The sequence below is a fragment of the Vibrio sp. SCSIO 43137 genome (assembly GCF_028201475.1).
Lineage (GTDB): Bacteria > Pseudomonadota > Gammaproteobacteria > Enterobacterales > Vibrionaceae > Vibrio.
The window spans coordinates 403,699-461,369 of record NZ_CP116384.1 but is presented as its reverse complement, the minus strand read 5'-3'; the positions used below and the strand labels follow the sequence as shown (position 1 = coordinate 461,369).

54 protein-coding genes (2 of these 54 only partly in view) are annotated in these 57,671 nt (G+C 45.6%); 27 read left to right on the top strand and 27 right to left on the bottom strand.

The genetic code is table 11. The features are described 5' to 3' along the window. Positions 1–470, top strand: partial view of an endonuclease/exonuclease/phosphatase family protein gene (locus tag PK654_RS17875; RefSeq protein ID WP_271700428.1) — the final stretch only. It extends 529 nt beyond the left edge of the window; the window shows 470 of its 999 coding nt (coding positions 530–999); its start codon lies beyond the left edge, outside the window; its stop codon occupies positions 468–470. Here PK654_RS17875 and PK654_RS17870 read toward each other — a convergent pair. Then, positions 463–1,425, bottom strand: a complete 963-nt coding sequence (locus tag PK654_RS17870; protein ID WP_271700427.1) for a sensor domain-containing diguanylate cyclase — start codon at positions 1,423–1,425, stop codon at positions 463–465. The two genes, PK654_RS17875 and PK654_RS17870, sit on opposite strands and share 8 nt — an antisense overlap. 350 nt (positions 1,426–1,775) lie before the next feature. Here PK654_RS17870 and PK654_RS17865 point away from each other — a divergent pair, with 350 nt between their 5' ends. Further along, complete coding sequence (locus PK654_RS17865; protein ID WP_443088761.1) at positions 1,776–2,528, top strand: flagellar brake protein; 753 nt, start codon at positions 1,776–1,778, stop codon at positions 2,526–2,528. Between the two features lie 84 nt (positions 2,529–2,612). On the opposite strand, the gene PK654_RS17860 is transcribed toward PK654_RS17865, so the two are convergent. Beyond that, on the bottom strand, positions 2,613–4,973 hold the full coding sequence (locus PK654_RS17860) for a Lon protease family protein (RefSeq protein WP_271700426.1): 2,361 nt from the start codon (positions 4,971–4,973) through the stop codon (positions 2,613–2,615). 295 nt (positions 4,974–5,268) lie between these two features. Here PK654_RS17860 and PK654_RS17855 point away from each other — a divergent pair, with 295 nt between their 5' ends. Then, positions 5,269–6,465 (top strand): diguanylate cyclase, encoded by a 1,197-nt coding sequence (locus tag PK654_RS17855; protein ID WP_271700425.1) that lies wholly within the window; start codon positions 5,269–5,271, stop codon positions 6,463–6,465. Here PK654_RS17855 and PK654_RS17850 read toward each other — a convergent pair. The 8 genes from PK654_RS17850 to napF form a co-directional block, all read right to left on the bottom strand. Next, positions 6,446–6,763 (bottom strand): hypothetical protein, encoded by a 318-nt coding sequence (locus tag PK654_RS17850; RefSeq protein ID WP_271700424.1) that lies wholly within the window; start codon positions 6,761–6,763, stop codon positions 6,446–6,448. The genes PK654_RS17855 and PK654_RS17850 overlap by 20 nt on opposite strands. A 221-nt stretch (positions 6,764–6,984) precedes the next feature. Continuing rightward, positions 6,985–7,566, bottom strand: a complete 582-nt coding sequence (napC, locus tag PK654_RS17845) for a cytochrome c-type protein NapC (protein WP_271700423.1) — start codon at positions 7,564–7,566, stop codon at positions 6,985–6,987. Between the two features lie 8 nt (positions 7,567–7,574). Next, positions 7,575–8,009, bottom strand: a complete 435-nt coding sequence (locus PK654_RS17840) for a nitrate reductase cytochrome c-type subunit (RefSeq protein ID WP_271700422.1) — start codon at positions 8,007–8,009, stop codon at positions 7,575–7,577. Next, entirely contained in the window at positions 7,999–8,853 is an 855-nt protein-coding gene (gene napH / locus PK654_RS17835) for a quinol dehydrogenase ferredoxin subunit NapH (RefSeq protein WP_271700421.1), read from the bottom strand. Before napH ends, PK654_RS17840 begins: the two co-directional genes overlap by 11 nt. Continuing rightward, positions 8,854–9,624, bottom strand: coding sequence for a ferredoxin-type protein NapG (napG, locus tag PK654_RS17830; RefSeq protein WP_271700420.1), 771 nt, complete (start codon positions 9,622–9,624; stop codon positions 8,854–8,856). It abuts the gene before it with no gap. A gap of 23 nt (positions 9,625–9,647) precedes the next feature. Beyond that, entirely contained in the window at positions 9,648–12,134 is a 2,487-nt protein-coding gene (gene napA / locus PK654_RS17825) for a nitrate reductase catalytic subunit NapA (RefSeq protein WP_271700418.1), read from the bottom strand. Between the two features lie 10 nt (positions 12,135–12,144). Then, positions 12,145–12,396: a chaperone NapD gene (locus tag PK654_RS17820; RefSeq protein ID WP_271700417.1), complete on the bottom strand. Its 252-nt coding sequence runs from the start codon at positions 12,394–12,396 to the stop codon at positions 12,145–12,147. Continuing rightward, entirely contained in the window at positions 12,380–12,895 is a 516-nt protein-coding gene (napF, locus tag PK654_RS17815; RefSeq protein ID WP_271700415.1) for a ferredoxin-type protein NapF, read from the bottom strand. The genes PK654_RS17820 and napF overlap by 17 nt, the downstream gene beginning before the upstream one ends. A 246-nt stretch (positions 12,896–13,141) precedes the next feature. Here napF and narQ point away from each other — a divergent pair, with 246 nt between their 5' ends. Together narQ and PK654_RS17805 are read left to right on the top strand one after the other, a co-directional pair. Continuing rightward, complete coding sequence (gene narQ, locus PK654_RS17810; protein WP_271700413.1) at positions 13,142–14,827, top strand: nitrate/nitrite two-component system sensor histidine kinase NarQ; 1,686 nt, start codon at positions 13,142–13,144, stop codon at positions 14,825–14,827. 46 nt (positions 14,828–14,873) lie between these two features. After that, the gene (locus PK654_RS17805) at positions 14,874–15,503 is read left to right on the top strand and encodes a response regulator (protein ID WP_271700411.1); all 630 of its coding nucleotides are present in this window, start codon (positions 14,874–14,876) and stop codon (positions 15,501–15,503) included. A gap of 52 nt (positions 15,504–15,555) precedes the next feature. Here PK654_RS17805 and PK654_RS17800 read toward each other — a convergent pair whose 3' ends face one another. From PK654_RS17800 to PK654_RS17790, 3 genes are all read right to left on the bottom strand, one after another. Continuing rightward, positions 15,556–16,878, bottom strand: a complete 1,323-nt coding sequence (locus PK654_RS17800) for an IS4 family transposase (protein ID WP_271696133.1) — start codon at positions 16,876–16,878, stop codon at positions 15,556–15,558. A gap of 143 nt (positions 16,879–17,021) precedes the next feature. After that, positions 17,022–17,411, bottom strand: a complete 390-nt coding sequence (locus tag PK654_RS17795) for a VOC family protein (protein WP_271700409.1) — start codon at positions 17,409–17,411, stop codon at positions 17,022–17,024. Between the two features lie 156 nt (positions 17,412–17,567). Beyond that, complete coding sequence (locus tag PK654_RS17790) at positions 17,568–17,690, bottom strand: hypothetical protein (RefSeq protein ID WP_271700407.1); 123 nt, start codon at positions 17,688–17,690, stop codon at positions 17,568–17,570. 144 nt (positions 17,691–17,834) lie between these two features. Between PK654_RS17790 and PK654_RS17785 the strand changes: the two genes are divergently transcribed. Continuing rightward, positions 17,835–19,613 (top strand): SgrR family transcriptional regulator, encoded by a 1,779-nt coding sequence (locus PK654_RS17785; RefSeq protein ID WP_271700406.1) that lies wholly within the window; start codon positions 17,835–17,837, stop codon positions 19,611–19,613. 30 nt (positions 19,614–19,643) lie between these two features. Here PK654_RS17785 and PK654_RS17780 read toward each other — a convergent pair whose 3' ends face one another. Together PK654_RS17780 and hisC are read right to left on the bottom strand one after the other, a co-directional pair. Then, on the bottom strand, positions 19,644–20,420 hold the full coding sequence (locus PK654_RS17780; protein WP_271700404.1) for an ABC transporter substrate-binding protein: 777 nt from the start codon (positions 20,418–20,420) through the stop codon (positions 19,644–19,646). 87 nt (positions 20,421–20,507) lie between these two features. Continuing rightward, entirely contained in the window at positions 20,508–21,575 is a 1,068-nt protein-coding gene (hisC, locus tag PK654_RS17775; protein ID WP_271700403.1) for a histidinol-phosphate transaminase, read from the bottom strand. Between the two features lie 203 nt (positions 21,576–21,778). On the opposite strand from hisC, the gene PK654_RS17770 reads away from it, so the two are divergent. The 3 genes from PK654_RS17770 to PK654_RS17760 all read left to right on the top strand — a co-directional run bounded on the left by PK654_RS17770 (position 21,779) and on the right by PK654_RS17760 (position 23,632). Continuing rightward, the gene (locus PK654_RS17770) at positions 21,779–22,654 is read left to right on the top strand and encodes a LysR substrate-binding domain-containing protein (RefSeq protein ID WP_271700402.1); all 876 of its coding nucleotides are present in this window, start codon (positions 21,779–21,781) and stop codon (positions 22,652–22,654) included. Between the two features lie 128 nt (positions 22,655–22,782). Then, positions 22,783–23,415 (top strand): TetR/AcrR family transcriptional regulator, encoded by a 633-nt coding sequence (locus tag PK654_RS17765; RefSeq protein WP_271700400.1) that lies wholly within the window; start codon positions 22,783–22,785, stop codon positions 23,413–23,415. Positions 23,416–23,425: 10 nt separating this feature from the next. Further along, positions 23,426–23,632 carry a hypothetical protein gene (locus PK654_RS17760; protein WP_271700398.1) on the top strand — a complete coding sequence of 69 codons (207 nt, stop codon included), beginning with the start codon at positions 23,426–23,428 and terminating at the stop codon, positions 23,630–23,632. Here the strand turns inward: PK654_RS17760 and PK654_RS17755 are convergent. Next, complete coding sequence (locus PK654_RS17755; RefSeq protein ID WP_271700396.1) at positions 23,629–24,501, bottom strand: AraC family transcriptional regulator; 873 nt, start codon at positions 24,499–24,501, stop codon at positions 23,629–23,631. The two genes, PK654_RS17760 and PK654_RS17755, sit on opposite strands and share 4 nt — an antisense overlap. Positions 24,502–24,600: 99 nt before the next feature. Between PK654_RS17755 and PK654_RS17750 the strand changes: the two genes are divergently transcribed. Further along, positions 24,601–25,752: an aminotransferase-like domain-containing protein gene (locus PK654_RS17750; protein WP_271700395.1), complete on the top strand. Its 1,152-nt coding sequence runs from the start codon at positions 24,601–24,603 to the stop codon at positions 25,750–25,752. 109 nt (positions 25,753–25,861) lie between these two features. On the opposite strand, the gene PK654_RS17745 is transcribed toward PK654_RS17750, so the two are convergent. Next, the gene (locus tag PK654_RS17745; protein ID WP_333909669.1) at positions 25,862–27,529 is read right to left on the bottom strand and encodes a methyl-accepting chemotaxis protein; all 1,668 of its coding nucleotides are present in this window, start codon (positions 27,527–27,529) and stop codon (positions 25,862–25,864) included. Positions 27,530–27,981: 452 nt separating this feature from the next. After that, entirely contained in the window at positions 27,982–28,881 is a 900-nt protein-coding gene (locus tag PK654_RS17740; RefSeq protein WP_271700392.1) for a LysR family transcriptional regulator, read from the bottom strand. Positions 28,882–29,014: 133 nt separating this feature from the next. Between PK654_RS17740 and PK654_RS17735 the strand changes: the two genes are divergently transcribed. Both PK654_RS17735 and PK654_RS17730 read left to right on the top strand, forming a co-directional pair. After that, on the top strand, positions 29,015–29,536 hold the full coding sequence (locus tag PK654_RS17735) for an NADPH-dependent FMN reductase (RefSeq protein ID WP_271700390.1): 522 nt from the start codon (positions 29,015–29,017) through the stop codon (positions 29,534–29,536). Positions 29,537–29,708: 172 nt separating this feature from the next. Next, a complete protein-coding gene (locus PK654_RS17730) occupies positions 29,709–30,809 on the top strand; it encodes a mechanosensitive ion channel family protein (RefSeq protein WP_271700389.1) in 1,101 nt (366 codons plus the stop codon). An 84-nt stretch (positions 30,810–30,893) separates the two neighbouring features. Here PK654_RS17730 and aroG read toward each other — a convergent pair whose 3' ends face one another. Beyond that, positions 30,894–31,946 carry a 3-deoxy-7-phosphoheptulonate synthase AroG gene (gene aroG / locus PK654_RS17725; RefSeq protein ID WP_271700387.1) on the bottom strand — a complete coding sequence of 351 codons (1,053 nt, stop codon included), beginning with the start codon at positions 31,944–31,946 and terminating at the stop codon, positions 30,894–30,896. 324 nt (positions 31,947–32,270) lie between these two features. On the opposite strand from aroG, the gene PK654_RS17720 reads away from it, so the two are divergent. The 6 genes from PK654_RS17720 (at position 32,271) to PK654_RS17695 (ending at position 37,595) form a co-directional block, all read left to right on the top strand. Beyond that, positions 32,271–32,990 carry an amino acid ABC transporter ATP-binding protein gene (locus tag PK654_RS17720; protein ID WP_271700716.1) on the top strand — a complete coding sequence of 240 codons (720 nt, stop codon included), beginning with the start codon at positions 32,271–32,273 and terminating at the stop codon, positions 32,988–32,990. Beyond that, positions 32,990–33,787 carry an amino acid ABC transporter permease gene (locus PK654_RS17715; RefSeq protein ID WP_271700386.1) on the top strand — a complete coding sequence of 266 codons (798 nt, stop codon included), beginning with the start codon at positions 32,990–32,992 and terminating at the stop codon, positions 33,785–33,787. Before PK654_RS17720 ends, PK654_RS17715 begins: the two co-directional genes overlap by 1 nt. Positions 33,788–33,818: 31 nt before the next feature. Next, positions 33,819–34,625 carry a transporter substrate-binding domain-containing protein gene (locus tag PK654_RS17710; protein ID WP_271700384.1) on the top strand — a complete coding sequence of 269 codons (807 nt, stop codon included), beginning with the start codon at positions 33,819–33,821 and terminating at the stop codon, positions 34,623–34,625. Between the two features lie 28 nt (positions 34,626–34,653). Further along, on the top strand, positions 34,654–35,577 hold the full coding sequence (locus PK654_RS17705) for an amino acid ABC transporter permease (protein WP_271700382.1): 924 nt from the start codon (positions 34,654–34,656) through the stop codon (positions 35,575–35,577). 107 nt (positions 35,578–35,684) lie between these two features. Then, entirely contained in the window at positions 35,685–36,761 is a 1,077-nt protein-coding gene (locus PK654_RS17700) for a threonine aldolase family protein (protein ID WP_271700380.1), read from the top strand. A gap of 24 nt (positions 36,762–36,785) precedes the next feature. Continuing rightward, the gene (locus tag PK654_RS17695; RefSeq protein WP_271700379.1) at positions 36,786–37,595 is read left to right on the top strand and encodes an AraC family transcriptional regulator; all 810 of its coding nucleotides are present in this window, start codon (positions 36,786–36,788) and stop codon (positions 37,593–37,595) included. Positions 37,596–37,597: 2 nt separating this feature from the next. On the opposite strand, the gene PK654_RS17690 is transcribed toward PK654_RS17695, so the two are convergent. Both PK654_RS17690 and ppnP read right to left on the bottom strand, forming a co-directional pair. After that, positions 37,598–38,212 carry a fumarylacetoacetate hydrolase family protein gene (locus PK654_RS17690; protein WP_271700378.1) on the bottom strand — a complete coding sequence of 205 codons (615 nt, stop codon included), beginning with the start codon at positions 38,210–38,212 and terminating at the stop codon, positions 37,598–37,600. A gap of 33 nt (positions 38,213–38,245) precedes the next feature. Beyond that, entirely contained in the window at positions 38,246–38,530 is a 285-nt protein-coding gene (gene ppnP / locus PK654_RS17685; RefSeq protein ID WP_271700715.1) for a pyrimidine/purine nucleoside phosphorylase, read from the bottom strand. 147 nt (positions 38,531–38,677) lie between these two features. Between ppnP and PK654_RS17680 the strand changes: the two genes are divergently transcribed. Then, positions 38,678–39,328: a glutathione binding-like protein gene (locus PK654_RS17680; protein ID WP_271700376.1), complete on the top strand. Its 651-nt coding sequence runs from the start codon at positions 38,678–38,680 to the stop codon at positions 39,326–39,328. A 49-nt stretch (positions 39,329–39,377) separates the two neighbouring features. Here the strand turns inward: PK654_RS17680 and PK654_RS17675 are convergent, their stop codons facing one another. Beyond that, a complete protein-coding gene (locus PK654_RS17675) occupies positions 39,378–41,894 on the bottom strand; it encodes a sensor domain-containing protein (protein WP_271700375.1) in 2,517 nt (838 codons plus the stop codon). 209 nt (positions 41,895–42,103) lie between these two features. After that, positions 42,104–42,889 (bottom strand): AraC family transcriptional regulator, encoded by a 786-nt coding sequence (locus tag PK654_RS17670; protein WP_271700373.1) that lies wholly within the window; start codon positions 42,887–42,889, stop codon positions 42,104–42,106. 301 nt (positions 42,890–43,190) lie between these two features. Between PK654_RS17670 and PK654_RS17665 the strand changes: the two genes are divergently transcribed. Then, entirely contained in the window at positions 43,191–45,164 is a 1,974-nt protein-coding gene (locus PK654_RS17665) for a sensor histidine kinase (RefSeq protein WP_271700372.1), read from the top strand. Between the two features lie 96 nt (positions 45,165–45,260). Here PK654_RS17665 and PK654_RS17660 read toward each other — a convergent pair whose 3' ends face one another. Continuing rightward, positions 45,261–46,802 (bottom strand): DUF3369 domain-containing protein, encoded by a 1,542-nt coding sequence (locus PK654_RS17660; RefSeq protein WP_271700371.1) that lies wholly within the window; start codon positions 46,800–46,802, stop codon positions 45,261–45,263. A 296-nt stretch (positions 46,803–47,098) separates the two neighbouring features. Continuing rightward, the gene (locus PK654_RS17655; protein WP_271700369.1) at positions 47,099–47,299 is read right to left on the bottom strand and encodes a restriction endonuclease subunit S; all 201 of its coding nucleotides are present in this window, start codon (positions 47,297–47,299) and stop codon (positions 47,099–47,101) included. Between the two features lie 278 nt (positions 47,300–47,577). Between PK654_RS17655 and PK654_RS17650 the strand changes: the two genes are divergently transcribed. Genes PK654_RS17650 through PK654_RS17625 form a run of 6 tightly spaced genes read left to right on the top strand, consistent with a single transcriptional unit; the run spans position 47,578 to position 54,402 of the window. Continuing rightward, the gene (locus PK654_RS17650; RefSeq protein WP_271700367.1) at positions 47,578–48,534 is read left to right on the top strand and encodes an AAA family ATPase; all 957 of its coding nucleotides are present in this window, start codon (positions 47,578–47,580) and stop codon (positions 48,532–48,534) included. Position 48,535: 1 nt separating this feature from the next. Continuing rightward, positions 48,536–49,498: a DUF58 domain-containing protein gene (locus PK654_RS17645; RefSeq protein ID WP_271700366.1), complete on the top strand. Its 963-nt coding sequence runs from the start codon at positions 48,536–48,538 to the stop codon at positions 49,496–49,498. Next, on the top strand, positions 49,495–49,977 hold the full coding sequence (locus PK654_RS17640) for a DUF4381 domain-containing protein (protein WP_271700365.1): 483 nt from the start codon (positions 49,495–49,497) through the stop codon (positions 49,975–49,977). Before PK654_RS17645 ends, PK654_RS17640 begins: the two co-directional genes overlap by 4 nt. Before the next feature lies 1 nt (position 49,978). Continuing rightward, entirely contained in the window at positions 49,979–50,947 is a 969-nt protein-coding gene (locus tag PK654_RS17635) for a vWA domain-containing protein (protein ID WP_271700714.1), read from the top strand. Next, positions 50,940–52,784, top strand: coding sequence for a VWA domain-containing protein (locus PK654_RS17630; protein WP_271700364.1), 1,845 nt, complete (start codon positions 50,940–50,942; stop codon positions 52,782–52,784). The genes PK654_RS17635 and PK654_RS17630 overlap by 8 nt, the downstream gene beginning before the upstream one ends. A gap of 7 nt (positions 52,785–52,791) precedes the next feature. After that, positions 52,792–54,402 carry a BatD family protein gene (locus PK654_RS17625; RefSeq protein ID WP_271700362.1) on the top strand — a complete coding sequence of 537 codons (1,611 nt, stop codon included), beginning with the start codon at positions 52,792–52,794 and terminating at the stop codon, positions 54,400–54,402. Positions 54,403–54,473: 71 nt separating this feature from the next. On the opposite strand, the gene mngA is transcribed toward PK654_RS17625, so the two are convergent. After that, a complete protein-coding gene (mngA, locus tag PK654_RS17620; RefSeq protein WP_271700361.1) occupies positions 54,474–56,423 on the bottom strand; it encodes a PTS 2-O-a-mannosyl-D-glycerate transporter subunit IIABC in 1,950 nt (649 codons plus the stop codon). Positions 56,424–56,662: 239 nt separating this feature from the next. Between mngA and PK654_RS17615 the strand changes: the two genes are divergently transcribed. Next, positions 56,663–57,382, top strand: coding sequence for a GntR family transcriptional regulator (locus PK654_RS17615; protein WP_271700359.1), 720 nt, complete (start codon positions 56,663–56,665; stop codon positions 57,380–57,382). A gap of 276 nt (positions 57,383–57,658) precedes the next feature. Here PK654_RS17615 and pstB read toward each other — a convergent pair whose 3' ends face one another. Next, positions 57,659–57,671: the end of a phosphate ABC transporter ATP-binding protein PstB gene (gene pstB, locus PK654_RS17610; RefSeq protein ID WP_271700357.1), read on the bottom strand. 737 nt of this gene lie beyond the right edge of the window; 13 of the gene's 750 nt are visible here — the last part of the coding sequence; its start codon lies off the right edge, out of view; it ends in the stop codon at positions 57,659–57,661.

Sequence of the window (57,671 nt, the reverse complement as noted above, 5' to 3'; positions counted from 1 at the left end):
GCTGGCTTTCTGCTATGCAAAGGGGACTTGAAGCAAATGTTCTTTTGCTGGAAATGAAAAAGATAAAGGCGTTACACCAGAGGCCATGCATACTACTTGGCGACTTTAATCAGGTCATTCCCTGTAGTGAGTTTGCCAACCTTATCTCCGCTGTTGAACAGGCAGATTTTCAGGACTTAGCGACTCTGCATCTGTTTGATAGCTGGGAGCTGTACTGCCGGCAACTGGATATGTCTAATCTGGCATGGTCAAGGCAGGCGACCCATTATTACGGCTCATTAGGGAATGTGCTTGATTATATTCTGCTCAGTCAGGAATTTTATAATGATAATGATAAGGATAACGGAGGTTTGCTTTCAGTTATCGATATTGAGGTCACAGATAAACACCTGATCAACCCAAGTTTTGAAGCCGGAGATCATATCGCCAGCGATCATGCACTGGTATCAGCGGTTGTGCAGATTAAATAATAAATACCGTGTTTTTATTATCCGATTTAGCATTAAATAACGCTTTATCAGCCAGATAAATCAACTCTTCCAGACAGAGCTGATCAGACGGCGACGGATTATAGTAAACCCCTACAGTAACGGTCAGATGAGGGGTTACCGGTGAATCCGGGTTGGGGATTGAAGCCTTATGGACCGCTTTACGAAAGTTCTCAGCAATAATCTGTACATGCTCCAGACTATAACCGGTAAGAATCACCAGAAACTCATCACCGCCATAACGGAAGCAGTGACAATCAGAAGAGAAATGCTGTTTAAGAATATTACCCAGCCGGACTAGTGCCCTGTCACCTTCAATATGGCCGAACTTTTCATTGAGCTGCTTAAAGAAATCAATATCCACCATAAAAGCCGTCACGCTTTTATGAGAACGACAGGCCTGTTTCAGCAGACCCGGCAGAATATTTTCAAGGGCAACCCGGTTATATACCCCGGTCAGATGGTCTCGCTGAGAGACGGATTTTAATTGGCTTTTCTGCTCTGTTAACTTCTCAACCACATCTTTATAGGCGGTGATACAACGTGCTGTCCATAACACGGCATACTGGTTGTTCTTTCCTTCAACCCTGCTCAGATAACCTTCAAAGTAACGCATACCAGCAGGGCCATCCAGATCCTGAAACACGCTGACGGTACTGGCGTCTAGTTGGTATTCATGGGTAATCGGGATGCCGGTTTCAATGACCTTTTGCACAGAGTGCAAAAACTGATTAGCCGATTCGGGCAGAAATATATCGAACAGGGATTTTCCGATTAATACAGAGGGGTCGTGGTAACGTTGACTATCTTTACCACCAAATGCGTTCAAATAGACACCATTCCCGCTCAAAAGAAAGGCAGGTTCCGGCATTGCATTAAATATGCTTTCTGAGTCACCAATAAATTGATCAGATAACTGATTTAACGTGGCATCCATTTGTTCCGATATGCATCTAGTTCCTAGTTGAACATGAGGTTATCATTTGAACAGTCAAGTTGCTAATTTAAATATCAATTCCTGATCTAAATCAAATTTTCTGCCGGATATTATCCTATTAATCTGAAGTTAATAACAATTTTATAATTGCTGGTAAGAGAACCATTGCGGGACAGAAGCTATCCGCTGTCTGATATAGAGTAAATAATCAAAAAATAGAGAATCAGCTATCATTATTGATATAACGTATACATCCATTGCTTGCATACATAATCATTATGGGTAACATCTGTTAGTTATAATAAAAGCGAATTCTTATAAACAACACAACATACCTTCGGGAGTCAGTGGTGAACGCCAACTCAAGCGTACTAAAACGCGAACACAGGATTGATGTAAAGAGCGAACCTCCTGTAAACGGAACAGAGAGTACCATCAATAGCACGGATGCCATTGATATGGTCAGTCACGGCAGTGAACTTACCATCAATTTAACCACGCCTGTTGGTATTCGCTATCTCGGAAAAACCAAATTTATCGGAAGCCACTCCGATAATCTTATTCTTCTGGAAGTTCCTGAAATTTCTGACGACGATTTTGAGTTCTTCTTTCAGGAAGGCTTCTGGATGAATGTCCGCGCTATCTCCCAGAAAGGTGAAGGGGCGCTTATCTACTTCCGCAGCCAGATTATGCATATTTTGCAGGAGCCGGTTCCTCTGGTAATGATCTCCATCCCCAGCCGGATGAAGATAAACCAACTGCGTAAAGAGCCGAGATACGATGTTAATCTTAGTGCAATGGCGGTAACAGAGAAGATGAAGATAGAGTGCGAAATCCGCGACTTATCAAAAGGCGGATGCCGCTTTATCACCAGCCCACTGGCCAAGCATTTTGATGTGGGAGACCACCTCACTATCCATGTCAGAACCCCGGCAAACTCAAAAGCAGAACTTATGCCTATATCAGGTACCGTCTGTAATTTGCAATCGTCAATGCATTACGCCAAGTATGGCCTGAAGTTTGATGAAGCGGGTGAAACCAACGTTAAAACTATTCTGGGCCACCTTAAGTTTGATGGTGTTAAGCTGGCGTTGAAATTCTGATTTTTCAGTTATATAGCAGAAATAGATAAGGGGCTGGTTTTATACCAGCCCCTTAGTTTATTTAATAACTTACCTCTGGTGGCTTTACTTGCGTAAAGCATTCAACTTAGCCTGAGCAATACCAAATATGGTATTAATCGGATAACTTCCCTCTTCACTGGCTACACCTGCCGGTTTGCCGGTAAACAGCTCAATTGCCTCTGATACATGATCAATGGCCCAGATGTTAAACTCACCCTTCTCTACGGCTTTAACGATATCTTTTCTCAGCATCAGGTTATGGCTGTTGGAACGCGGAATAATCACTCCCTGTGCAGAGCTTCTTCCTTTAATAGTGCAGACATCAAAGAAGCCTTCGATTTTTTCGTTCACTCCGCCAATGGGCTGAGACTCACCGAACTGATTCATTGAACCGGTAATGGCGATGTCCTGCCGGTTTGGCTGTTTGGAAAAAGCAGACACCACGGCACACAGCTCAGCCATACTGGCACTGTCACCATCCACGCCGCCATAGGACTGCTCAAAGGTGATATTGGTGGTAAGAGGTATCTTAGCGGTTTTACCAAATACAGAGGCGATATAGGCGGATAAAATTAATACGCCTTTCGAATGGATGCTTCCCCCAAGGTCAACATTGCGCTCGATATCGATCACCTCACCTTCGCCATAGCTGGTTGTGGCAGTAATTCGATTGGGAGCACCAAACATATGATCGCTGGTACTCAATACTGACAGGGCATTAACCTGACCAATAGCCTCCCCGCTGGTATGGATCAGAGTGGTTCCGTTATGAAAGCTCTCCATCACATCGTCCTGCAACTTGCCCACCCGCATCTGCTGATTATTCAGCGCCTGTTCCACATGGCTGGCACGAATAAGATTAGAACGGGCTCCTTTTGCCACATAGTTAGATTCACGCAGCAAATTTGCAATATGGGCTGAATGCAGGGACAGCTTATTCTGATCACCGGCAATACGGGAACTGTGTTCGATAATCCGGCTTATTGCCTTACGGTCACAGTGCAGCATATTGGCTTCGTGAACAATACTGGAGATAAAGCGGGCATAGTGCAGCTCTGAGTCCGGCGTACGCGTCATTTCATCTTCAAAGTCGGCAGTAACACGGAAGAGCTCTTTAAATTCAGGATCGTAATGCTGCAACAACTGATAAGTGCGGTAATCACCAAACAGAATAATTTTTACATCCAGCGGAATAGGTTCCGGATCCAGTGAAACGGCACCAGTCAGGGTCAGCTCCTTCTCCAGCGACGTCAGGCTTAACTGGCGCGAACGCAGTGCCCTTTTCAGACCATCCCAGACATAAGGTTGTTCCAGAACTTTAATCGCGTCCATCAGCAGCACACCACCATTGGCTTTGTGCAGGCTGCCTGAGCGGATCAGTGAGAAATCGGTAAACACAGTACCTTTGAAAGTCGCCGTTTCCGTATAACCAAACAACGAGTGGTAGTTGGGATTATCTTCCACCACCACAGGAAACTGCTCTGATTTCTGACTCACCAGCACATTGATTTTGTATCGGCGCGGCAGTTTCTTCTCAAGAGCGGCAGAAGCTATTTCACCCTGCTCGTTGCTCTCTTCAAGAAATATCTCCACGTTCTCTACGATATCTTTTTGCAGATCGGTCAGATATTTTTTGATCGCTCCGTAGCCGACATACTTGCTCTTAAGCTCTTTAATAAAGTGGGTAATAACCTCCAGCGTCACTTCATCGTTAAGTTTCTGAATCTTTTCACTGTATTTTTCTTCCCACTCGGTAAGCTGACGAACCATGGTGCGTAACTGAATCTCCAGCTCATCAATGTTCTTACCGAATTGCTCCTGCTCTTTAATCGATAACTCGTCAAAACTCTCTTCGGTATGCTGCTCTTCACCGTTCATGGCGATAAACTGATAATCGCCCTGGGTGGTCAGGGTCAGGCTGATACCTTTCTCTTTTGCCTGTTTGCTGATAATTTCCAGCTCACCCTGCTGTTTTTGTGCCAGTTGGCTTTTCAGCTTCTCAGCACGGGTAAAATACATTTCGTTATCGAAAGCCAGCGGGATCGCCTTGACCAGCTTGACCATTAGCTTTTCAATATCCTGACGGAACTTGCTGCCCATACCGCATGGCAGCTTAAGCACTTTAGGGGTACGGATATCTTCGAAGTTGGCTACGTAGCACCAGTCATATAACGACTCAGCCTCATGCTTATGGCGGTTAAGGTATCTCAATATCATAGTGCGTTTGCCAAGACCATTGCGGCCGATGGCGTAAATATTGTAACCCTTCTCCTTAATTGACATAGCGAACTCAACCGCTTTCTGCGCACGATTTTGTCCTACAATTTCATCAATCGGAGCCAATTCTTTGGTTGATTTACAGGGAAGTTTTTCAAGTTCCGCTTCGTGGTACAGCTCTGACGGTTTCAATGAGACTATCGACATATCACCTCCCTCCAATGGTATCTATTCCCTCTGTACAACGGGAATATTTAGCGACTTAAATTCAGTGTAGTGGAAATTATTATATTTTTTAGTGATTTAAGTTGAAATACCATCTAACTGAACAGAAGATAACCAGTTGATCAATTTTGATCCATTTTTACGAAAAGGATCAAATGTGACATTAGTCCAATTATTTCCGTATTAGTGAAGCTCATCACACTATATATTGTGTTTTCAGTTCATTTTTTATACTAAACAGATAAAATAGTCGCGTCTTAATAACCTCAAATAAAAAATGCGACAGAGCCTCACAGCAATCAATCTTGAACATATGGCGGATATCAGCCAGGACAGAAGAAAAAAGTTCCGTATGGCTTTTTCTTCTGTTGCTGTTGTGTTTTTGCTCGGCTACGGCATTGTTAACTGGTTTCTTGAGCGCGAACTGTTCGCCCTGACCAATTTTGCAGGCGCCGCTATGTGTGCCGTCTACTTCGCTTATCTCTACATTAAGCCATATAAAGAGCATCATCCTGCGCTGTTCAACATTGCCATGTTGCTAAACGCGACGGTTAATCTGGTTTTCCCCGACGGCACTGTGTTCTGGGTGTTTCCTATTCTGGCCGGAATCATTATTGTTAATGACTTTAAGCCTGCCCTGATCACCACACTTGTATTTGTGCTTTCTGCGTCCCTTTATCTCTACCTGAATAACTTTAGCTGGGTGAGCTTTACTTACTCCCGCTTACCGGCCGATCGCTTTATTCTCAGCCTGTCGGTTATGTGCTTTATCGGGCTGATTTCTAACTATTACTACGGAAAGGCGACAGATTATCTTCAGGGGTTATATCAGGAAGGGATAGACCAGCTAGCCTATCGCGACAGATTGACCGGCCTTGCTAACCGCTGGAGCTTTGAAACCTGGGCGAAACAGAAACTTCAGGAGCAGAAGGATAACGATACCATTACTGCTTTACTGTTTCTCGACATTGATAACTTTAAGACCATCAATGACACCTATGGTCACGACACGGGTGATAAGCTTCTCCAGCACTTCGCTAACCGTTTATCACGCAACCTGCGTACTACAGACAGAAAGACCAATGAACAGGACTACTCCGTTGCCCGCTATGCCGGAGATGAGTTTATGCTGCTGTTGTACGATATTCCCCGGATGGACGATCTTCGCGCTATCGTAAACAGAGTTAATAAGCTGTTTGAAGATGACCTTAAGCAGGAAAACTACGACTCTAATCTGACATTTAGTATCGGCGTTGCTATTTATAAGCAGGATGCTGAAGAGTTGGAAGATTTGATACGTTGCGCAGATAAAGCTATGTATGAAGCGAAAAAGTCAGGTAAAAACCGCTACCGCTTTTACCAGTCTTCACAGAACATGGCTGTTACTGAGAAAGTGGCTAAGTTTAATGTTGTGCGCCCGCAGAATGAGTGGCCGGAAGAGAATAACAAAGCGGCTAATTGCTCGGAAACATAAACAGAACCCACACCCAGAACGCTCCTAAGGTTATCGACCAAGCCAATACCCTGAGAAAGGTCATTTCAGGCAGTTTTCTCTTTGCCTTCTGCTGCTTTTGCAATTCTTCTTTTGCCCTGGCTATCGCTTCTGCCCTGGTTTTATGTGGGTTCAGTGCCGCTTTATAAAGCTCACGCTGCTCTCTGCGCTCCTCAGCTTTATTAGCCACTTCAGAATAACGCTTACGCTGATTATTAGTGAGCTCCTTATTGGGATCATACGGTTTGCCCGGGTCTGTATGCATTCTTGTAACCGCCATGATACTGCCCTCCCTGTATTGATACTTGTGTAAATTATAGACAAAAAAGCGACAAGCCGTCATCTTCTGTAAAGTAACAGTGTGGGCTATCCCTTGAATCGTCACACCCGGCATAAAAAACTTTATCACAAGCTGTTTACATATTAAAACCGGGCGGAAGTTGAGCATAAAAAAAGTCCGGTAAGATCACTCTTACCGGACTTAGCTTAAGGATTTGAGAGTTATAGCTCTTTCGAGATCTCATGACCTTTTGGTAGCTGGTGCGCAATACCTTTGTGACAGTCGATACAAGTCTGACCCATATCTTCTGCTTTATCATGGATTTCAGCCGCTACAGGCTTCTGAACTACGTAATCCATATATTCAAAGTTATGACAGTTACGACACTCCTGAGAGTTGTTCGCCTTCATCCGCTCCCACTCCCGGGTGGCCATTTCAAATCGATGTTCTTCGAATTTCTTCTTAGTATCGACTTTGCCTGTCAGCTTACCCCAAAGCTCTTTACTCGCCTGGATCTTACGAACCATCTTTGGTCCCCACTCTTTAGGAACGTGACAGTCCGGACAGGTAGCACGAACACCAGAGCGGTTTGTGTAGTGAATAGTACCGATGTACTCTTCGTACACGTTGTCTTCCATTTCATGACAGCCAATACAGAACTCTTCTCTGTTTGACAGTTCCATACCGGTGTTAAAACCACCCCAGAAGACAATACCAGCAACAAATCCGATGACTAAAAGCGTACCAAGTGCCAAATGACTCGGCTTGCTGAACCACGCCCACAGGCGTTTAATCATACCCATAGCGCCCCCTACTGACCGAATTTACCAGCTGGCTTGAACTCGTTTGCTACCAGTGGTTTTGCATCTACCTGAGTCACGTGACACTGCAGGCAGAAGTAACGACGAGGAGCAACCTCTGTCAGTATTTTGTTATCACGATCCATATAGTGAGTCGGGCTTACGCGAGGTGCGTCAGCTTTACGGTAAGTACTTACGTCGTGACACTCTAAGCAACCGTTATTACTCGGATTAAGCTGCACCTGACCAGTTTCGTGCGGAATAAGAGGTGGCTGATGTACATAGTCCAACCCAAGCTTATCCTGACTCTTTGGTACTTTCTTAATTTTTGCAACTTCGTTATTTTCGTTTATACCCTGATCGCCTCGAAGTGATGTCACTTCGGCGAATGCTGCCGTACTTACTAAAGCTGCCAGCATTGCAGACACGACAAACTTACTCTTCATATTTAGCTCCAGTTCTAATTCTAAAATCGAATACCTTCTCAGCACAGACATCAATACAGCGACCGCAACTAATGCAATCTTGACTCATGACTTTCCTGTCGCCTTGCTTCAACGGTTGTCTCAATATTTTCGGTTCCGGACATACGTTGTAACAATCCATACAGTTGTTGCACTGCTCCCTGTTGGTCGCAGTAATTCGCAATAAACTGTAGCGACCGATAACTCCATAGGTAGCGCCCAGAGGACATAAGTGACCACACCAAGCATGCTCCACCAGAAGCAGGTCGATTAGGAACACCAGTAAGATTAAGGTCCAGCCTGCGCCCATTCCGAAGACAATGCCCCGGTGTAGTGCAGAGACAGGATCTAACCATGTCCATAACAGAGTACCTGATACGGCACTTCCCACTAGTATTGCGGCGAGTAACCAGTAGCGCAATGATGACGGCCACTGGTAGCTAGCCTTAAGTCCTGTTTTTCTTCGTATCCATGCCGCGAGATCCGTTACCAGATTCATTGGGCAAATCCAACCGCAGAACATTCTCGGTCCTGCAATCGCATAAAACCCTGCGACGATTAAACCACCTAAAATGGCTGTTGTTTCGGGCCAATAACCCGTTGCTATCGTTTGGAGCAGTAACAGAGGGTCTGTCATCGGAATCGTCCCCAGCAGTTCACTGGATGACAAATTCCCTTCAAGAATTCCCCATGTCGGGCCCATTATGAATAAACCGATTACCGATAACTGACAGAGACGGCGCAGGATCAGAAAGCGGTATGCATGCCACCAACCCAGCTTTTCTCTTGCGTCTTTACCGGCATCTTTTGCATGATTCTTAGCCATTTACAAACCTCCCTTAGAGCCTTCCGGCTTGCGGGTCGGCAGTGTTAACTGCTCTGGAATCAAGCTTTCGCCACCATGCTTGGCTTTCTCTTCCCAGCCTAAGCGATAGTGATGACCAAGCTCACCTTTTGCCAGTTGTGTCGGAACCACTTTAATAGCAGTCTGGTCCAGCACACACGCCTCTTCACACTTTCCGCAACCCGTACATTTGCTCGAGTTAACGGTCGGTATAAAGCTGGCATGAACACCTGTGCGCTGATTTCGTATCGGCTCAAGTGTTATGGCTTCATCAATAAGCGGACATACCCGGTAACAAACATCACATCGCAACCCCTGCCAGTTCAGGCATGTCTCGTGGTCAATAAGGACGGCTGTTCCCATCCTTGCGTCATCTATATCGGTTAACTCCTTATCCAGTGCGCCGCTCGGGCAGGCCACTACACAAGGAATGTCTTCACACATTTCACACGGAATACTTCTCGCGGTGAAATATGGTGTACCTGTTGCAACCGGCGAGATCATTGTCGCCAGTTTCAAGGTGTCATAAGGGCATGCCTGAACACACAAACCACAGCGTAGACATGAGTTAAGAAACTCATCTTCAGCCAGCGCACCGGGCGGACGAATAGGCACGCCCGATGTATCAGCTTTACTCTGTTTGGTCTGCAGGCCAAGCACTGTCGTTGCGGCACCAACCCCAACTGCTGTACGAAGGGCGTCCCGCATGAAACGCCTTCTACTGGCCGATGGTAAAGAATGTAAAATTTTCATTCTTCACTGCTCCCTGACAACAACTAAGCTTTGCTTACCTTAACAGCACATTTCTTAAAGTCGGTCTCTTTCGATAGCGGATCCGTTGCATCAAGGGTTAGCTTGTTAGTCAACTGACCGGCATCAAAGAATGGCATATAGACCAGACCTTGTGGCACCTTGTTACGTCCACGGGTTTCAACGTGGCTGGTAACTTCACCACGACGAGAGGCAATCGTAATTGCATCACCACGACGTAGTCCGCGTTTCTTCGCATCCAGCGGGTGCATATAAACCACTGCATCCGGGAACGAACGGTACAACTCAGGTACACGACGAGTCATAGAGCCTGTGTGCCAGTGCTCAAGAACACGACCGGTACATAACCACAGGTCATACTCTTCATCTGGTGATTCCGCTGCCGGCTCGTAAGGAAGAGCGAAAATAACCGCTTTCTTATCTTTCTTGCCGTAGAAGGAGAACTCTTCACCTTTGTTTACATATGGGTCATAGCCTTCTGCATAACGCCATAGTGTCTCTTTACCATCAACCACAGGCCAACGAAGACCACGTGCCTGGTGATACATATCGAACGGTGCTAAATCGTGCGCGTGGCCGCGACCGAAGTAGGCGTACTCTTCGAACAGACCTTTCTGTACGTAGTAGCCGAAATCACGGGACTCATCGTTCAACTGACCGTCTGCCAGTTCATCAAGGCTGTACTTATCAACTTCACCGTTGGCAAACAGCACTTCGTAAAGTGTCTTACCAGCCAGTTCAGGTTTCTTGTCAATCAGCTCTTGTGGCCATACTTCTTCAACTTTGAAGCGTTTGGAGAACTCAATCACCTGCCACATATCGGACTTAGCTTCTCCCGGCGGAGAAACTTGCTGACGCCAGAACTGTGTACGACGCTCTGCGTTACCATATGCACCCTCTTTTTCTACCCACATTGCCGTCGGAAGAATAAGGTCAGCAGCCATAGCCGTTACTGTTGGGTACGGATCAGATACAACAATAAAGTTTGCTGGATCGCGGTAGCCCGGATAACGTTCCTGATTAATGTTAGGGCCAGCTTGCATGTTGTTGTTACACTGCACCCAGTAAGCGTTCAGCTTACGGTCTTTCAGCATACGGTCCTGAAGAACAGCGTGATAACCTGGTTTCGGCGGAATAGTACCAGCCGGGATGTTCCACTTGGTCTCACACATTTCACGGTGTTTAGGATTCATTACCACCATATCTGCAGGCAGACGGTGAGCAAAGGTACCTACTTCACGTGCTGTACCACAAGCTGATGGCTGACCAGTCAGTGAGAACGGACCACAGCCCGGCTTAGAGATCTTACCGGTTAGCAGGTGGATGTTATAAACAAGGTTGTTTGCCCATACACCACGGGTGTGCTGGTTGAAGCCCATTGTCCAGTAAGAAACCACCTTCACTTTAGGGTCAGCATACATTTCTGCCAGCTCTTCAAGCTGATCAATTGGCACACCTGAAAGCTCAGAAGTGAACTTAGCATCGTACTTAGAAACGAACTTAGCGTAGTCTTCAAAGCTCATTGGCTTAGACTTCTTACTACCCGGGTTCTTAGCCGCTTTCTCAAGCGGGTGGGTAGGACGCAGGCCGTAACCGATATCCGTTTCACCTTCACGGATATTAACGTGCTTAGCCATAAAGTCTTTGTTCACTTTATTATTAGAAATAATGTAGTGAGCAATGTAGTTCAGAATGGCAAGGTCGGTTTGCGGAGTAAAGATAATTGGGTTATCCGCAAGCTCATATGAACGGTGCGTATAAGTAGAAAGTACCGCAACACGTACGTTCTTATCAGACAGACGACGGTCAGTCAGACGCGACCACAGAATCGGGTGCATCTCAGCCATGTTTGAGCCCCAAAGCACAAACGCGTCTGCTTTCTCAAGGTCATCGTAACAACCCATTGGCTCATCCATACCGAAAGTACGGCCGAAACCAACTACCGCAGATGCCATACAGTGACGGGCATTCGGGTCAATGTTGTTAGAACGGAAACCGGCTTTATACAGCTTAGCAGCGGCATAACCTTCCCATACCGTCCACTGACCAGAACCGAACATACCTACTGATGTCGGGCCTTTCTCTTTCAGTGCTGTCTTAAATTTATCTGCCATTACATCAAAGGCTTCATCCCAGCTTACTGGAGTGAACTCACCTTCTTTATCGTAAACACCATTGGTTTTACGAAGTAATGGTTGAGTCAAACGGTCTTGTCCGTACATGATCTTAGGCAGGAAATAACCCTTGATACAGTTCAGACCACGGTTTACTGGTGCATCAGGGTCACCCTGAGACGCCACTACGCGACCATTTTGAGTACCTACAAGAACACTACAACCCGTACCGCAGAAACGGCAAGGCGCTTTGTCCCAATGTACTTCACTATCTTTTCCAGCTGCTTGAGCAATCGATGTAGGAAGCACAACTCCCGTTACCGATGCCGCAGCAACAGCTGCATTTGCCTTCAAGAAACTTCGTCTACTGACACTCATTTTTGCTTCCTCAGTCAAGCTCAACTTGCTCATCCATTTGATGGAAAACCAGAGTTGCGGCTAGCACCCCTGGCAATTGTTTAATCTCTTCAAAACGATCCGCGAGGCTGTCACGGCTACCACCTTCGATAACCACAACCAGCTTGCCGACTTCATTCGTTCCGGGAACTTCTGTACCCGGCATAGCTTCAATCGCGGCTTTTACTGTTTCGAGCTGGTCAGCTGCAGCGTGAACTGCCAAACTGCTAACGTGATAACTCATTTTCACTTCCTGCTTTTTTGATCTTTATTGCGTTAGAAGGACACGGCTTAATACAAGCACCGCATCCCGTACACTCTTTCTCCTGCAGAATAGGTTTGGCTACACCACCTATCTGCAATCTAAAAGTTATGGCTGCGTAGTCACACATCTCACCACATACCCGGCAATCAACACCGTTCAGAGCCAAACAGTTATCAGCTAACTCAACGGTCTGTTTCCATGCAGTTTCTGTACGAGGAACGAAGAGGGGTTCAGGGCAGACATCCGCGCATTTTTCACAAAAAGTACACTCACCCAAATTAAAGTCGACTTCAGGAAATCCTGCTTCACCTTTAAAAATGATGGCGGTTTCACAAGCTTCCATGCACTTACCACAACGGGTACAACCATCAATAAAAGCTTGTTCTTCAACAAGCCATGGCATCCTTTGTGCAGTTTCAGTGCTAATTTGTGCTTTCGGTGCTCTGCTAAACAAACGGCGTCGTGCTAGATCAACCAATGTTTTCCTCGGTAACTAAACAAACTATTTATTAAAATTTGCTAAGTGATTTAAAATAAAACTTCTTTTTTTCACTTAGTTAATCATTTTTCTATTTATTGTTAATAACTTTAGTCTAAGATTTGTAGTTAGCGAATAAATACCCCGATAGGGTTAAATAAGATATGGAATTGAGCTAGATCAATATTTGAGATGGCTTTAGTTCACACAATAAATAAATCTGATTATGTAACGGAGAAGGTCAACTTGCGAAGAGCACAAATATCCATCACTAAAACCATCGCAAGAGCAATGACGATTATTCTTCTTTTGTCGGTGACCACCACAAGTATCACCCTGTTTTCTCTATATTCTAACCTTGATGACGCCGCAGCCATTAACATTGCAGGCTCTCTGAGGATGCAGAGTTACCGTCTGGCATTTGATATTGAAACCCAGTCAGAGCAATTTGTTGAACACCTGATCCAATACGAGAGTTCACTTTACTCCCCTACCCTAAGTGGTATTGATAAATGGTTTACACCTGCCTCACTAGTAGACAATTACCGGCAACTTTTAGAACGATGGCGGGATTTACAGCCTGCTTTGCAATCAGAAGATAAAAATATATATCTGGCTGAAGTGGCTGAATTTGTAAACCAAATAGACAGGTTTGTATTTGAACTGCAGAAATTTTCGCAATTCAAATTACAATTATTATCACTTTCATATGGACTTGGTTTTACATTAATTTTATTTACCGCCATATATGTTATCTATTTTTCTCAGCGGAAAGTGGTTAAGCCTTTGCAACATTTAATGGTGGCAAGTAAGGAAGTTCAGTCAGGAAATTTCGGCTTTAAACTGAGAATGGACAGCCAAAATGAGCTGGGCGTGCTGGCCAACGCATTTAACGGCATGGCAACCGAACTGGAAAAGCACTATCTGGAGCTGGAATCGCGCATCGCAGAGAAAACCCACCGTCTGGAACACGCCAAAAACTCGCTGGAAGTACTTTATGGCTGCCAGCAGGAACTGTCCGCCAGCCAGCTAAATGAGCAAAACTTCCGTAATATGCTTGATCTGCTTCAGGCGACGGAGGGAATTACTGCCGTACGCATGACGGTTCAGGAGTCCAGCGCTCACTGGTCTATTGAAACTGGCGAACCGACCGCAGGAGAATGGCATTCAGAGCCCCTTAAGCTGGACGAAGAAGTACTTGGCAGGCTGGAGTGGCAGTTTACCCTGCCTTGTCCGGATCAGGAACTTATTGCCAACGTAGCCAGCATTATGTCTCGTGGTATCTACTACAATAATGCGCAAAAACAGACTCAGCAGTTACTGCTGATGGAAGAGAGGGCGACCATTGCCCGTGAGCTGCACGACTCCATTGCACAATCTTTATCTTATCTGAAAATTCAGACCACTCTGCTTAACCGCAGTATCGCAAAGGAAAAAATGGAACAGGCCGGTATTACCGCCAAAGAGATAGACAGCCAGCTTAGTGCTACCTATACCCAGTTACGTGAACTTCTTAGTACCTTCCGTCTCACCATTGGTAAAGCAAATTTGGGCGAAGCCCTGCAAGAATTGCTAAAACCATTAGAAGAACAGACAGATGCTGAGATAGTATTGGAAAATCGGTTGGCGTCTATTTCTATAAGAGCAAACCATCAGGTCCATGTAATTCAGTTAATTAGGGAAGCGGTGCTTAATGCCATTAAGCATGCTCAGGCAACCACCATTAAGGTCAGTTGTCAGGAACTGGACGGTGATGTAAATATCACCATAGAAGATAATGGATGTGGCTTCTGTACCAGTGTTGAGAGGCTAAATCATTACGGATTAACTATAATGGCAGAAAGGGCTGATCGCCTGCAAGGCCGGCTGAAAATAGACAGTAAACCCGGGGAAGGCTGTACCATACAACTTCTTTTCCCGCTACAGATGTAATACCAAATCAACAGCCGATAGATTTGGTAGAAAACAGGAATATTGAATGTCAAACTGGAACGTACTCATTGTTGATGATCATCCGCTTATGCGTAGGGGAATCAGTCAGCTACTCTCCTTTGAAGATGAATTTAATGTAGTTGCTGAAGCGAGTAACGGAGCCGATGCCGTTGCTATGGCCTGCAAAGATGAGCCGGATATGATCCTGCTGGATCTTAATATGAAAGGCATGTCCGGACTGGACACTCTGAAAGTACTAAGGGAAGAGGGTGTCACCTCGACAGTTATTGTTCTCACTGTTTCAGACAGCAGTCAGGATATCCGAACCCTGATCAATGCCGGAGCTGACGGCTATCTGCTTAAAGATACCGAGCCTGATGAGCTTATCGAACTGCTTAAGCAGGCGATGGAAACCGGTTCAGCTTACAGTCAGGTTGTTCTTGATGTTATGCGCGACCAATCTAAAACCGACGATATGTTCAGTTCACTGACAGAACGTGAAAAAGAGATATTGGTTGAAGTTGCCCGCGGCTACAGCAACCGTCAGATCGCAGAGAGACTATTTATCTCGGAAGCGACGGTAAAAGTACATATTAAGAGCCTGCTGAAGAAACTAAGGGTGAAATCCCGCGTAGCGGCAACGGTTCTCTATCTGGAAAGTCAGGGCAAGGCGTAAGCTCATCCTGATTAAACATTAAAAACCCGGAGAATTCCGTAATGCCAGTCAGTTAAGCTGACTGGCATTTTTTGTAAGGGTACTTTTTAGGTTTTTTCCTCATCACTCGAGGATACTTTCTATCTGGTACCTTGTCTGGCAATTCAAACATTCTTAACGTTTCCAGAAGCGTAGCATAGTGCTTCGGAAGGTTACCCGGACTACTGATCGGTATAGTAGTTAGATAAACCATTACATGTCTCGCGCAGTGAGAGAAACTTAACCTATTTGGATTAACATCATCCATGCCTGAAGCAGCTTCGATCATCGCTATACGAACCAAATTGTAGGCAACAAGTACTCCCCATAGCTCTTGCCGAACCATGTCTGGCTTTCGACTTCTTAGTGTGTGGGCAGACAATAAAAGGGTTTGTTTTATTTCTCGATAGCCAAGCTCAATTTCCCAACGCTGTTGGTAAAGCTCTACCAGCTCGTTATATTGATATTTCAGCGGATCTGTCAGCGAGCTTAAAACACGATACTCCTGACCATCAATGGTATAACTTGTTAATCTTACGATTAATTCTTCATTTAAGTCAGAGAACTTTTTTCGTGCCTGAGGAGATGTTTTGATTGATACCAGCCTGTCTCTTTTTCCGAGTTTATGCACTTCAGTGTAAACAAGGTCCTTTTTAGCCGGTATCATCCAGTGCCTTTCTGTTCCCGCCTGAGACCAGCTATTTAACAGGCCAAGTGAATAGTAACCTCTGTCAAATAGGGTTAGTGAGTAATCAGGTGCGTGTTCAATCAGCCTTTCGGCAAGAGTCATTTCGCCAATCTTTCTGGCATCGAAGGCACTGTCCAAAAGCAGATGACTTGATAGCTCCATCAAGCAGCACATGCGCACCTGAGGGTAACTGTTTTCCCCTTGTTTATTGCTATCGGAGCCGAAGAAGTCCCGGTTTTCGGCATTGTCATGGGTACGAAAAACGACACCGTCCACTGCAAGCAGGTTAAGTCCACGCCACACTTCAAACTTTTGCTTATTAAAGTGATGAGCAGCCAGAGCCTGAAATGTTTCCTGCATGGCTTCCACACCTAGCCTCTGCCGGGCTTGAACTAATGCGCTTGGTGCAACTAAATGACGTTTTCCAGGCAAAGATACATCAAGTTTACTGGCTATATCCCAGACGGATTCTTGTCGGAATAAACCCATTCCTACAACTGACCAAACCACAGCCTCCAATGGCAAGCGACGTTTGCGTACAGTTGCAACCCCCGCTTTTTCAAATGCTTGTGCAAGCAACTCAGGAGAGAGTAGTGAGTTCAACTTGTCTAATGAAGTGAGCTCTTTTACAGAGGAAATAGTTGTATCAAGGAGGGACTGAATAGACATAAAAAATCCGGCATCAATTACTTGATACCGGATTTTGAAGCCTTTTAAGGATCGTTCAACTGATCTATTAAATTTCTTAACTGATCAGCATTACGGAGAATTCCGGGTTTTCTATAGTAGCGGCAGCTCTATAACCGTGAAGGTTAAGCGGTAATCTCAATACGATTTCCTTCCGGATCCAAAATTACCGATTCATAATAACCATCTCCGGTCCTTCTCGGGCCGTCAATCACCTCTATACCATCCAGCTCAAATCGCTTTGTCATCAATTCAACCTGCTGATCAGACTCAAGGATAAAAGCGATATGAGTGATACCAATCGCTTGTGAATAGGGGCTATTGGTGCTTTCAGGAACGGCATCCATCTGCATCAGTTCAAGTCGGGCTCCGTCATCAAAACTAAGAAAATAGGACGAAAAGCCTTTCTGCTGATTTACGTACTTATTGTTACTTTTCGCCTGAAAGTAGTTCATATAGAAATGGCGCATCTTGTCAAGATCACGGCACCAGATGGCGATATGTTCAATTTTCATCTTGTTCCTGCCAATAAAGTAGGTTCTGTGCCATCAGATAAATCTGAACGGGGGTACAGATCGCACCGGATACCACAGAACCTTTAACTGTTTACACCTCAGTGATGTGTCTGAATTTAGTTCAGACCGGTCAGAATAATAGTCTGAATAATATCTTCACACCTCTGACGTTGCTGCTGATTTTCCGGTTCCGGCCAGCATGGCTTTACTGCCTCCGTCAGCTTTCGCCAGATGAGTTTTAAGCTGTTCATACAACTTACCTCTCTGCTTCAGTTGCAACCATTATTGCCTTAAAATAGGAAGCAAAAAACAGAGAATCTAAAATATATTTGTTCCTTATTTATTATGGAAACCCCGAAAAATTGCCTTTTCAGGGTTAATTTTGCTTAAATAGGGAAATCATCTTCAACAAGGTTTCTTATTTTGAGTCAGCTTCGTCTTTTCAGATACTACGCCCGCTTGCAGCCACTCGGCAGCAAAAAGCCTCTTAGTCTGGCTCTTGCAGATATTGCCGGGCAGCTCTCCTCTACCCCGCGTCATACCAGAACATTGTTGAGCCAGATGCAGCAGTTGAACTGGCTTCACTGGCAACCCAAAGTGGGTAGAAACAACCGTTCTCAGCTTCATCTTCTTTACTCAAAGGAAGAGCTTGAAAATCAGATTGCCGGTGAACTCATTCAGTCAGGAAAGTATGAATCTGCACTTGAGTTACTCGGGGATAACCATGAAAGATTTAGCCAACTACTACAACTAACCTCAGGGGTAAAAAGGCGGGAAGGTAACCTGCACCTTCAGCTCACTTATCCGCGTCGGTTTGCTCCGTTACTGCCGCACCTTCCTCATAGAAACAGCGAAAGGTTTTTAATACGGCAAATCTACAGCTGCCTGATCAGTTGCGATAGCTCTGGTAAGCTCACTCCCCAGTTGGCGCACCATTGGCGAAGCGAAAATGACCACACCTGCTGGCGGTTCTTTCTGCGCCCTAATCTGAGCTTTCATAATGGTGAACCTATTAGTGCACAAAATCTGGCGGCGTTATTTACAAAACTCAGTAGCTATCCTGAGTACAGGCAGGAACTGGAACATGTAAAATCTATTCAGGCTCAAGGCCAAAGCATTATTTTCCACTTATCAACAAGTGACAGAGGTCTCGCTGGTTTACTGTCTGATATCCGCTACTCTGTTCAGCCGGAAAGTCAGCTAAACCACACAGGGGTTGTTACCGGTAGTGGTATGTTTCAGGTCACTGAGCACTCAGAACAGAGGCTCAGGCTACACGCATTTGATCACTACTTTGGCTACCGGGCTCTTACAGATTCCGTCACTATCTGGCAGGTTCAGCAGGAAAATAAAGGTAATTCTGCTTTCGGTACAACGCGAATTGATACCCGGCTGGCAAAGCACGCTTCATCAACCTGCTCGCACTTTCTTTCCGCAGAAGAGGAACTATCTGATATGAAAAGTCCTGAGCAGATCGCACAGGATAGAGAGTACACCCGCATTGAAGATGGCTCTATTTATATGCAGTTTAATATGAATCCGCAGTATGCCGGTTTGAGCGCTGCTCAACGCCGCTATCTGGCGCAACTCTTCACTTCTCAAACCATCCTCGACAAGCTACAAGAGAGAGAAGAGCGGATCGAAGCAGATGCTGCTTTTAACCTGCTGCCGGGCTGGTGCAAAATTCAGACAATTTCCCGCGATATCGCTGAGTTACCAGAATCCATCACCATTGCTGTCTATGATCATTTTGCCCTGAAAGAAGTAGCAAACATTATTACAGACACCCTTTACGGGCTCGGGGTGAAGTGCAGCCTCAATATATACAGCTATCAGGAGCTGCAACAGCGAAGCCAGCAAAAGTTACTGGATGAGCAGATCATCCTCAACTCCTTTAATCTGGATGATAACCGCCCTGTCTCGGCGTTTCGCTGGTTCAGTTCCCACTCTTCTTTCCACCACTGCCTCTCACCGGAAGCCAATTTATGGCTTGGACAGCAGCTCTCTATTGTCAGATCAAATTGCGACATAACAGAGTATCTGGATAAGCTGGAATCACTCTCATCAACCATGATTAACGAAAACTGGATTGTTCCTCTGCTCCATCATCGTCAGACACTGCAGTTTGAAGGTTTATTAAAAGATGTTTCTATAACCGACTGGGGGTGGCCGGCTTTTCAGGATGTATGGCAGGAAGAGTGACTCAGGCCGCCTAGCCTGAGTCCGGTTTGTTTATTCGCCGTAAATATCGAATGAGAAATACTTAGCGGCAATCTTGTCGTACGTTCCGTTGGCACGAATTTCTGCGATAGCTTTGTTAAACTTCTCTGCTAACGCTTTATCCTGCTTTCTTAGTGCCAGTGCGGTGCCTTCACCAATATAAGCTTTGTCGGTCACAGGCTCTCCTTTAAACTCAAAGCCACTGCCCTGCTCTTTTTCCAGAAACGCCAGCGCCAGTTGATCTGAGTTACCAAAGGTCACATCCAGACGGCCGTTCTGCATATCAAGATAAACTTCATCCTGCCCTGTATAGCGCTTAATCTTGGCTACATCAGCAAACTTATCCGTGACATAACGGTCATGAATGGTGCCTTGCTGAACACCAATCACTTTATCTTGCAGGCCAGACTTAGAAATCTGAATATCTGCCCCCTTTGCGGCAACAAATCGGGCCGGAGTCTGATAGTACTTATCCGTAAACAGGATGCGCTGCTTACGCTCTTCTGTGATCCGCATCGAAGCCATAATGACATCAGATTTTCGCGCCAGCAGGCTTGGAATGAGGGCATCCCAGTTTTGTGATACCCAACTGCATTTAAGCTGAGCCTGAGCACACAAAGCATCAGCAATCTCTATATCAAAACCGACCGGCTTTCCCTGCTCATTTTTGTAGTTAAAAGGAGGATAAGTAAAGTCAGAAGAGAGTCGAACCTCTTTATCCGCTGCAAATGCGGAAGGAGCAGACAGCAAAGTTACCAGACAGCCCAGTATCAGGGGGATTTTTTTCATTTTCAGTTCCTTTGAATCAGATAGTTTTATTGTTTGTTAACAGGCCATAAACCTGATCTTCCTAGTTCCAGGTCAGCAACTCAATTGTCACTGACCATTAAATTGTTGTAACACTTCAATAAGCTCAGCCATGCTTTGTCTGGTGCCGATTGTTATCCTTACGCAGTGACGAAGCGCCGGCTCATGGTGCTGGTTTCTGGTTACTATTCCGTGCTCTTTCAGATATTCAAACAGTGCGGCATTTTCCCTACAACGCAGCAGCACAAAGTTAGTTGATGACGGATAAACAGTCTGAATAAAATCAAACTGCCCTAACTGGCTGGTAAACCAGTCCCTTGTCTGTTTTAACTCTGCTGTAGAACGGCTGACACACTCCAGCCCTTCAGCCGAAAGCGCCTTGAGAACGATCTCTGCCGAGCTATCGGGAATCGGATAAGGCGGAATCAGTTTTTCCACATAACTCATCACGCTATCATCGGCCACGATATAGCCACAACGGACTGCTGCAAGACCAAACGCCTTAGAGAGAGTGCGGATAACAACAAGATGCGGATATTCCTCCATCAGAGAGAGCACGCTGGTTTCTGGTTCAAACTCTATATAGGCTTCATCCACCACCACAAGTGTGCTCTGCTTAGTACCTTCCAGAACGTCGACTATCTGCTCTCTGGCAATCACATTACCTGTCGGGTTATTGGGAGAGCAGAGAAAAATCAGATTGGCGTTTTCTGCCTGCTTAACCACCTGCTCACAGTCAAGGGAGAAATCTCTGTTCAGCGGCACATCCAGAGTATCTATTGCCAGTGCATCAGCACAAAACTCATACATGGCATAAGTCGGTGAACAGATAACTATCTTATCTTTGCCCGGCTGACAGAAGGTTCTGATTAGCAGATCGATGGCCTCGTCCGCTCCCCGTACCGCTATTGTTGCCTTATTTATTCCCGCATAATTCTGGTAAGCCTGTGCAATCTGTGCCGGCATAAAATCCGGGTACCTGTGATAACCAGATGCAGAGCTGTCATAGGCCAGCGGCGTTTCAAGTTCATTGGCATTCAGCCAGATTCGCCCTGATCCGCCAATCCTTCTTGCTGACTGATAGGGTATTAATTTTTTTACGGCCTCTGGAACTAATCGGCTGGCTAAAGAAGACAATTTTTGCACCTTAACATAAAATAGTTAGTCAATTATTAAGCATTCTTTTTCACTCTAAAGGTATTTATTCGCTCAATTATGAATGCTATTTGGTTATTCAATCAAATTGAGGCGAAAAATAGAATCGAATTAAAAACATACTAGCCATGATATTTTTTCATAGCTATAATGATATAAGTTCTGACTGACGAGTGGGTAATATAGTGCAAAACAGCCTTCCAAGTATTAAATCTTTGCAAGCCTTTCTGGTAACCGCTGAAAGTCTGAATTTTACTCATGCTGCTCAGGAACTGAACCTGACTCAGGGCGCGGTAAGCAGACAGATCCAGTCTCTTGAGGAATACATGGGTACGGCACTATTTTACCGCAATGCACGCGGGCTTTCCCTGACGGAAAAAGGAGCAGCATTACGCCCGGTGTTAAAAGAGTCGCTGGCAAACCTGCATCAGGTGCTTAGTAGTGTGGCCGCCTCTGCCAATAAGCTGACCCTGAACGCTCCAAGCTGTATCACTCCATGGCTGCTACCTAAGTTAATGGCATTCCAGCAGGCCTTCCCTGATATCGATGTAGAGCTGACTTCTACCATAAAACACCAGCCAGAACCCAGTTTTGAGCCCTTTGATGCGGTCATCGCTTATGGCAAAAAGCCGGCTTCACCTTCAATATTAAGCCATTTATTGTTCGATGAGTTCCTTACGCCCATGTGCAGGCCGGATATTTTGCGCGAAAGCCAGCAACCTTTTACTGAAACTTTAGCCGGTTATACCTGGCTTCACTCTAATCAGGAGCAGAGCGACTGGAAATTGTGGTTATCTCATCTGAAAAGAGAAGAGATCAGCAGCAAGCACAATCAGGTATTTTCAACGCTGGATCAGGCTATGAATGCCGCAATGCAGGGATTTGGCTTGGTTATTGGGGACATAACACTGGCGGAGCAGGATTTGCAAATGGGGCGGATTATCGCCCCTTATCAAGAGAGTGTTGCATCAGGCAACAGCTACTTTCTGCTTCAGCCAAAGAACCGGCAAAGCGACTCTCTGGCTCAGTTAACGAATTGGTTGCTGGAATCTGCAATCTGATTTTGCAATTAAAACCCTCACTCACATCAAAATAAACTTTACGGTCGGTTTACCCGTTGATAATATACCGAGCGGTCACTTTATTTCAACAGATAGTTTTTTCTTAACCTATTAACGCAGTAAAAGAGATGAATCAGAAAAACCGTACGGGTACCAAACATAAGTCGGGAGTTGAGCGCAGAGAGCAGATCCTTAGTTCTGCAATGAACTGTTTTATTGAAAAGGGATACAGCAAAACCACCATGAATGAACTGGTCGCCTACACCGGACTTTCACAGGGCGCGATTTATCACTACTTTTCCGGAAAAGATGCCATAGTGACAGCTATTCTGGACCAGTTTAGTCAGCATATAACTAAGCAGATTGAGCTGTTGAATACAGAAGGTCACTATCTTGATAACCTGAAGAATTACATTGCAGAAAGCCTTGAGTATTACCGCCTGACCTACGCTTTCTCAACTATTGTCCATGAGATCAGAGACAATGATGAACTGCTGAAACAGTTTAACTACTGCGACGAGTTAATCACGGACTCGGTGCGAAACAGCATAGAAAAAAATGCCCATACCTGCGCGCAAATCAGTGTAGAAACTCTATCATTTTCCATAACTGCCATGCTTGAAGGCTTGTTTAGTCTCTGCATACAAGACGATCTGGAAACACTGGAAAAACGTTTTCAGGATGTCTGGCAGGTAATTGAACACCTGCTGACGCAAGGCAGCCACTCCACCCCTGTAAAACCAGCGCAATTAACCTTTTAGAGAAACCGATATGAGCCATAAACAATGCCCGTTCTGCGGAAGCCGAAAACTATCACTGGAATACCTACGCTCAGCATGGGGCAGTGAAGAAAAGGAAGCACATATTGTTTGTGATGATTGCGCGTCGTCATCACCTGTCTATATATGGGATCTTCGCCATATCAGCAACAAGGCGGTCTCTAAAGACCACCATCAACGTAATGCATCAACTGGCTAGTAGAAGCTAACCGGCAGAAAAAACTCGATCTCAAATTTTTCATCATCATCAACGAAATGGTTTTTATGATATTGCACATAGGCCGGCGTCGCATTCATTTTCATGCCTGAGGATGGCAGCCACTGCTCCAGAATAAGAGTTAACTGGGGTAACAGTTCACCATAGCGGCCTTGCAGACGGAACACGGCATGTAGGCCTCCGGGAATAATAAACTGGTTTACCTTTCCCCTGCTGATAAGGGGGCGATCAATTTCAATACAGGCAACATAGCGGCACTTATCCAGATCCACCCAGGCAGGATTTGAGTGATGCAGTCCGAACTGCCGGGAGTCATCGCGACCCTCGCTCTTCGCCCACGCCAGTAACAACTGCCACGCTGATTTTATGCTTCTGTCATACCCCTGATGCCTTACGTAAGCAACCTTGCGTTCTGGTATCTCAAGCAGTTTTGCTTCAGGCAAAACCTTACCCGACAAACGCCGGTAACAAGCCGCTATCTCGGGATTACGTAAATAAGGTTTATCTGTCTCATCTGCCTCATGGCGGCGCCACTGGCCGGGTGACATGGTAAAGTGACGCTTAAATGCCCTGCTGAAAGAAGAGACAGAACTAAAGCCCGATTTATTAGCAATATCAATCACAGTTGCATTTGGGTCGAACATCAACTGATTTGCCGCATACTCCATGCGTATGCGACAGATATACTGATGAACAGGCTCTCCCACCACATGTTTAAATAGCCGATGAAAATGCTGCTCGGAATAGGCTGCCTGTCTGGCCAGATCAGCAGCGTTCAGATCACGGCTGATATCTTTATGGATGGAAAACAGCACATCGTTTATCCGTGCTAATTGTTGAGGTTCCGCCATAGCAATACATCATAAATGGACAATCAATAGAGCATAAACGGACATGTAGCAAATTACCACTCCTTGTATGCTGGAAAAAATAAAAAACAAGCGACTCTTATGGAAACGGCACACTCTCTTCAGCAAATTCAGTCATCTTATATTCGCGAAATCCTTCAGGCGGCCTGCGATGAAAACATTATTTCTCTGGCTGGCGGACTGCCTGATAAGTCCACTTTCCCGACGCAATTAATCCGTCCGGCAATGGAAAAGCTGGCCGGTGAAGTCGATATCTTCCAATATGGCAACACAGATGGCTATCCTCCTCTGCTCTCTCTTCTCAGGGACAAATATCAACTGGCAGATAATCATAAGGCTTTGGTTTGCACCGGCTCCCAGCAGGCTTTGGATCTGCTCGCAAGGGCATTTATCAATCCGGGCGACAATATCGTGATGGAAGCACCAAGCTATCTGGGTGCCATGCAGGTGTTCGGTTTATGTCAGGCAAATATTCTGACTGTGCCTCAGCTCTCAAATGGTCCTGATCTTGATGCTTTGGAAACTCAGTTTTCCCAATCGGCTGTGAAACTGTTTTACGCCGTGCCGGACTTTCACAACCCGACCGGTGTCTGCTGGTCACTGGAAGTGAGGAAGAAAGTAGCTGAACTCTGTATCCGCTACGATGTTACTCTGGTCGAAGATGCTCCCTACAGGGAACTCAGATTCTCCGGTGATGAACTGCCTATGGTCTCAGAGTTTTGCCCGGATAAATCCATAGTCCTTCGTTCCTTCTCCAAAATTGCTTCTCCCGGCTTACGACTCGGCGTAGCTACCGGTGCAGCAAACTATATAGACCCTATGATCAAAGTAAAACAGGGAGCAGATCTTCACTCCAGCGTGCCAATGCAGGCTTTGTTACTTGAACTGATTAGCCAGCCAGAATTTGACCATCATCTGAGTAGCACACAGCAGCTTTATAAAGCCAGATACCAGAAATTGATGCGGGAGATTGAAGGGAAACTGGGCGATAAATGCCAAGTTAATCCGGTGCAAGGCGGGATGTTTGTCTGGCTCACTTTGCCGCAATCAGACACCATGAGTCTCGCTAAGAACTCTCTTGAAAAAGGCGTTGCCGTCGTGCCAAGCAAGGTGTTTTACCCTGAAGGTTCACCGCAAAGTTCAGCGTTGCGCTTAAACTTTACCAATGCATCTGACCATGAGCTTGAACTTGCAGTAGAGCGTCTTTCTGAGGTAATAGGCTCTGTTAGTTAACCTAAGCAGCTTAGTTAGAAGCACTGGTTAGTTAGAAGAAACGATAAAACAAAAGGCTGCATATTTTATTTATGCAGCCTTTTTACACTTTGTCATTCCTGTAAAACTATTAAGCGGCGTTCTGAGCCGACAATTTAAATTGCCCCATCAGTTCACGAAGCTCGACAGCCAGTTCAGCCAGAGATTCACTGGATAGTGCTGTCTGGTATGAACCACCAAGCACCTCTTTACCGGACTCACTGATGTTAACCATATTTTGGTTTATCTCTTCAGCCACAATAGATTGCTGCTCACTGATGGTTGCTATCTCCATATTCATTCCATTAATACTCTCGATAGAGTGGTTAATGCTCTGAAGAGACTCTCCTGCAGAAGCCGCTCTTTCTACACTTGCTTCAACCTGCAGGCGACTCTCATTCATTACCTGAACGGCAAGCACGGCTCCCTGCTGTAGCTGCTCAATCAATTTTTGAATCTGCTGAGTGGCTTCCTGAGTCCTGAAAGCAAGTGAGCGAACTTCGTCTGCTACCACCGCAAATCCACGTCCTTGCTCACCAGCCCTTGCAGCTTCTATTGCTGCATTCAGCGCCAGCAGATTGGTTTGATCGGCGATTTCATTAATTACAGTAACAAAGCTGCCAATATCGTTACTCTCATTTTTCAGTGTATCAATCTTCTCGGAAGCTTCACTAACCTGAGAGACCAGATAACCCACCTCTTTCTGGTGGTGAGTCATAATTTCTACACCACTGTTAGCGTCCTGATTGGCCGATTCTGTTGCCTGAGATGCATTAACCGCCTGATCAGCGACCTGCTGAATAGTCGTCGACATCTCATTCATAGCCGATACCACCTGCTCAGTAGTAGACTGCTGGAAGTTAATGGCCTGATTGGTCTGCTCCGTTGCTGCCGCCATCTCCTGTGCAGAGGAAGCAATTTGATTGGATGATTGCAGAACTTTCCCTATCATCTGCTCCAGCTTTCTGGCCGTATCATCCATGGTATTAAGAAGAACACCCATTTCATCTTTATGATCGGCGCGAACTGAAACTGAAAGATCACCACTCGCCATTCGGTGAGAAGCATCAGCCGCCCTCTGCAGAGGTTTCACCAGACTACGGGTAAACAGATAGCCCAGACCGCCACCAGCAACAATGGCAATTAAGCCGATAAGAGACATACCATAAATAGCGGCTTTCTCTTCATCTTCAACCACTTTTAGTGTCATCTCAGTCATAGCTTCAATATTCACCAGAAATGCCTCTAACTGATGATTCAGCGCTTTTTGCTGTTTCTCCAGTTGTACTAGGGAGCGACTTGCATCATCAATATGACCATTCTCTATCTGGGTCAGAATATTAGCGACATCAGACTCATAACTCTTATGATTATTCTTTAATGACGCGAGTTCACTCTGAAGCTGTCTCTCCAGTTGTTCAATTTCTGCCGATACCGCATGAGTAATGGCACTGGCTAACAGCTGTTCAGCACTGGTAATTTCATCATCAATCACTTCGCTGATACGACGAAATTCCGCTCTGGCATGCTGAGGAGTAACTTGCTCTACCTGGCTTTTAACTCCCGCATCACGCAGAGCACGCTCTATTAAAATTGCAGATTCTAGTTGTTTAGTTGTAATATCACTGGCCAACTCAATAAGCGGCATATCTTCATTGGTAATGCCTTTTAATTCTTCTCCGATTCTGTCGAGTTTTATATAGCCGTAACCAGCAATACTTAACATTAACAGCAAGAGTATAATTACCAATCCAGACATTCTGGATGCAATCTTTAAATTCCTAATATAAAGCATTATAAAACCTTAAAACTATATTAGCCGTTGCTTTTTGTAGCACAAAAAACCTGTATTTTCAGGATAGAATAACCTGACAATTGAACACTGACGAAGGAAGGAAAATCTTAACTTTTCCTATGTTTTTATAAATAGCTCGGAATTATGCCAGATAACTCATTAATATCAAGGGATTTTAGTAGATTGAGATTACCCTGAGGTAAACAGATGTTATTTACAACTTTCTCAGTTAATCATAGGAAGACTAATTTATTTAAATATAATTAAAATCCACCCTATTTGGGGGCAGCATAAATATTCTAATATTTTAATTCATTAAGAATAGCTACAAAACCTTAACAAAAATACCGTTAAGTTTTCGTAAATATGTATCGACTATTCGATTATATATTTTCCAATAATTCAATATACAGAGTTTAATTTCCCAGTTCCGTAGCAACAAAGTCTATAAAACTACGCACCTTGGGCGAGATATGTTTTCTGCTGGGATAGACCATATAAATTCCAATCTGCTGTTTCGGATAATCAGCAAACAGCTCTACCAACTTGCCACTATCTATCTCACAGCCGACACAAAAACGTGGCAGACGGCAGATACCCTGACCGGCAACAGCAAGTGCTAACATCAGGGAAGAGTTGTTTGTCTGCACCACCGAATCGACATGAACCTGAACAGGGCTACCGTCAAGGTCATTGTACTGCCAGATATTAGGCTGCCTGTGGTTGCTGTAACTCATGACTTTATGGCGGTCGAGATCATAAGGGTTGCGCGGGGTACCATGTTTTTTCAGATAATCAGGCGAAGCAAGTGTGAGCGCTTCTGAACTGCTTACCTTCCGGCTTATCAGGCTGGAGTCTTCTAATTGGGCAACTGCCCGGATAACAATATCAAACCCTTCAGCAATTAAATCCACTTTCCTGTCGTCCAGATCGAGCTCCAATGAAATCTGAGGATATTTCTCAGTATATCTTGCCAACACTGGCCTTAGGTTAAATACCCCATATGCCACCGGACAACTGACTCTGAGCGTTCCTTTTGGTTCACCGAACCGTCCGCTTATAGCGTTTTCAGCCTGCTCTGCATCCTCAATAATCTGCTGGCACTGTTCAAAATAGAGCTTACCTTCCGCGGTCAGGTTCAACCTTCTTGTGGTTCTGTGAATCAGGCGAACCCCCAGCCGCTCTTCCAACTTGTTTATGACTTTACTTATATAAGAGGTAGAGTGACCAGTGTTTTCAGCCGCTTTGGTAAAGCTTGCGGCTTTTACCACTTCAGCAAAAATAACCATCCCATCCAGCAAATTATCAGCGGCCATTAATAGCTCCTTTCACGGTTTATCGACATCATTACAAGCCATATGGAAATAATCATTGCACATTTAAGCTATTAATCAACATTAGTTAACAAACTATAGTAAAAACAACTCAAGCAGACCACAGGAAATAATCATGAAAGTACTCGCATTCGCTGCCAGCAGCAGCAGAAACTCAATCAATCAACAACTGGCGAACTATGCAGCGAATCAGATTACAGATGCGCAGGTGGAGTTGCTGGATATTAATGACTATGAAATGCCTCTGTTCAGTGAAGACAGAGAAAAGCAGCTCGGACAACCGGAGCAGGCACACGCCTTTTACAACAAGATTGGTGAGGCCGATATTCTGGTGATCTCATTTGCAGAACACAACGGCTCTTATACCGCTGCTTATAAAAACCTGTTTGACTGGACGTCACGAATCGATCAGAAGGTGTTTCAGAACAAACCGGTTGTGTTACTGGCAACATCACCGGGCCCGGGCGGAGCGGCCAGCGTTCTGGCAGCCGCTGAAGGTTCAGCACCATACTTTGCTGCAGATGTGAAAGGCACACTGTCGCTACCAAGTTTTTATGACAATTTTGACTTAGAAAATGGCGCTATAAGCAACCCTGAACTCAAAGACAAGCTATTAAGTATTCTGGCACAATTCTAAGTTACCCATTCCACTGCCCCGAAGCAGATCGTCTTATGGCCTTCTGCTTCTCTCCTTTGCTCACCATTTACCTTTCTTTGTCGTTTTAACTAAAGTCCGAAGAGCTTTTCATAGAGAAATCAGCGTTTTTCTGCTAGTTTTTGTTGTAAATTTTGCAATCAAATCGATAAAAATGGATCAACTACTTCTACAACTGAAAAGCTATCTCGGTCAACAAAGTGCCGAATGGGGAAATGATGTTCTGATTATTACCGCCATCAGTCTGGTTGCATGGATCGGTTGGCGGATACTTTACGGCAGGCTGGAGTTTATTGCCGGAAAAACCCGTTTGCAGTGGGACAACCTGATCATCGACTCCCTAAAAACCCCGGTGAGTACGCTAATCTGGTTATGGCCTGCCACCGTGTCCATCGGTTTAATTTTGCAAAACTATGTCGACTACTCTCTTGACTGGCTTGGCACTCTTAAGATGCTGCTGGTTATCTTTATTGTTATCTGGATAACCCTGAGAATGACGGACAACTTTGAGTCGCAGTTGCTGGAAGAGAAAAAGCGCGACGAAACCACAGTACAGGCCATTGCCAAGGTAGCCCGCCTGCTATTTATTATGATGGGTGTGCTATCCGTTATGCAGACTCTGGGGCTAAGCTTGTCCGGTCTGCTTACCTTTGGTGGTGTCGGTGGCCTGATTGTCGGTCTGGCAGCCAAGGATCTTCTGTCAAACTTCTTCGGCGGGCTAATGATCTACTTTGACCGTCCGTTTAAAGTGGGAGACTGGATTCGCTCTCCCGACCGTCAGATAGAAGGCACCGTTGAACGTATCGGCTGGCGGATGACCATTATACGGACTTTCGATAAACGCCCTCTTTATGTACCAAATTCCGTTTTTAGCAATATAGTGGTTGAAAACCCTTCGCGGATGAAAAACCGGCGTATCTACGAAACTATCGGTCTCAGATACGAAGACGCTGAAAAAGTGGATGAGATCATCCGCGAGGTAAAAACCATGCTGGAATCTCATCCGGAAATCGATTCAAGTCAGACCCTGATTGTGAACTTTAATGCTTTTGCACCTTCGTCGCTGGATTTCTTTATCTATACCTTTACCAAGACGGTTAACTGGGTTCATTTCCATGAAGTGAAGCAGGATGTTTTGTTGAAAGTAATGAATATTATTCATCAGCATGACGCTGACGTTGCTTTCCCGACCCAGACATTAAAGGTAGAGCAGGCAGCTCAGGCACAGCTGCTTTTTCCTGAAGGCCCCAGATAGCAAAAGATGCTGATGCAGAAACGAAAAATGCTCCATATTAGGAGCATTTTTTACAAGAGAAAGGTTATTTAACCTGAAATCGGGTTATTTACTGCGTCTCTCCTGAACAGCATCAGCCAGCTGGCGAAGCACCTTTTCAGTATCGTCCCAGCCGATACAGGCATCAGTAATAGACTGGCCGTAACAGGCCGCCTTTCCGTCAATAAGATCCTGACGTCCTTCTACCAAGTGGGACTCAATCATTACGCCAAAAATAGCCTTCTCACCAGAAGCAAGCTGCTGGCATACATCATCAGCAACAATCATCTGACGCTTAAAATCTTTACTACTGTTAGCGTGGCTGAAATCAATCATCACTTTCTGATCCAAGCCAGATGCTTCAAGCTGGTCTTTAATGGTACCCACATGGTCAGCACTGTAGTTTGGTTCTTTACCGCCACGCAAAATGATATGACAATCCGGATTACCTGCCGTTTCAACAATCGCTGAGTGGCCGTATTTTGTTACTGACAAGAAATGGTGAGACGAGCCGGCACTGCGGATTGCGTCGGTCGCAATCTTAATATTACCGTCGGTTCCGTTTTTAAAACCAACCGGGCAAGACAAACCGGAAGAAAGTTCACGGTGAACCTGAGATTCCGTAGTACGCGCACCGATAGCGCCCCAGCTAATTAGATCCGCTACATACTGAGGCGTGATCATATCCAGAAACTCACTGGCCGTCGGCATGCCCATATCCGTCAGATCAAGCAACAGTTTACGCCCCATACGCAAGCCATCGTTCAGCTTGTAAGTGTCGTTCAGGTACGGGTCGTTAATCAGACCTTTCCAGCCAACTGTGGTACGCGGCTTCTCAAAATAGACCCGCATAACAATTTCCAGCTGGTCACCCAGTTCATCACGTAGCACCTTTAGCTTTTTACCGTACTCAATAGCCGCTTCAGGATCATGAATGGAGCATGGCCCGATCACGACTAACAGACGGTCATCTTTATCACGTAAAATATTATGAATGGCCTTTCTTGCCTGATATGTAGTCGACGAGGCTGTTTCTGTTGCCGCATACTTCTCCAAAATCGCTACCGGTGGCAGTAACTCTTTAACTTTATTAATTCTTACATCATCAGTCTGATACATGACTACATCTCTTCCCGTGTTACTTCAACGCCCAATTTATAATGCCGGCAGAATAACCGGCAGGGCTTATATAATTACCGTCCCTGTAACTTATCTATTAAAAATGAGAACTTCAACCACTTTTTTGAACAAAGTTCAATATTAAGTAAGATTTTACACTTTTCATGCAATGTAAACTTATCATTACAATCATGGTGAAGCTTAGGTTTTTTCTAAATTAGATGAACTTCTTCTAAGCACAGAGTGGAAATCCTCTAGGTATCTGATAGTGTTATATTTGTATTTATAATAATCATAAAGAAAGAGTTAGCTTTGACTAATAAAATGCCTCAGGCAATTGAGTTCACACAAGTCGATAAATGGTTCGATACCTTTCAGGCTTTAAACAAGATCCAACTCTCTGTTAATGAAGGTGAAATACTGGTTATCTGCGGGCCTTCCGGCTCAGGTAAATCAACCCTTATCCGCTGTATTAACGGGTTAGAACAGTATGATTCCGGGACACTTTCTGTACTGGGAAGCTGTGAGCTAAAGCAGCAAAAAGGCCGTGTCGGCATGGTGTTCCAGCATTTTAACCTTTTTCCGCACCTTACCGTGCTGGACAACCTGACCCTTGCTCCTATGCGGACACTAAAACTGACTAAACAAGAGGCAGAAGAACGCGCCCGTCATTTTCTTCAGCGTGTCCATATTGCTGATCAGGCAGATAAGTATCCGGTTCAGCTTTCCGGTGGACAGCAGCAACGTGTCGCCATCGCCCGTTCACTGTGTATGATGCCCAGTATTATGTTGTTTGATGAGCCGACTTCTGCTCTTGATCCTGAAATGATTAATGAAGTACTCGATGTGATGACTGAGTTGGCACAAGATGGCATGACTATGGTTTGCGTCACTCACGAGATGGGCTTTGCCCGCAAAGTCGCCGACCGGGTGGCCTTTATGGATGAAGGCGAAATTATTGAAATTGCGCCGCCGCAACAGCTGTTTTCTAACCCGCAGAACTCACGAACGAAAACGTTTCTCAATCAGATATTGAGCCATTGATGTTGTTAAGAATTGTAAAACCTGTCCTCTCTGCACTGTTGCAGATCATAATATTGATAGCAGCCATTGTCTGGCTGCTGGACAGTGGTGCCGAGGCGATGGGCTATCGCTGGCAATGGCAAAGGGTGCCTGACTTCCTTTTCTTCTATGAAGACGGCCAATGGTGGCCGGCGGAACTGACAGAAGGTTTAATTGTAACCATAAAAATTTCACTTCTGAGCCTTATCGCCACTCTGATTTTAGGCCTTGTTACCGCTCTGCTGAGAATATCCGACTCTGTGGTTGGCCGGTTTCTCGCCCGCAGCTATATTGAACTGATCCGTAATACTCCCTTGTTGGTGCAAATATACCTGCTCTATTTTGTATTCGGGCCGGTTATCGGTTTAGACCGGTTTGCCACTGCGGTTCTGGCCCTTGCCCTGTTTCAGGGAGCCTACACAGCTGAAATTTTCCGCGCCGGCCTGAACAGTATTGCCAGAGGTCAGTTTGAAGCGGCATCCTCACTCGGCTTATCTAAATACTCGACTTATAAAGACGTGATCTTGCCGCAGGTCATTCAACGAACCTTACCACCGCTGACTAATGAAGCCGTCTCTCTGATTAAGAACTCTTCCATTGTCAGCGTAATGGCGATTTTTGACCTGACAACAGAAGGCAGAAATATTGTTTCTGAAACTGCTATGCCTTTTGAAATTTGGTTTACCGTAGCAGCAATCTACCTGTTGCTGACACTGTCACTGTCCGGCTTAGCCGCTTATATGGAACATAAACTGGGGGCAAACTGGCGTCCGCGCTGATTTGGTCCCGATAATTAATGGAGAAAAGTCAATGAAGAGTCTGAAAATTGCACTGGCCGCGCTTTTGGGGTTATCCGTAACCCTGTCAGCACAGGCTGATAGCAAAAATCTGGATAAAATTAATGAAAGGGGAACGCTGCGGGTAGGTATGTCTACCTTTGTTCCATGGGCCATGCGCAACAAACAAGGCGAGTTAATTGGCTTTGAAATTGATGTAGCAAAACGACTGGCCAAAGATTCCGGTTGGAAGGTTGAATTTGTTCCGACCGCATGGGACGGCATTATTCCTGCCCTGCTTGCCAAAAAATTTGATGTGATTATCGGCGGAATGTCCATCACAGAAGAGCGGGCCAAAAGCGTGCTGTTCTCAGAACCATATTCACATTCAGGTGTGCAAGTTGCCGCCAGCAAAAAACTGGCCGAAGGCTTTAGTGAATTTTCTGACTTTAACTCCCGCCGGGTAAAAATTGCTGCCCGTCGCGGTGCATTTACCGTTCAGGTAGCACGTGAAACTTTCCCTAAGGCCAAGATTCTTCAGTTTGATGACGATGCACAGGCATTTCAGGAAGTACTGAATGGTAATGCTCATGCGGTTATCGCATCGAGCCCAAAACCTGAGCACGAAACTATCAAGAACGCTGATATCCTTTTCCTTCCTTTCACCGAAAGGCTGTCTAAAGGTAACGAAGCTTTCGCCGTTCGTCTTGGTGAGGCTGACAAAAAAGCCTACTTTGATGAATGGATTCAGGCCCGTACCGATGATGGCTGGCTGAAAGAACGTTATGAGTACTGGTTCTCAACCTTAGACTGGCAGAACCAGATAGCCAGCGGTCAGTAATCATTAGCAAACGGAAGTAAACAGAGCGATGACAGTAAAAAGTAAGCCTATCAGCTACCTGAACGGGCAGACGGCAGCAAGCAAACGAACACTCAACACATTAGACTATGTTCTTCTCGGGCTGGTGTTGCTGTTTGCCGGCTGGATCTATTATCGCTCCTCCGTTGGTGTGAACTACCACTGGAACTGGGACAATGCTTTTTCCCTTGTTTTTACGCCGAGAGAAAATGGCGATCTGCCCTACTTTTTTCAGGGGCTGATCGCCACCATCCGGCTAAGTATCTGGGGCATGCTGTTTGCTATTGTTCTTGGTACTTTGCTGGGTATCGCAAGACATTCGGGCTACTGGTTGCTTAAGATCCCGGCAACCGCATACATTCAGCTGATACGAAATATCCCTCCTTTGGTGTTCGTCTTTATCTTTTACTTTTTTATCTCTAACCAATTGATTCCTTTATTGGGGCTGGAAAGTCTGCTCAGGGAACACGACGGTGATATCAATGTTCTGCAGAGCATTCTGTTCGGAAAGGCCAACCTATGGGAAAACCTTGTTTCCGGCGTTTTGTGTGTGGGTTTACTATCTGCAGCTTATATTGCAGAAGTGGTACGTGCCGGTCTGGAAGGTATAGAGAAAGGGCAGTGGGAAGCCGCAGATGCCTTAGGCTTATCCCTCTGGTCTAAATATCGTTATGTTATTGCTCCGCAAGTGATTAGCACTATTACTCCTCCCCTTGCCGGTCAGGCTATCTCTCTGGTCAAGGACTCTTCCATAGTGTCATTGATCTCTATTCAGGAGCTCACTTTTGTCGGCACTGAAATGGCCAACTCTTCAGGGCTAATCTTCGAGATATGGCTGATCGTCGGCTTATCCTATCTGGCTCTCTGCCTGAGCCTTTCTCTTATGTTTGCTAAGCTTGAGAAAAGAAGCCGCAAGCATCTGGTCAGAGAATAAACTGCAATATTATACAATTCCCCTGTTCTGATATCCGTCACAATTGATGTCTGAAGCTACCCCGGTGGCCATATAACAATACGTTTCACTTTGACGGATAACAGACAATGCACAACAAGAGCTCAACTTTCACTCCCGTAAGCTTTACCAGCGACAATATTGCCGGAGCTTCCGATGCCATCATAAAGTCTATTGCCGAAAACAGTACTCACTCGGTTTTACCCTACGGCAATGATGAACTAACCCATAACGTCACAACACAGTTAAAAGAAATCTTTGAAACGGATCTGGATGTCTTCCTTGTCCCTACCGGAACCGCTGCAAATGCACTTAGTCTGGCAGCATTAACGCCTGCCTGGGGTTCAGTGTTATGTCACCCTAAAAGCCATATCAACAATGATGAGTGTGGCGCACCTGAGTTCTTTTCAGCAGGAAGCAAGCTAATCACCGTTAGCGGTGGGCAATGCAAAATAGATGCGGATATTCTTAGAGTGGCCGCAATGAATAAGAGAGGTGACGTTCATACCGTACAGCCATCTGCTGTCAGTATTACTCAGGCAACTGAAAACGGCAGCTGTTATACGCTGGATGAAATCCAACATATAGGGGACATCTGCCGTTCAGCAGGATTGGGCTATCATATGGACGGCGCCAGATTTGCCAACGCATTAGTGGCTTCAGCTTACTCACCAGCAGAGATGACATGGAAAGCCAGTGTGGATGTGCTCTCATTTGGTGCCACTAAAAACGGTACTCTGGGCGTAGATGCCATTGTACTGTTTAACAAAAAACTGGCCGATGAAATTGCATTCCGCCGTAAGCGTGCCGGCCATCTGATGTCTAAAATGCGTTTACTCTCATGTCAGATGAGCGCCTATCTGGAAGACGACCTATGGCTGAATAACGCCAGTCACGCTAACGAGATGGCAAAGCTTATCAGCGATGGCCTGCAAAAGAACCCATTAGTAGAGCTGGTCTCGGAAACGGAAACCAATATTATTTTCTGTAAAATGCAGGAAGAGCTGATAAGCCATTTGCTGGATAATGGCTTACAATTTTATCATGACCGCTGGGAGCAAGGGGTGGTCAGGCTGGTAACTAACTTTTCGACTCAAAAGGAACAGGTTGACTACCTGCTGAAAAAAGCGGCAGAATTTACCGGCAATGTATCAACTGCTGTTTAAAGAGATGAGATAAAGGAGGGTAACGTGAGTGATCAAGTTTATTATCACAGAGTCAGTGACTCTCCTGATCTGACTTTAAGTGAGGGTAGCTTTAGCAATTTCCGGTTTGAACCTCACTACCATATCGACTTTCATGTGGGATTGGTGATTCAGGGTGTGCAGGAACAGAAGGTAGCCGGAGAAAAAGTGCTACTCGGCCCCGGTAGAGTCGTGGTTATGCCTCCGGGAGAAGTTCATGACGGAATCACTTATCAAGGCTCAGACTATAAGCTAAACACCTTCAGAATTACCCCTGAAATGCTTGATCAAAGTTATCAGGATATCTTCGACAGTAATAAGCAGGCGCTGTTTTCTGCCGCAATGCTGGAAGACAACCTCTTGTCGGCTCAGCTTTCTGCCTTGTTCTTTGCACTAAAACAGGGTGGAAGCTTATCTTCTCTTCCGGTAGAAGAGGAGTGGTTAAAGGTGATGAACCCTATATTAGGCCGATTAAGTAAAACAAGAGAACAGGATATCAAAGGTGGTCTTTCACAACGCCACTGGAGTTGGGTTCAGGAGTTTTGCCGTGAGAATATGTCAGAGAAAATGACTCTGGCTCAACTGGCAGACATAACGGGATTAAGCCGCTATCAGTTACTTCGTCGCTTTGAAAAAAACGTTGGACTGACACCACATAACTGGCTGACACAATTACGGCTGGAATACGCTTGCAGAAGGATGCGCTGTAGTGATGATAATATCGCCAGCATTGCCAGCGAAGTTGGTTTCTACGACCAAAGCCATTTCAACCGAGCGTTTAAGAACGCTTACGGCGTCGCTCCGTCCAGGTACTGAGGTTACTCAGCCACCCACTCAGCTTCCACAAGGGTTTTATCCGCGCATTTCACTCTGCCGGTGAACTTATCTCCGGCAGTGATAACCCCCACCCCTTTTGGCGTACCGGTCATAATGATGTCGCTGGTTTCAAGGGTAGTGTAACGGCTGAGTTCCTGAAGAATAACGGCGGGTGGGTACAACATCTGCCCAACATGGCCACTCTGAATACGGATACCGTTGATATAGAGTTCCAGATTAAGATCGGCAACATTGTGCCCGTCGAGGGGTACAAACCGGCTTAGCACCGCTGAGTGGTCAAAGGCTTTGGCTCTCTCCCACGGCAGCCCTTTTTGCTTCAGTTCACTTTGTAGCCGGCGCTTGGTCAGGTCTAAACCGAAACCTACTGCAGCCAGCTTTTTTCTTCGCACCAGAAAACAGATCTCAGCCTCGTAATGCAAAGGCTCTTCATGAAACGATAACAGCCGCTTGGAGATAGAGGAGTTAGGTTTATTGAACACCACCATTTGATCCGGAATGGCGTTTTCAAGCTCTTTTATATGTTCCATATAATTGCGCCCGACACAGACCACTTTACTCGGTTTTACTCTTTTCTCGCCCAGCTGTACCGTATTCATTATTATTTCACTTACTCTCTGTGCTTGTCTGATTTAGCTGATGTATTCGCAAAGGTATGCGGTCATTAGCTCGACTTTCACGTCAAAAGAGGAGTCAGATCCGACATCAAATGACTCTCCGGACTGATAACGCTTCCACTCCGTCTCCCCTGCCAGCCGTATAGTCAGAGCCCCTTTAACAACCGTCATTTTTTCAGCTGCTGCGGTTCCGAAGTTGTACTCTCCCGGCAACATAACACCAACACTTAACTGCTCATCCTGCTGGGTAAAACCGAGTGATTTTACGCCGCCGTCAAAATAACTGTTCTCTTTTATCATCATACTTCCTTGTTTTTATTAAATTAGCGCCCATGTTTAATTAAGGTGTCCGACCTTAAACGCTTAACAAAACACCCTAAGGTCACGCAGGGAAAGTGTCAATATTCAATTGATAACAAGCAAAAATTAATTACAGAGGAACTCACTATGTCAGCAGATATTCAGCTCTACTCACTGGCGACGCCAAACGGCCAGAAAGTCGGGATAGCATTAGAAGAGATGGGGCTGGAATACGATGCCCATACCATTGATATCCGGGAGGGCGACCAGTTCACCGATCAATTTATCAGCATCAACCCGAATTCAAAAATCCCGGCTATTGTTGACAACAGCGCCTTTGATAAACCACAGGCGATTATGGAGTCGGGAGCGATATTACTTCATCTTGCGGAGAAAACCGGTAAGTTTTTACCAAATGATCCGGTTAAACGCAGTCAGGCGCTGCAATGGTTATTCTGGCAGATGGGTGGCCTGGGCCCTATGTTTGGCCAGTTTGGTCACTTCACCCGCTATGCTCCACAAGATCAGGATCTGAGCTATGGCCAGCAGAGATATACCACTGAAGCTAAACGGCTACTTGCAGTACTTGATAAACAGCTGGAAGGGAAAGAGTATATTGTCGGTGATGAGCTGACTATTGCTGATTTTGCTATTCTGCCTTGGGTTGTCTGCCTTGATGTCTATTATGAAGCAAGCGAAACCCTTGAGCTGAGTAACTATAAAAATGTTACGCGCTGGGTAGCCGCTCTGACTGCCCGTCCGGGTTTCCAGAAAGGAATGAAGGTCTGCTCCCTATAGATGGTTGAGATACGCTTCCCTGATGCGGGAAGCGTTTTACTTTTCTCTGTCAGCTAAAAGAAAGAACACTACGCTTGGCTCTGGTTTTTTCCAGCAAGGGAACCAGTTGTTCAGCCGGCAGAGGTTTACTAAAGTAATACCCCTGCCCCTGCATACAACCCCGGCTCCTGAGAAACTCGACTTGTTCTCGGGTCTCTACGCCCTCTGCAATCACAGTCAGTGACAAGGCATTACCCATAGCAATAATGGCACCGGTAATGGCAACGCCGTTACAGTCATGGGGAAGGTCATTAATAAATGATCGATCAATTTTAATCTTATTCAGCGGCAACTGCTGCAGATAGCTTAGCGACGAGTAACCGGTACCAAAATCATCCATAGAGAGTTCAATGCCAAATCGTCTCAGAGCTTTCAGATACTTGATAGATTTTTCCGGCTTATTCATCATAAACCCTTCAGTCACCTCAAGTTCCAAATTCTCCGTAGGCAGCCCGGTTTTCTGAATTGTCGCGATCACCTGTTCGACAAAAGAGTCCCGTTGCAACTGAGGTCCGGCAACATTAACCGCAATACGACCAAAATTATAGCCCTGATTAAGCCATTCAACGCCCTGTTTACAGGCCGTTTCCAGCACCCAGTGACCAATATCATTAATCAGGCCAGCTTTTTCAGCTACTGGTATAAATTCGAGCGGAGAGATCATTCCCAGTTTTGGATGATTCCAGCGAATTAAGGTTTCAAAACCTATCAGTTTATCTGACAACATGTTGAACTGAGGCTGATAGACCACCTCAAAACCATCGTTTTCGATAGCATCATGCAGAGCACTTTGTAACTTAAGATGCGCTTCAGACTCTTTTGTCAGCGCCGCAGTATAAAAGGCGTAATCATTACGGCCCTCTTTTTTCGCCCGGTACATCGCGGCATCAGCATTACGTAATAGGGTATCACTGTCTTCACCATCGCCGGGATACATGGCAATGCCCATACTGCCGGTAAATCGTAGCGGTTCACCATTTGATACTTTTACCGGCAGTTCGAAAATCTTCATTAACTTACCAACCACGGTAGTAATTGAGTCAATATCTGTCAGCCCGGTCAACAGAAGAACAAACTCATCTCCGCCAATCCGCGCAACAGTATCATCGGCACGAAGGCTGTTCTTTAGCCGTTGAGCTATTTCACACAGTACCTCATCACCGATCAGATGACCGTAGGTATCATTAATATGCTTAAAGTGGTCGATATCAATAAATATAGTGGCGAACTGGCCGGGATTTCGCTGAAAGTGCAGAATTTCCTGCTCAATCTGGGTGGTCAGCTTCAGCCGGTTTGGCAGATCCGTCAGCGGATCATGGTAGGCCATATGAGTAAGCTCAGCCTCACTCTGTTTTAGCTGGGAAATATCCGCAAATACAGCAACAAAGTTACAGATCTCGTCATTTTCATCATAAACCACACTGATAGTGGACAACTCCGGATAGATAGCACCGTCTTTGCGACGGTTCCATAACTCTCCCTGCCATTTACCTTTGCTGACCAGAGAGCTCCACATTTCATGATAGAAAGCCTGATCATGACGGCCGGATTTAAGAAACCGGGGATTGCGACCAACTGCTTCGCGCTCAGAGTAACCGGTAATTTCACAGAATGCTTTGTTTACGTAAGCGATGTTTCCGTTTCTGTCGGAAATAATTACCCCTTCCACAGAATTATCGAATACTGCGGTTGCCACCATAAGCTGATCTTCAATCACCTTACGGTTGGTTACATTTCGGGTCATGCCGATAATACCGATGGTTTCACCGTGATCATTAATCAAGGGGGTTTTAATTGTCTCAAGCCAGTGGTTACTGGCGGGATCAATGGCGTCGGAACACTCTTCCACGACCAGCTGTGTTCCTGTTTGCAGAACTTTATTATCGGTATCCAGATATTTATCAGCGAGTTCTTTATCAAACAATTCGAAATCAGTACGGCCAATTATCTGAGAAACGCTGAGTTGCCACGCCTTTTCCACTTCCTGATTACAGAAGGTATAAACACCGTGAATATCCTTAATCCAGAGGTGATCCCTGAAACTATCGATAAACTGCTGAAAATCCGGCGCCTGATATTTGTTGGCAATCTGATTTATGTCCTGAGCGTGCTTGTCTCTCTCCTGCTGATACAGGGCGATAAGGTCTTTCTCTATTTTACTTACTGCACTCTCTAGCAGCAGTACATCCTGTTGTGAAACAGAGCTTCCGTTGTGAGAGACAACCAATACCCCATAAACCGCTTTACAGGGCCAAAGCACCGGAAAGCCTGCAAAACGCTCTTTTTGCAAAAAGCCAGTAGCACTGTTTTCAATAACTTCGCAACAAAAAGCGTTGAGTTCGTCAGAGTGAACATCTGCGGTATTTTCATCTGCCGGAGGAATAAGGCTGGAATAGGTGCTATGTACCTGTTTCGGACATAAATATATTTTGCTTTCAACTAATTGTTGTAAGCTAAGCAATAGCTTTTTCCAGTCAAGCAGGCGCTCTGCAGGAATAACAACATCGATCATATAACGCTTAATCACTCACACTCAGGGTATCGAAACAGATAAAACCGGCCTGCCGGCTTTTCTGCTTCAGGGTTAAAGCAAAAGCCGCAAGATTGCCGGGCAATATATCAACTAAACATATGAATGTATAAATTACTATTGATAAACGTTAAGTATATGGCAGTTCCAGACGACAAAAAACCCGACAAAAACTGTCGGGTTATAAAACAGAACAACAGGTGTTCTTAATAAGCAGCAGCTCTTACTTGTGTCGGCGATATCCCTTTTAGATCCTTAAACTTCTTAGAGAAATAGCTTAAGTTTTTAAACCCGACATCAAAACAGATATCACTAATCGCCTTATTACTGGTTTTCAAAAGATACTCTGCTTTATCGATTCGGGTGTTGGTAATAAACTCAACCAGACTAATACCGATAACTTTCTTAAACAGCCGGCCAAAATAATCAGGATTTAAGTTCACATAATCAGCAATTATAGAGAGTGAAAGAACTCCAGAATAGTTTTCGGTAACATACTGCTTTGCCATATTAACTGAGATTAACTGGCGGTTACTATCGGGGTTAACTCTGTCTGTCAGACAGTCTGACGCAGAAAGTCCATACCAGATGATAAGCAGGTAAATCTTCAGATTAAACTGCCAGCCAGGCGGCTGGGTCGCGATTAACTCAACCAGAGTCTTAGAGTCGAAACCTAGACCTGACAAAGCTCCCACCTGATCAACTAAAAAAGGTTGGTTCTGAAACATCTTTCTGCCGGATGTAAGGGGGGCAAAATACTCTTGTTCAATGATGTCCAGCTGCTGACTTTCCAGAAATGCCGGTTGCCAGACAATAGAGTAGTAAGTGGCCGTTGCACAGGGTTTGCTCTTTACCAAATGAAACTGATTCGGGTTAATCATTACCAGTTCGCCCCGTTTTACTTCCACCAGTTGAGAATCTATTTCCAGAACCAGTACACCCTCAACCACAAAAATCAGCTCGTACTCCTGATGCCAATGCGCATCCGGCATTAAGCTTCCCTCAACCAAACAGTGTTTTTCTGCTCTAACTAATTCAGAACGCAATTTTTCAGCCCCAACCAATATGTAGAATCTCCACCAAGCTACTCTATCTATGGTGAAAAATAAGTAAATTTTACTATACGGCCGTATAGTATACGTGATTTAGGGTTAACACAAGGTTACTGTACATACGTATAATAAAAATATTTGCTGTTTTTTATTCGTAACCTCACGTTATACAGTTTGTTTGATTCACCACACTAGGCCGTCCCATCTATACTTACCAGTGCATGAACGTTAAAGGTCTGGTATGGATACAATAAAAAACCTAGCAAGCAGTATCAGCAATCCAATTCGTAGTCGCATTGGTAAGCGAATTATTTTAATTATGGTATTGATCAGTAGTACTGTTACGCTCACTGCTACCACGCTACAGTTAATGTGGGACTATAAAAGGGAGTTGAATGACGTTGAAAACCGTCATCATGAAATTGAAACTATTCATGTTCCGCTACTGGCGGCATCTTTATGGGAATTTGACCTTAAGCTGTTACAACAAAAACTAGAAGGACTGATTAACCTTCCCAGAATTAATTATTTAGAAGTGCGCTCCGCCAGTGAGCTGTTTTATGCCGGCACACCGGTTAAAGATAATGCCATCACCAACGAATACCTTATCGTTTATCAGTCAACCTACAATGAAGAGCCTGAAATACTGGGCACGCTAAGGGTAGAATCCGATGAGCAGGAAATTTACGACTATTTAATTCAGCAGTTTCTGGTCACACTAGCGATAAACCTGTTAAAGACCATTATCGTCTGTCTGGTTATTCTTCTGGTCATCCATGTCAGTATTAACCGGCGTATCCTCTCCATCGCTCAGTATCTGAGAAAATATAACCCTCGTCACCCAAGTAAGCCGCTACAACTTCCTTACCGTAAAATGGTGACTCAGAAACACGATGAACTTTATCAGTTAGGTGAAGAGACCAATAAAATCACTTCCCGTCTGACCACTATGTACAACAACATTAAGTACGAACAGGAACGTTTTACGGATTTCGCCAATGTTGCTTCGGACTGGCTGTGGGAGACAGATAAAAATGATGTACTGCTCTATGCCTCCGATGAAATGATTAAAGCACTGGACATAGATAACTCTGTTCAGTTGCACTTTAGTGATCTTACTGCCCTGCGGCACGCCAAGAACCTACACGCTAAAATTGCCTTAAAGCAGGATTTTACTTTCTGTCAGGAAACTGTTGTCATTGACGGTACCACTCACTACCTGCTATTTCAGGCCAACGCTAACTATAAGAACGGTGAATTTACCAATTTCCGTGGTACCGCTATCGACATTACCGTTCTTCAGCAGGCTCAAATAGAGCTGGAAGAGCTGAACAATACTCTGGAAGGAAAAGTGGCTGAGCGTACTCAGGATCTGGAAACCAGTATGCACAGGCTGCAAAAAACGCAGCAGCAGTTGATTGAATCTGAGAAGTTAGCAGCGTTGGGAGGATTAGTTTCAGGTGTCGCTCATGAGGTAAATACGCCACTGGGTATTTCAGTAACAGCGGCTTCCATAATTAAAGAGATTACCCACGAGCTTAATCAGGCATTTGAAGATCAGACTCTGACTACCAGCCAGTTTTCTAATCTGATGCAGCGTATGAATGAAAGTACTGCCATGCTGGAAACTAACCTTAACCGTGGTGCCAAGCTAATCAAAGACTTCAAGCAAACTGCCGTGGATCAGGTATCGGAAAGCCGCAGTCAGTTTCAGGTTTATCAGGTACTTGAGTCTCTTATTGCCAGTCTCCACCCTGAAACCCGCAAAGTCCCTGTTGAGCCAAGGTTGGTAGGTGATACTGCCATTTCCATGAATAGCCTGCCGGGAGTTTTAACTCAGGTCATTTCTAATCTGGTTCTGAACAGCGTCAACCATGCCTTTACTTCTCAGGTTGCTCCGGAAATTGTGATTGATTTTAAAGAGGACGGGGAGAATATCGTCTTTGATTACCGCGATAACGGCAGCGGTATAGATAAGAGCCTGCACCAGAAGATATTTGAACCCTTCTTTACCAGTAAACGAGGAAAAGGCGGTTCCGGTTTAGGTTTGAATCTGGTGTTCAACTTAATCCAACATAAGCTTGAAGGGCATCTGGAGTTTGATTCTGAACCGGGTCAGGGTGTTCACTTTAAGTTCTGGATCCCGAGTCAACTGCCTATATCGATTGAGAAAGAGCTGGATGCCATTGAGAATGGTTCTAAGCTCAACCATTAATGGACAAAGCGGTTCTCAGTAACAGCGAGATTTGCAGTAAATGAACACAAAAAAAGCGGGCTTTCTGCCCGCTTTCTTATTGGTATCAAATAAAGATTAATCAGGATATTGTTCGCGAATCTGAATAAACTCTTCCCAGTACTCAATCAGCAGATCAACCATTCTCGGCTCAAAATGCTTACCTTTCTGAGAAATAAACTCCTGCCTGATATCTTCATCTGACCACGGCTCTTTATAGCTACGTTTTGAGCTTAGGGCATCAAATACATCAGCAACAGCGGTCAGTCGCCCTGCTACCGGAATATCAGTACCAGAAAGCCCTTTCGGATACCCCGTACCATCCCATTTTTCATGGTGATAACCGGCAATCTCTTTAGCAACCAGAATTAACCTTCTCTTGGAATTACTTAAGATCTCTACTCCGTAGTCAACATGCTTTTTCATGATTTCCCATTCATCACTGTCCAGCTTACCCGGCTTGTGAAGAATGCTATCAGGAATAGCAACCTTACCAACATCGTGTAACGGTGAAGCATGTTTGATCAGGGTTGTTTCATTGTCAGGCAAACCATATAGCTGTCCCAGACGCTCACTGATCAAAGATACTCTCTGTACGTGAGCTCCCGTCTCTTTACTTCTTGCCTCAACGGCGTTGGCCAGATTATAAACCAGCTCTTTAGAGGTATCCTGAAGGTCTACCATCAAATTAATATTTTCGAAGGTAAGACAGATGTTTTGCATATAAATCTCTAACAACTGCTTATCCAATTCAGACAGTTCAGAGTTAAGATTTATATAAAGAATGCTGTTTACGCCGCGGTCATCGGTGGCAAAAAACACATAAGCGTCTTTGTAACTGACGGAAGATTTAAACGAAATGGCTTCGAGACAACGATCAGCAACCATTTGAGGAAGAAGTTCAAATGAGCACTCAGGATAAAAGTTAACATAGTCTCCGGTTGCGGCCAGCGTGAGTGCACGGGTATCTTCGCCGTCAGGGCTCGGTTGAACCAGACAGTAAAATGCCGATGCATCCAGCTTAAGAAGAGAGGTTAATTGATACAGAACCGTTGTTGCATAAGTTTTAAGCGAGTTAGTATTTTGCACATTAGCAGAGGCCTCAATAACCTTGCTCAGCCCTTCTTTCTGCTCTTCAATCAAACAGAGATCCCGATAGGATCTCAGCATAGAATAGAGTAATGTTCTTAATTTCTGAGTGGTCAGCTCGGTCTTCTCTTTGTAGTCATCAATTTCATACTCTTTGATAACCACATCTTCCGGAGCCTGCCCGGCCTGGCCGGTACGTAATACCAACCTGATAAGACGGTTATTTTGCTCGGTACGAATAAACTTAACCAAATCCAGACCGGCATGTTCTGTTTCCATCACAACATCAATCAGAGCAATGGCAATGTTATCTTCTGCATCCAGCAACTCTTTCGCTTGCTGAGCAGAGAAGGCAGAGATCAGTTCCAGCTTCCTATCCTGAAACTCAAACCCGCTCAGGGCGATTCGGGTGATCTGGTGCATCTGCTCATCATCATCCACCAGCAATACCCGCCAGGGACGTTCAGAATGTACTTTTTCTATGTGTGGTTTTTCATTTTCCGGATCGCGAAGATCAGCAAACAACTCCATTTCAACCTCTTCTGACCAAAGTTGTAGCAACAGAACTACATCTGTTTTTATTCATTCGAGCAGCGTACTTAATAACAATATAAATAATAGCTTGTAATCATTAGAATGCGCTAATAAGACAAAATTTCAAGCAGTTCTTTCTATACAGTTTAGTGTTCTTTTACAAAGTGAGACATTGATTATTGAAAATGTCACTTTTTAATGACTTCCATTGCATAGTAGCACTATTGAATATCTACTGTACCAATAACAAAAAACCTACTCAAAATGAATAGGTTAATGTTAGAAGTAGCTCACTAGTGTATCGGTGCTTCAGTCTTTTTATAGAACTGACCAAAGTGTTCTTCCAATACTTCCTGAGTCAGTTTCCCTTCAGCCTCCAGCTTTTTTAGCTTCTCTACTATGGCTTTCTGCTCGTCCATGGTAGGCAGCTTTACTTCTGGTTCCTGACTGGCTTGCTCAGACAAGTTTTCCAGCTCTTTCTCAAAATCACTCATATTAATGACACCAAATTACTAAATACTAACAGCGGATTTTACCTATTTCGCGGGAATGATTCCACAATTGCTTATCTATTCACACCATCAATATAACTCTGGTTTCTCTATAGGGTTCAAAAGCCGCAACAAAACACAAAATCAACAAGTTATAAAAAAACTACTTGATAACTGAATCTCCGTCTCCATAATTCTCATTGTTGCGCACTAGCGGCTTACAAAATCAGCCGGAAATAGAAGTGGCGTAAAACAACGATAAGCAACAAGAGAAAGGTTACATGCACGCAGATCTGTTTCAGAAACTTCAGCACTATCTGAACTCACAAGTTGTCGGTCAACAGGAACTGGTACAGCAGCTACTGGTTGCCTTACTGGCAGACGGACACATACTGGTGGAAGGGCCTCCGGGTCTGGCGAAAACACGCGCGGTACAAAAGCTGTCAGAGTGTATTGATGCCAGCTTTCATAGGGTGCAGTTCACTCCGGACTTATTGCCTGCCGATCTTACCGGAACAGACATTTTCCGGCCTGAAACAGGCGAATTTACCTTCCAGCAAGGTCCTGTGTTTAATTCGCTGATTCTGGCTGATGAAATTAACCGCGCCCCGGCCAAAGTTCAGGCAGCCATGCTTGAAGCCATGGCGGAAAAACAGATAACCGCAGGCAGAAAAACCTATCCACTACCAGAGCTGTTTCTGGTGATGGCAACGCAAAACCCTATCGAACAGGAAGGCACCTATCCACTTCCGGAAGCACAACTTGACCGTTTTCTGCTGCACCTGGATGTTAGCTACCCGGATGCTGAAAGTGAATTAGCCATACTTCGCCTTAACCGCGGAGAAGCAATGGGTACAGAACATGTTGAGCCCGTTTTAGTCAGCCAGCCGGTAATCTTTGCAGCCAGACAAGAAGCCTTATCCGTTCATATGGCAGACGGTATCGAGCAGTATATCGTCCGCTTGGTAATGGCAACCAGACAACCGGAGAGTTACTCAGCAAACCTTGCTGAGTGGCTTGAAATGGGGGTCAGCCCGAGGGCAACCATTGCGCTAGACCGATGTGCCAGAGCTCATGCATGGCTAAGCGGCAGAGACTATGTTACTCCGGAAGACGTACAAAAAATGGCTTTCCCTGTGCTTCGTCACCGTCTTCTGCTGAGTTATCAGGCACAAGCGGAGAATATTCACCCTAATCAGGTTATTACCCAGCTAATTGCTCAGGTAGGAGCCGCCTAGCGTGACGTCCTACTCTGCTGACACTCAAAATCCGCTTCCTGCATACTGCAACGGCGTGACGCTGAGCCTGAAAGAACTTCTGCCTTATAAAAGCCAGACTGTACGTTGGCTGCCACCGGCGAAAAGCTTATGGGCTCAATTAAACGGGCAGCACCAGAGCCGTCAGAAAGGACGCGGGATGAACTTTTCAGAAGTGAGGAAATATCAGCCGGGTGATGATATCCGCGCTATCGACTGGCGAGTGACGGCAAGGACAGGAAAACCTCACACTAAGCTGTTTACTGAAGAGCGGGAAAAGCCGGTGATGCTCTATCTCGACTTTAGCCGCTCAATGCGGTTTGGTTCCCGCTACCTGCTTAAATCAGTACAAATGGCCCATATGGCCAGCCTGATCAGCTGGCTGGCTGTTGGGCAACAAGACAGGATCGGTGCAGTTCTTGATTCAGGTCAGCAGCTTCATGATATCAGGCCGGGCGCAAGAAACCGCGGCCCTCTGCAACTGCTCAGTCAGTTGATAGAACAGCATAACCAGGCTGTTAGCCATAACCATCAGACTGCCAGCTCAGAGCCTGAACAGCCACTTTCACAAGGTATATACACACTAAACCGCCTCTGCCCTAAAGGAAGTGATATCATTATATGCAGTGACTTTACCCGTTTGGATACTGAACAGGATAAAGCACTTATGGCTAAGCTCAGACAACACAATCAGGTACAGTTTATTCATTTTTATGATCCGCTGGAGCGTGGGGATACCAGCTACAGGGGAACAGAGAAGATAGCCGGAAAACGCACTACCCGATGGCTAAACTTTTCATCAAAAGCAACACGCAGTCAGTTGGAAAATGCCTTTATACAACAGCAGGACAAACTTAGCTCACTCTGCCAGTCTCTGGCTATTCCGCTCTATTCCATTTCCAGTGCCGAGCCACTCATAAAACAAATTACCGGGTCGCATTCATGACAGAAACAACATCAACAACAAGTCATCCTCTTTCATTACAATCATTGCAGTTACCGGAGCCTCCCGGATTCTGGCCGCTGGCCTGGGGGTGGTGGAGCCTTATTGCCGCCATACTCATTACCTTAATTGCTATCTATGTTATCTGGCGTCTGGCGAAAAACAGAGTCAGGGCGAAAAAGGCCGCCATCGCTCTGCTGGCACTGGAGAAGGAAACCATTTCACCTTCAGGTGCTATGGAAATCGTCCGTCAGGCAGTGCTCAGCTACTATCCGCGTTCACGGGTTGCTCACCTGTCCGGAGAGAAATGGATAGATTTTCTTGATTCACAAGTAGCAACTCCTATTTTTAAGGCCGACCGGCAGGAGTGGCTGGATGCATTGTATAAGAGACAAGTCGATTTCGATAAAAGTAAGCTGATAGAGCAGTGTGACAGCTGGCTGAATCAGGCACTTCCGCCGAAGAGAGGCGGGCGTGGCTAGTCTGACGAATTTTGAGTTTGTCTGGTGGTGGTGGCTGTTTCTTTTGCCACTGCCCTATCTGGTTACCCGCTTTGCTCCACCAGTAACAACGGGTCAGGCGATCAGTCTGCCCTATGTGCCTGAGTCATCTCAGTCTGATGCACCATCCAATCTTTTTAATAAAGTATTGGTTTCTGTTATCTGGATTCTTCTGGTTATCGCCACTTCCCGCCCGGTGTGGTACGGCGACCCCATTGAAAACCAGCCACAGCACAGGGATTTAATGTTGGTTGTTGATCTGTCCGGCTCTATGGAAACCCGTGATATGCAATATCAGGGTGACTATATTGATCGCCTCAGCGCCGTTAAACAGGTGCTGTCTGGTTTTATAGCCAGAAGAAAAGGTGACCGGCTCGGATTGGTTCTATTTGCTGATAACGCGTATCTGCAAACGCCACTAACGCTGGACAGAACCACGGTTCTGCAACAGCTTAATCAGACCACTCTGGGACTAATAGGTGAAAGAACAGCCATAGGTGAAGGTATCGGTCTGGCAACCAAAGTGTTTGTTGATAGTGATGCACCACAGCGCATCATGGTTTTACTCAGTGATGGCTCCAATACCGCTGGCGTTCTGGAACCAATAAAAGCCGCAGAAATCGCCAAAAAATATCAAGCCACCATATATACAGTAGGCATAGGGGCCGGTGAAATGGTGGTAAAAGATTTTCTGTTTTCCCGCACAGTAAACACAGCCAAAGATCTCGACGAGCAGACTCTTACCCGTATCGCAGAGATAACCGGCGGCCAATATTTCAGAGCCAGAAATCAACAAGAGCTGGACGCGATTTATCAGGCTATAGATAAACTTGAGCCGGTTTCTCAGGTCACTGAAATATGGCGTCCTCAGGATGAGTGGTTCCCATACCCTTTAGCTGTCGCACTGATTCTTTCGCTGTTACTCACGGTTCAGAGGCAGTTTTATGGCTGATTTTGTCTTTCTCACACCTGAGTGGCTACTCGCTCTTGTTCCCCTGATTGTACTTCTAGGGTGGTCATCACGCAGGCAGGCAACAACGGGGTTAATTGCCGGACATCTGGCACAAGGGCTGGGCATCTCCACTCAAAGCAGAAGTAAGCAGCAGATTTATGGTTTAGCCCTGTTCTGGCTGTTATCCGTATTAGCACTTGCGGGACCAAGTATAGAAAAATCATCGGTTCCGGCTTTTAGTTCAGAAAATGCCCGCGTACTGATACTGGATATGTCCCGTTCACTGTATGCTCAGGATATAAAGCCTGACCGTCTGACTCAGGTAAAGTATAAAGCCCTTGATCTGCTTCCTTACTGGAACGAAGGCACAACAGGACTGGTTGCTTATGCAGGAGATGCTTATACCATTAGCCCGCTGACAACAGATGCCGCTACCCTGAAAAATCAGATCACTCACCTTTCACCAGAGATTATGCCCTACCCGGGAGCAAACGCTTCTGCGGCCGTGGCACTTTCCGTTGAAATGCTCAGACAGGCAGGTAACCAGAGTGGTGATTTAATACTGATTAGCGATGATATTGATGATGCTGAGAAAGAAGGAATTAACAAATTATTGCAAAACAGTCAGTGGCGACTCTCTGTTCTGGCAGTAGGAACCGAGAAAGGCGCCCCCGTCAGGCCGACCGGAGATAAAATGCTGACCAGTAAGAGTGGCAGTCCGGTTATTGTGCGCACAAATATGAGTAATATGCTTGCGGTCAGTGAGGAAAACGGCGGTAAATTCGCACCATTTCAAAATAGTGACTCTGATACTGAGCTGATCGGTCGTTTTACCAGTCAAGTTTCAGAAGCCCTTGAGTCATCAGATAAAAAACAACTTACTCAACAACGGGTTAACAATGGTTATTGGTTACTTCCCCTGTTGCTGTTGCCTGCTCTGGCTCTATTCAGAAAAGGCCGTATTTTTGCATTCGCTTTAATGCTGCTGCCACTTTCAGCACCAGAAAATGCTTATGCTGCCGTCTGGCAAACTCAGGATCAGGCAGCCTATCAGGCCTTCACTGACGGAGATTATAAAGCGGCAGCGGAAACATTTGCAGATAGCAACTGGAAAGCAGCAGCGGCTTATGAGTCAGGAGATTACTCATCAGCCATTGAACTGCTTAAAGAGAAACAAGATATTGATTCCCGCTATAATCTGGCCAACGCCTACGCGCAGAATGGCGAACTGGAAAAAGCCGGCGACCTCTATCGTTCCATACTAGAGCAACAACCAGATTTTGCCGATGCAAAGACCAATCTTGATATTGTGGAACAAGCCCTGAAGCAACAGCAACAGCAACAGCAACAGCAACAGCAACAGCAACAGCAACAGCAACAGCAACAGCAACAGCAACAGCAACAGCAACAGCAACAGCAACAGCAACAGCAACAGCAACAGCAACAGCAACAGCAACAGCAACAGCAACAGCAACAAAACGCTGACAGTAATCAGGATAACAATCAAGACAATTCTGAACAAAACTCTGCAAACAATCAGATGGATAGCGGACAAAAGCCGGCTCAACCTGTTGAGGACAAGGCTGAAAATAACAGCGGACAGAAAGAGCAAAACGCTTCAGCGCAGAAGGAAAAAACTGAGCGAGACACTGACAAAGCAGAAGAGAGTTCAGTAGTACAACAAAACAACGAAGTGAGCAGTAAAGAGATCGATCCTGAACTGAGAGAACTTCAGCAGGTAGAAAACGCCCGCGACCCAAGCCGGCTATTGAGAGCACAAATGCTACAGCAGGCCAGAGAGAGAAATGCCCCGGCCAACAGAGAAAAAACATGGTAAACAAACAATGTTGATCACTATTATCAGACACAAACTCCCTATCGTTCTGACAGCCATTTTATCTATGCTGCAGAGCCCGTTGGTACTAGCCGAAGTAGTAGCAACGGTTACAGCCAATAAAGTTGCTAAGGGTGAAGTGTTTGTACTTAAAATTGTTTCCGATAATAGATTGCAGTCAGAAGATATTGATTTCTCAGTACTGGATGATGACTTTTTTACCGGAAGGCCGGGATTCGGCTCCTCTATTAACATTATCAATGGCAAACGCACAGTACGTAGCGAATGGAATATTTCGCTGGCACCGCTGCGTGCCGGCGTTCTGAAAATTCCCTCTTTTACTGTCGGCGGTGAAAAGACGGACACCATCTATATAACTGCCAGCATTGATGCCAGTGCGCCCTCTCAGAATGAGTTGGTTGAGTATCAGGTTCAGCTAAGTAGCAACGAAGTCTTCCCGCAACAAGTGGCCCGTCTGAAAACCCGGCTGATTATCAAAACCGACATTCGCAGGCTGCAAAACCCACAAATTGTTCCGCCATCAGTCAGCTCAGAGGTTAAGCTTGAACCCCTTGGTCAGTCTAAACAGTATAAGATGGTGATTGATGGTATCGACGCCACCATAGTGGATCAGGACTATAGCCTTTCTAGCCAAAAACCGGGCAACTACAAGGTTCAGGGGCCAAAGCTGACAGGTGCATTTCTTGTTCAGGACCGCAGTCAGGGCGGAACCCGGCTTGTTCCTATTGACACTCCAGCGGAGGTTATAACACTGCAGGTAGCAGAAAAGCCGCAGAATTATAGCGGCGTGTGGCTTCCTACTCCCGAGCTCACTCTTACTCAACGCTGGCTGGATGAAGATGGCCAGTTAATCACCGGCAATCAACACACTCTTGATGTCGGTTCGCCGATAACCCGTATCATCACCATCACCGCCGAAGGTGTTCTGCAATCTCAGCTACCTGAACTGGCGCCAGACTACCCTGACTCTGTGCGTATTTACCCTGAGCCTGCGCAGTTTAAGCGGGATGACAACAGGGTAGCCATGGAGATAAAACAGGTTATTATCCCTAAAACAGAAGGACAAACCCTGCTGCCTCCAATTTCACTGCCCTGGTGGAACACAGAGAGCAAGCAGCCTGAAACGGCTGTTGCTTCGGCCTTGTCCCTTAACGTAACCGCCAGTGAGACTGAAACCCTGACTCTTGCCAGCCCTGTACAAGCTCAGAGTCATTCACCACAGCCGGAAGCCGTGATTATCAGGGATAGCGGAATCTGGCCCTATACCACTGCGCTATTTGCCTTTCTCTGGCTGGTAACCAGCTATCTATGGCTAAAGCAACGTAAACAGCCGGTAACCGAAAGCGAAGTGAGAGAAGCGAAGCCAACTCTGACTGACTCAGCGCTGATTTCCGCACTTAAGCAAAAAAATGGAGTACAGATACAGAACTGTATCACCCGTTGGTTTAACGAGAACCCACATGTTCCTGAGCAGTTAAAAGGCGAAATAGAACAGGAAGTCGCACAAATTATGTCAGCGCTTTATAGCGGTCAGGAGCAAGGCTGGGATGGTCAGTCACTGCTAAACAAACTAAAAAAAAGCAGCAAAAGCAAAACCTGAAAAATCTGTCTCAGAACCACTGGCCAAGCTTTGATTAAATCCCGCCTAAAAAGGCGGGACTTAACACATCCTTAAACAGCAATTTCGTCGCTATCTAATTTTCCGCGCTTCTTAGCATAAGCACGCCAATTGATAAGCAGCGCGGTAGACACTACCGTTCCTAAAATGGCGGCAAAAAACCAGATAGCCGCCGCCATAAACCCGCCCAGCCCCGCTTCGTGTAACAGGAACAGTGAAAAGATACCTGCGCCGGGTGTGGATAACCCCATCCCCGTGGCTCCGATAATAGCGCCCGTCACAATGGAACCAACAAGAAATGAGCCAATCACGCGGACAGGATCTTCAATGGCCATAGGAATAGCACCCTCAGTGATACCCGCCAGACCAAGCAGCCATGTGGATTTGCCGGTCTCAATCTCAAAGTCCCTGAAAAGCTTTGGAGCCAGCATAGTGGATGCCGTTACCGTAAAAGCGGATACCATCTTCACCGAGGCAAAAATAGCATAAGGCCCATACACACCATTCGCCATTGCGCCAAGGCAGAATGCATAAGCCGCTTTATTTACCGGCCCTCCGAGGTCAAAGGAGACAAAACAACCGATAACCGCACCAAGAAGAATAGCGTTCGAACCTGAGAGGCCGTTTAGCCACTCCGTCAGTGTCTGGTTTAGCCAAGCTACTGGGCTACCCACAACAAACAGCATCAGTGAGCCCGCCACCAGCGTGCCTATTACCGGATACAGATAAAAGGTAACAAAGCCGTTAAAAGCCGGAGCAAGGCGAATATTCTCTTTTACCCAGCGCATTACATAACCGGCGATGAGACCGCCAATCACACCACCAAGAAAGCCGGAACCGATGAGATTAGCCGCAACACCGGCAGCAAAACCGGGACCGAGTGCCGGTTTATCTGCCAGCGAATAAGCGGTGTATGCCGCTATAACCGGAACCATCAGGCCACCAAGCAGGCCACCACCCAACTTGCGGTACATCCACAGCCATGAATCTTTTGTGGCGTAAAGTTCCTGAAGATCGAATATCTGAGCAATAAGCACCGCAATCGCCAGTACAGTACCACCAGCAACAATAAGAGGAACGGCAAAAGAGATACCACTAAGCAGCGCCTGTTTTAATTCAGTCTTTAAAGGCAACCGCTTCGGTTTATCTGCCACTGCTTCGTTTCGGTCTTCATTGCTCTCTGCTTCAAGCGCCTGCAGCAGTATTTTTTCAGCCTGTTTAATGGGCTCAGAAACAGCAACTTCAACACGGGGAATGCCTTTAAAACGCTCAATATCCCGCACTGCAACTTCTGCGGCAAATACACAGGCGTCGGCACTGCTTAATTGCTCAGGCGTCAGCCGGTCTTCAATGCCATTAGCGCCCTGTTTTTCCACATACACCTTGATACCCAGCTTGTTACCCGCTTTCTCCAGATACTCAGCCGCCATATAGGTATGAGCGATTCCTGCCGGGCACGCGGTGACACAAATTACGGTTTTGCCTGAACTGTCACCAGCCTTTACTTTGCTATTCTCTTGTTCGCCAGAACCTTGTTGTTCAGACTGTCTGTCAAAGATTGTCAGAACCTCTGCTGCCGTAGAGGCATTTAGTACCGCTGCCCGAACATCATCATCAACCAGAGTAGTAGTCAGTGCTGTGAGAAGATGTATATGAGTAGAGCCGGCTTCACCGTCAGGAATGGCAAGCAGGAACACCAGGTTCACCTGTTCCGGCTCATCTTCTTCCAGTCCCGGCCATTCAACTTCCTGCTTCAGGGTAGCCATAGCAAAAGCCGCTTCCCTGACTGCTTCACTTTTGCCATGGGGCACGGCCAACCCTTCGCCGAGTGCCGTTGCTCCCTGCTCTTCACGGGCAAACACGGCATTCAGGTACTCCTCTTTATTGTGCAGCTTACCTTGCTGTTCAAGTTGGTCAGCTAATAAGCGAATCGCTTCTTCCCTGCTGGTGAAGTTTGCTTGCAGATTTATCAACGAGGCATTGGTGATTGCCGTTAATTTCATAACTTTTATTCCGTTTCACAAAATTTGACTGTGATGTGTTAAGCCTTACAGCAACAGACAATACAACCAGCAATACAAACTATCCATGTTCAAGATCCCATTATTGGCTATATTTGTATTGCAGTTATCTTATAAAAATAGAGAAGCTTAATCTCAGACAGTTGTTTTATTGCGATAAATTTGTATTATATGGCTCCTGAAAAGATTAAATTTAATCTGCCATTGATAAAGAGGTAAGCATGGCAAGACTTCCTATGTATCGCCAGATTGCAGACGCAATCAGAGAAAAAATCGGCGAAGGAGAATACAAAGTTGGCGAAGCACTACCAACAGAAGCTCAATTAAGAGAAGTGTTTTCCGTAAGCAGAGTCACCGTAAGGCAGGCACTAAAGCTGCTGATAGAGAACGGTGAACTGGAGAGCGTGCAGGGAAGTGGCACCTATGTTAAGTCCAATAAGATCAATTACGACATTTACCAGCAATCCAGCTTTAATGAGAAATGGTCGCACCTGAATGTGGCCACTCACAGTGATGTACTCTCTTTTGAGATTACCCTTCCGGGGCTGGCGATGGCAGAACACCTCAATGTTGCCGAAGACGAACGTATTTTCTATATCAAGCGGGTGCGCTTTATTGAAGATAACCCAATCACAGTAGAAGAGACCTGGATGCCGCTGAAGCTGTTCCCGGATCTCACCTACGAAGTGATGCGCAACTCCAAATACGACTATATTGAGAAGCAGAAAGGCCTGGTAATCGACCGTAGTGAACAGGAAATTGTACCTATTCTGCCACCTGAAGATGTCGCTGGCCTGTTAGGCATCGACAGTTCTCAGCCTATTATCGAAAAAAGAACCCGTGGCTATCTGCTGGACGGAACGGTATTTGAGTACAGCCGCAACTTCTTTAAAACCACCGACTATAAGTTCACTCTGGTTGCCAAGCGACACAAAGGTTAGAACTTTCTTACCTCACATTAAAAAAGACCGGCTTGACCGGTCTTTTTTAATACAAGTTTATTGCAAATTAACGCCACTATGCGGCGGATTAACTCCGCCGCTTTCAGGCAGTTATTAACTAAAACTTAATTGCTCTTTTAGCTCACTGGCAAGGGTGATGACCTTAGGACCAAAGATAACCTGACAAAAAAAGCCCCTCATAAGAGGGGCAAGCTACCATCGCTGATATTATAGTTATATGCCAGTAAATCTGGGTATAGATGCCAGTAAATTCGGTTAACCAAAGTCC

Excerpts from the sequence above, each read along its gene's own strand:
- PK654_RS17850 (WP_271700424.1), bottom strand. The coding sequence starts at position 6,763 with ATGGCGGTTACAAGAATGCATACAGACCCGGGCAAACCGTATGATCCC.
- PK654_RS17795 (WP_271700409.1), bottom strand. The coding sequence starts at position 17,411 with ATGAAAATTGAACATATCGCCATCTGGTGCCGTGATCTTGACAAGATG.
- PK654_RS17690 (WP_271700378.1), bottom strand. The coding sequence starts at position 38,212 with ATGAATACGGTACAGCTGGGCGAGAAAAGAGTAAAACCGAGTAAAGTG.
- PK654_RS17740 (WP_271700392.1), bottom strand. The coding sequence starts at position 28,881 with ATGGCCGCTGATAATTTGCTGGATGGGATGGTTATTTTTGCTGAAGTG.
- napG (WP_271700420.1), bottom strand. The coding sequence starts at position 9,624 with ATGAAAATTTTACATTCTTTACCATCGGCCAGTAGAAGGCGTTTCATG.
- mngA (WP_271700361.1), bottom strand. The coding sequence starts at position 56,423 with ATGAAATTAACGGCAATCACCAATGCCTCGTTGATAAATCTGCAAGCA.
- PK654_RS17855 (WP_271700425.1), top strand. The coding sequence starts at position 5,269 with ATGCGACAGAGCCTCACAGCAATCAATCTTGAACATATGGCGGATATC.
- PK654_RS17720 (WP_271700716.1), top strand. The coding sequence starts at position 32,271 with ATGCCTCAGGCAATTGAGTTCACACAAGTCGATAAATGGTTCGATACC.
- PK654_RS17750 (WP_271700395.1), top strand. The coding sequence starts at position 24,601 with ATGGAAACGGCACACTCTCTTCAGCAAATTCAGTCATCTTATATTCGC.
- PK654_RS17860 (WP_271700426.1), bottom strand. The coding sequence starts at position 4,973 with ATGTCGATAGTCTCATTGAAACCGTCAGAGCTGTACCACGAAGCGGAA.
- PK654_RS17680 (WP_271700376.1), top strand. The coding sequence starts at position 38,678 with ATGTCAGCAGATATTCAGCTCTACTCACTGGCGACGCCAAACGGCCAG.
- PK654_RS17755 (WP_271700396.1), bottom strand. The coding sequence starts at position 24,501 with ATGGCGGAACCTCAACAATTAGCACGGATAAACGATGTGCTGTTTTCC.
- aroG (WP_271700387.1), bottom strand. The coding sequence starts at position 31,946 with ATGTATCAGACTGATGATGTAAGAATTAATAAAGTTAAAGAGTTACTG.
- PK654_RS17715 (WP_271700386.1), top strand. The coding sequence starts at position 32,990 with ATGTTGTTAAGAATTGTAAAACCTGTCCTCTCTGCACTGTTGCAGATC.
- PK654_RS17805 (WP_271700411.1), top strand. The coding sequence starts at position 14,874 with ATGTCAAACTGGAACGTACTCATTGTTGATGATCATCCGCTTATGCGT.
- PK654_RS17710 (WP_271700384.1), top strand. The coding sequence starts at position 33,819 with ATGAAGAGTCTGAAAATTGCACTGGCCGCGCTTTTGGGGTTATCCGTA.
- PK654_RS17615 (WP_271700359.1), top strand. The coding sequence starts at position 56,663 with ATGGCAAGACTTCCTATGTATCGCCAGATTGCAGACGCAATCAGAGAA.
- PK654_RS17630 (WP_271700364.1), top strand. The coding sequence starts at position 50,940 with ATGGCTGATTTTGTCTTTCTCACACCTGAGTGGCTACTCGCTCTTGTT.
- PK654_RS17735 (WP_271700390.1), top strand. The coding sequence starts at position 29,015 with ATGAAAGTACTCGCATTCGCTGCCAGCAGCAGCAGAAACTCAATCAAT.
- ppnP (WP_271700715.1), bottom strand. The coding sequence starts at position 38,530 with ATGATAAAAGAGAACAGTTATTTTGACGGCGGCGTAAAATCACTCGGT.
- PK654_RS17760 (WP_271700398.1), top strand. The coding sequence starts at position 23,426 with ATGAGCCATAAACAATGCCCGTTCTGCGGAAGCCGAAAACTATCACTG.
- PK654_RS17745 (WP_333909669.1), bottom strand. The coding sequence starts at position 27,529 with ATGTCTGGATTGGTAATTATACTCTTGCTGTTAATGTTAAGTATTGCT.
- PK654_RS17800 (WP_271696133.1), bottom strand. The coding sequence starts at position 16,878 with ATGTCTATTCAGTCCCTCCTTGATACAACTATTTCCTCTGTAAAAGAG.
- PK654_RS17730 (WP_271700389.1), top strand. The coding sequence starts at position 29,709 with ATGGATCAACTACTTCTACAACTGAAAAGCTATCTCGGTCAACAAAGT.
- PK654_RS17660 (WP_271700371.1), bottom strand. The coding sequence starts at position 46,802 with ATGGAGTTGTTTGCTGATCTTCGCGATCCGGAAAATGAAAAACCACAC.
- PK654_RS17780 (WP_271700404.1), bottom strand. The coding sequence starts at position 20,420 with ATGAAAAAAATCCCCCTGATACTGGGCTGTCTGGTAACTTTGCTGTCT.
- napH (WP_271700421.1), bottom strand. The coding sequence starts at position 8,853 with ATGGCTAAGAATCATGCAAAAGATGCCGGTAAAGACGCAAGAGAAAAG.
- PK654_RS17870 (WP_271700427.1), bottom strand. The coding sequence starts at position 1,425 with ATGGATGCCACGTTAAATCAGTTATCTGATCAATTTATTGGTGACTCA.
- PK654_RS17765 (WP_271700400.1), top strand. The coding sequence starts at position 22,783 with ATGAATCAGAAAAACCGTACGGGTACCAAACATAAGTCGGGAGTTGAG.
- PK654_RS17705 (WP_271700382.1), top strand. The coding sequence starts at position 34,654 with ATGACAGTAAAAAGTAAGCCTATCAGCTACCTGAACGGGCAGACGGCA.
- PK654_RS17625 (WP_271700362.1), top strand. The coding sequence starts at position 52,792 with ATGTTGATCACTATTATCAGACACAAACTCCCTATCGTTCTGACAGCC.
- PK654_RS17820 (WP_271700417.1), bottom strand. The coding sequence starts at position 12,396 with ATGAGTTATCACGTTAGCAGTTTGGCAGTTCACGCTGCAGCTGACCAG.
- PK654_RS17650 (WP_271700367.1), top strand. The coding sequence starts at position 47,578 with ATGCACGCAGATCTGTTTCAGAAACTTCAGCACTATCTGAACTCACAA.
- PK654_RS17700 (WP_271700380.1), top strand. The coding sequence starts at position 35,685 with ATGCACAACAAGAGCTCAACTTTCACTCCCGTAAGCTTTACCAGCGAC.
- PK654_RS17655 (WP_271700369.1), bottom strand. The coding sequence starts at position 47,299 with ATGAGTGATTTTGAGAAAGAGCTGGAAAACTTGTCTGAGCAAGCCAGT.
- PK654_RS17665 (WP_271700372.1), top strand. The coding sequence starts at position 43,191 with ATGGATACAATAAAAAACCTAGCAAGCAGTATCAGCAATCCAATTCGT.
- PK654_RS17640 (WP_271700365.1), top strand. The coding sequence starts at position 49,495 with ATGACAGAAACAACATCAACAACAAGTCATCCTCTTTCATTACAATCA.
- PK654_RS17840 (WP_271700422.1), bottom strand. The coding sequence starts at position 8,009 with ATGAAGAGTAAGTTTGTCGTGTCTGCAATGCTGGCAGCTTTAGTAAGT.
- PK654_RS17670 (WP_271700373.1), bottom strand. The coding sequence starts at position 42,889 with ATGCCGGATGCGCATTGGCATCAGGAGTACGAGCTGATTTTTGTGGTT.
- napC (WP_271700423.1), bottom strand. The coding sequence starts at position 7,566 with ATGGGTATGATTAAACGCCTGTGGGCGTGGTTCAGCAAGCCGAGTCAT.
- napA (WP_271700418.1), bottom strand. The coding sequence starts at position 12,134 with ATGAGTGTCAGTAGACGAAGTTTCTTGAAGGCAAATGCAGCTGTTGCT.